This window comes from Streptomyces sp. NPDC046909 (genome assembly GCF_040644695.1).
GTDB lineage: Bacteria > Actinomycetota > Actinomycetes > Streptomycetales > Streptomycetaceae > Streptomyces.
In genome coordinates, this window is sequence record NZ_JBEYXC010000003.1 from 340,708 (window position 1) to 395,172 (window position 54,465).

General features: G+C 70.4%; 54 protein-coding genes and 4 pseudogenes (1 of these 58 only partly in view). 26 read left to right on the forward strand and 32 right to left on the reverse strand.

Annotated elements, in window-relative coordinates:
• Nucleotides 1-125: 125 nt before the first annotated feature.
• The 4 genes from ABZ928_RS10270 (at nt 126) to ABZ928_RS10285 (ending at nt 4,477) form a co-directional block, all read left to right on the forward strand.
• Entirely contained in the window at nt 126-1,625 is a 1,500-nt protein-coding gene (locus tag ABZ928_RS10270; RefSeq protein ID WP_361516695.1) for an MFS transporter, read from the forward strand.
• A gap of 149 nt (nt 1,626-1,774) precedes the next feature.
• Entirely contained in the window at nt 1,775-2,344 is a 570-nt protein-coding gene (locus ABZ928_RS10275; protein WP_361516696.1) for a TetR/AcrR family transcriptional regulator, read from the forward strand.
• A gap of 191 nt (nt 2,345-2,535) precedes the next feature.
• Nucleotides 2,536-3,684: a 4Fe-4S binding protein gene (locus ABZ928_RS10280; RefSeq protein WP_361516698.1), complete on the forward strand. Its 1,149-nt coding sequence runs from the start codon at nt 2,536-2,538 to the stop codon at nt 3,682-3,684.
• A gap of 223 nt (nt 3,685-3,907) precedes the next feature.
• Entirely contained in the window at nt 3,908-4,477 is a 570-nt protein-coding gene (locus ABZ928_RS10285) for a TetR/AcrR family transcriptional regulator (RefSeq protein WP_361516700.1), read from the forward strand.
• 25 nt (nt 4,478-4,502) lie between these two features.
• Here the strand turns inward: ABZ928_RS10285 and ABZ928_RS10290 are convergent, their stop codons facing one another.
• Nucleotides 4,503-5,027 (reverse strand): TetR/AcrR family transcriptional regulator, encoded by a 525-nt coding sequence (locus ABZ928_RS10290; protein WP_361516702.1) that lies wholly within the window; start codon nt 5,025-5,027, stop codon nt 4,503-4,505.
• 91 nt (nt 5,028-5,118) lie between these two features.
• Here ABZ928_RS10290 and ABZ928_RS10295 point away from each other — a divergent pair, with 91 nt between their 5' ends.
• On the forward strand, nt 5,119-5,934 hold the full coding sequence (locus ABZ928_RS10295) for an oxidoreductase (RefSeq protein ID WP_361517624.1): 816 nt from the start codon (nt 5,119-5,121) through the stop codon (nt 5,932-5,934).
• Nucleotides 5,935-5,996: 62 nt separating this feature from the next.
• Here ABZ928_RS10295 and ABZ928_RS10300 read toward each other — a convergent pair whose 3' ends face one another.
• The 5 genes from ABZ928_RS10300 to ABZ928_RS10320 all read right to left on the reverse strand — a co-directional run bounded on the left by ABZ928_RS10300 (nt 5,997) and on the right by ABZ928_RS10320 (nt 11,260).
• Complete coding sequence (locus ABZ928_RS10300) at nt 5,997-6,368, reverse strand: DUF1330 domain-containing protein (protein WP_361516704.1); 372 nt, start codon at nt 6,366-6,368, stop codon at nt 5,997-5,999.
• 32 nt (nt 6,369-6,400) lie between these two features.
• Entirely contained in the window at nt 6,401-7,102 is a 702-nt protein-coding gene (locus ABZ928_RS10305) for an SDR family oxidoreductase (RefSeq protein WP_361516706.1), read from the reverse strand.
• Nucleotides 7,103-7,849: 747 nt separating this feature from the next.
• Nucleotides 7,850-8,260, reverse strand: a complete 411-nt coding sequence (locus ABZ928_RS10310) for a PIN domain-containing protein (RefSeq protein ID WP_361516708.1) — start codon at nt 8,258-8,260, stop codon at nt 7,850-7,852.
• Nucleotides 8,257-8,478, reverse strand: coding sequence for a type II toxin-antitoxin system VapB family antitoxin (locus ABZ928_RS10315; protein WP_361516709.1), 222 nt, complete (start codon nt 8,476-8,478; stop codon nt 8,257-8,259). Before ABZ928_RS10315 ends, ABZ928_RS10310 begins: the two co-directional genes overlap by 4 nt.
• Nucleotides 8,479-8,740: 262 nt before the next feature.
• Nucleotides 8,741-11,260, reverse strand: coding sequence for a hypothetical protein (locus ABZ928_RS10320; RefSeq protein ID WP_361516711.1), 2,520 nt, complete (start codon nt 11,258-11,260; stop codon nt 8,741-8,743).
• Between the two features lie 181 nt (nt 11,261-11,441).
• On the opposite strand from ABZ928_RS10320, the pseudogene ABZ928_RS10325 reads away from it, so the two are divergent.
• Nucleotides 11,442-11,563 (forward strand): annotated as a pseudogene (locus ABZ928_RS10325) (type II toxin-antitoxin system VapB family antitoxin); the annotation flags it as partial.
• Nucleotides 11,560-11,964, forward strand: coding sequence for a PIN domain-containing protein (locus ABZ928_RS10330; RefSeq protein WP_361516713.1), 405 nt, complete (start codon nt 11,560-11,562; stop codon nt 11,962-11,964). The pseudogene ABZ928_RS10325 and the gene ABZ928_RS10330, both read left to right, overlap by 4 nt.
• Nucleotides 11,965-12,515: 551 nt before the next feature.
• Here ABZ928_RS10330 and ABZ928_RS10335 read toward each other — a convergent pair.
• From ABZ928_RS10335 to ABZ928_RS10345, 3 genes are read right to left on the reverse strand one after another with little or no spacing between them, the layout of a single operon-like run.
• Nucleotides 12,516-12,941 (reverse strand): arsenate reductase ArsC, encoded by a 426-nt coding sequence (locus ABZ928_RS10335; RefSeq protein WP_361516715.1) that lies wholly within the window; start codon nt 12,939-12,941, stop codon nt 12,516-12,518.
• A 26-nt stretch (nt 12,942-12,967) separates the two neighbouring features.
• On the reverse strand, nt 12,968-13,708 hold the full coding sequence (locus tag ABZ928_RS10340) for an aquaporin (RefSeq protein WP_361516717.1): 741 nt from the start codon (nt 13,706-13,708) through the stop codon (nt 12,968-12,970).
• Nucleotides 13,705-14,079, reverse strand: coding sequence for a metalloregulator ArsR/SmtB family transcription factor (locus tag ABZ928_RS10345; protein ID WP_361516719.1), 375 nt, complete (start codon nt 14,077-14,079; stop codon nt 13,705-13,707). Before ABZ928_RS10345 ends, ABZ928_RS10340 begins: the two co-directional genes overlap by 4 nt.
• Before the next feature lie 118 nt (nt 14,080-14,197).
• On the opposite strand from ABZ928_RS10345, the pseudogene arsM reads away from it, so the two are divergent.
• Nucleotides 14,198-14,944: pseudogene (gene arsM, locus ABZ928_RS10350) on the forward strand (arsenite methyltransferase); the annotation flags it as partial.
• A gap of 165 nt (nt 14,945-15,109) precedes the next feature.
• Here the strand turns inward: arsM and ABZ928_RS10355 are convergent.
• The 8 genes and pseudogenes from ABZ928_RS10355 to ABZ928_RS10390 form a co-directional block, all read right to left on the reverse strand.
• A pseudogene (locus ABZ928_RS10355) lies at nt 15,110-15,556 on the reverse strand (SDR family oxidoreductase); the annotation flags it as partial.
• 261 nt (nt 15,557-15,817) lie between these two features.
• Nucleotides 15,818-17,239: an MFS transporter gene (locus ABZ928_RS10360; protein WP_361516720.1), complete on the reverse strand. Its 1,422-nt coding sequence runs from the start codon at nt 17,237-17,239 to the stop codon at nt 15,818-15,820.
• 234 nt (nt 17,240-17,473) lie between these two features.
• Nucleotides 17,474-18,343, reverse strand: a complete 870-nt coding sequence (locus ABZ928_RS10365) for a helix-turn-helix transcriptional regulator (RefSeq protein ID WP_361516722.1) — start codon at nt 18,341-18,343, stop codon at nt 17,474-17,476.
• 93 nt (nt 18,344-18,436) lie between these two features.
• Nucleotides 18,437-18,775 carry a hypothetical protein gene (locus ABZ928_RS10370; RefSeq protein WP_361516724.1) on the reverse strand — a complete coding sequence of 113 codons (339 nt, stop codon included), beginning with the start codon at nt 18,773-18,775 and terminating at the stop codon, nt 18,437-18,439.
• Between the two features lie 59 nt (nt 18,776-18,834).
• Nucleotides 18,835-19,536 carry a type 1 glutamine amidotransferase domain-containing protein gene (locus tag ABZ928_RS10375; RefSeq protein ID WP_361516726.1) on the reverse strand — a complete coding sequence of 234 codons (702 nt, stop codon included), beginning with the start codon at nt 19,534-19,536 and terminating at the stop codon, nt 18,835-18,837.
• 29 nt (nt 19,537-19,565) lie between these two features.
• A complete protein-coding gene (locus ABZ928_RS10380) occupies nt 19,566-19,961 on the reverse strand; it encodes a nuclear transport factor 2 family protein (protein ID WP_361516727.1) in 396 nt (131 codons plus the stop codon).
• A gap of 47 nt (nt 19,962-20,008) precedes the next feature.
• A complete protein-coding gene (locus ABZ928_RS10385; protein ID WP_361516729.1) occupies nt 20,009-20,608 on the reverse strand; it encodes a flavodoxin family protein in 600 nt (199 codons plus the stop codon).
• A 123-nt stretch (nt 20,609-20,731) separates the two neighbouring features.
• Nucleotides 20,732-21,589, reverse strand: coding sequence for a helix-turn-helix transcriptional regulator (locus tag ABZ928_RS10390; RefSeq protein WP_361516730.1), 858 nt, complete (start codon nt 21,587-21,589; stop codon nt 20,732-20,734).
• A gap of 188 nt (nt 21,590-21,777) precedes the next feature.
• On the opposite strand from ABZ928_RS10390, the gene ABZ928_RS10395 reads away from it, so the two are divergent.
• Genes ABZ928_RS10395 through ABZ928_RS10410 form a run of 4 tightly spaced genes read left to right on the forward strand, consistent with a single transcriptional unit; the run spans nt 21,778 to nt 25,608 of the window.
• Entirely contained in the window at nt 21,778-22,794 is a 1,017-nt protein-coding gene (locus ABZ928_RS10395; RefSeq protein WP_361516732.1) for a zinc-dependent alcohol dehydrogenase family protein, read from the forward strand.
• 9 nt (nt 22,795-22,803) lie between these two features.
• Nucleotides 22,804-23,004, forward strand: coding sequence for a DUF2255 family protein (locus tag ABZ928_RS10400; RefSeq protein ID WP_361516733.1), 201 nt, complete (start codon nt 22,804-22,806; stop codon nt 23,002-23,004).
• Nucleotides 23,005-23,055: 51 nt separating this feature from the next.
• Nucleotides 23,056-24,642 (forward strand): Na+/H+ antiporter, encoded by a 1,587-nt coding sequence (locus tag ABZ928_RS10405; RefSeq protein WP_361516735.1) that lies wholly within the window; start codon nt 23,056-23,058, stop codon nt 24,640-24,642.
• Nucleotides 24,643-24,672: 30 nt separating this feature from the next.
• Nucleotides 24,673-25,608 (forward strand): NADP-dependent oxidoreductase, encoded by a 936-nt coding sequence (locus tag ABZ928_RS10410; protein ID WP_361516736.1) that lies wholly within the window; start codon nt 24,673-24,675, stop codon nt 25,606-25,608.
• 243 nt (nt 25,609-25,851) lie between these two features.
• Here ABZ928_RS10410 and ABZ928_RS10415 read toward each other — a convergent pair whose 3' ends face one another.
• Nucleotides 25,852-26,988: a histidine kinase gene (locus ABZ928_RS10415; protein WP_361516738.1), complete on the reverse strand. Its 1,137-nt coding sequence runs from the start codon at nt 26,986-26,988 to the stop codon at nt 25,852-25,854.
• Nucleotides 26,985-27,653 (reverse strand): response regulator transcription factor, encoded by a 669-nt coding sequence (locus ABZ928_RS10420; RefSeq protein ID WP_361517626.1) that lies wholly within the window; start codon nt 27,651-27,653, stop codon nt 26,985-26,987. The genes ABZ928_RS10415 and ABZ928_RS10420 overlap by 4 nt, the downstream gene beginning before the upstream one ends.
• A gap of 429 nt (nt 27,654-28,082) precedes the next feature.
• Between ABZ928_RS10420 and ABZ928_RS10425 the strand changes: the two genes are divergently transcribed.
• Nucleotides 28,083-29,333 carry a DUF418 domain-containing protein gene (locus tag ABZ928_RS10425; RefSeq protein WP_361516740.1) on the forward strand — a complete coding sequence of 417 codons (1,251 nt, stop codon included), beginning with the start codon at nt 28,083-28,085 and terminating at the stop codon, nt 29,331-29,333.
• 200 nt (nt 29,334-29,533) lie between these two features.
• On the opposite strand, the gene ABZ928_RS10430 is transcribed toward ABZ928_RS10425, so the two are convergent.
• The 3 genes from ABZ928_RS10430 to ABZ928_RS10440 are packed head-to-tail and all read right to left on the reverse strand — an operon-like array spanning nt 29,534 to nt 32,795.
• Nucleotides 29,534-30,904 (reverse strand): dipeptidase, encoded by a 1,371-nt coding sequence (locus ABZ928_RS10430; RefSeq protein ID WP_361516742.1) that lies wholly within the window; start codon nt 30,902-30,904, stop codon nt 29,534-29,536.
• Nucleotides 30,901-31,344, reverse strand: a complete 444-nt coding sequence (locus ABZ928_RS10435; protein ID WP_361516743.1) for a hypothetical protein — start codon at nt 31,342-31,344, stop codon at nt 30,901-30,903. The genes ABZ928_RS10430 and ABZ928_RS10435 overlap by 4 nt, the downstream gene beginning before the upstream one ends.
• Nucleotides 31,341-32,795, reverse strand: coding sequence for an APC family permease (locus ABZ928_RS10440; RefSeq protein WP_361516745.1), 1,455 nt, complete (start codon nt 32,793-32,795; stop codon nt 31,341-31,343). The genes ABZ928_RS10435 and ABZ928_RS10440 overlap by 4 nt, the downstream gene beginning before the upstream one ends.
• A 210-nt stretch (nt 32,796-33,005) precedes the next feature.
• On the opposite strand from ABZ928_RS10440, the gene ABZ928_RS10445 reads away from it, so the two are divergent.
• The 4 genes from ABZ928_RS10445 to ABZ928_RS10460 all read left to right on the forward strand — a co-directional run bounded on the left by ABZ928_RS10445 (nt 33,006) and on the right by ABZ928_RS10460 (nt 38,109).
• Entirely contained in the window at nt 33,006-34,361 is a 1,356-nt protein-coding gene (locus ABZ928_RS10445) for a threonine/serine exporter family protein (protein ID WP_361516747.1), read from the forward strand.
• Nucleotides 34,358-35,494 (forward strand): aminopeptidase P family protein, encoded by a 1,137-nt coding sequence (locus ABZ928_RS10450; RefSeq protein ID WP_361516749.1) that lies wholly within the window; start codon nt 34,358-34,360, stop codon nt 35,492-35,494. The genes ABZ928_RS10445 and ABZ928_RS10450 overlap by 4 nt, the downstream gene beginning before the upstream one ends.
• Before the next feature lie 17 nt (nt 35,495-35,511).
• The gene (locus ABZ928_RS10455) at nt 35,512-37,320 is read left to right on the forward strand and encodes an alkyl sulfatase dimerization domain-containing protein (protein WP_361516751.1); all 1,809 of its coding nucleotides are present in this window, start codon (nt 35,512-35,514) and stop codon (nt 37,318-37,320) included.
• A gap of 132 nt (nt 37,321-37,452) precedes the next feature.
• A complete protein-coding gene (locus ABZ928_RS10460) occupies nt 37,453-38,109 on the forward strand; it encodes a DUF1326 domain-containing protein (protein WP_361516753.1) in 657 nt (218 codons plus the stop codon).
• Nucleotides 38,110-38,151: 42 nt separating this feature from the next.
• Here the strand turns inward: ABZ928_RS10460 and ABZ928_RS10465 are convergent, their stop codons facing one another.
• On the reverse strand, nt 38,152-38,445 hold the full coding sequence (locus ABZ928_RS10465; RefSeq protein WP_361517628.1) for a metalloregulator ArsR/SmtB family transcription factor: 294 nt from the start codon (nt 38,443-38,445) through the stop codon (nt 38,152-38,154).
• Between ABZ928_RS10465 and ABZ928_RS10470 the strand changes: the two are divergent.
• Both ABZ928_RS10470 and ABZ928_RS10475 read left to right on the forward strand, forming a co-directional pair.
• A pseudogene (locus tag ABZ928_RS10470) lies at nt 38,383-38,649 on the forward strand (arsenite S-adenosylmethyltransferase); the annotation flags it as partial. The gene ABZ928_RS10465 and the pseudogene ABZ928_RS10470 sit on opposite strands and share 63 nt — an antisense overlap.
• A 48-nt stretch (nt 38,650-38,697) precedes the next feature.
• Nucleotides 38,698-39,180 carry a DUF5990 family protein gene (locus ABZ928_RS10475; RefSeq protein WP_361516755.1) on the forward strand — a complete coding sequence of 161 codons (483 nt, stop codon included), beginning with the start codon at nt 38,698-38,700 and terminating at the stop codon, nt 39,178-39,180.
• A gap of 38 nt (nt 39,181-39,218) precedes the next feature.
• Here ABZ928_RS10475 and ABZ928_RS10480 read toward each other — a convergent pair whose 3' ends face one another.
• From ABZ928_RS10480 to ABZ928_RS10500, 5 genes are all read right to left on the reverse strand, one after another.
• A complete protein-coding gene (locus ABZ928_RS10480) occupies nt 39,219-40,292 on the reverse strand; it encodes a 2-oxoglutarate and iron-dependent oxygenase domain-containing protein (RefSeq protein WP_361516757.1) in 1,074 nt (357 codons plus the stop codon).
• A gap of 139 nt (nt 40,293-40,431) precedes the next feature.
• A complete protein-coding gene (locus tag ABZ928_RS10485; protein ID WP_361516759.1) occupies nt 40,432-41,703 on the reverse strand; it encodes an FAD-dependent oxidoreductase in 1,272 nt (423 codons plus the stop codon).
• Nucleotides 41,700-42,494, reverse strand: a complete 795-nt coding sequence (locus ABZ928_RS10490) for an amino acid ABC transporter ATP-binding protein (RefSeq protein WP_361516761.1) — start codon at nt 42,492-42,494, stop codon at nt 41,700-41,702. The genes ABZ928_RS10485 and ABZ928_RS10490 overlap by 4 nt, the downstream gene beginning before the upstream one ends.
• Nucleotides 42,491-43,276, reverse strand: coding sequence for an amino acid ABC transporter permease (locus ABZ928_RS10495; RefSeq protein ID WP_361516763.1), 786 nt, complete (start codon nt 43,274-43,276; stop codon nt 42,491-42,493). The genes ABZ928_RS10490 and ABZ928_RS10495 overlap by 4 nt, the downstream gene beginning before the upstream one ends.
• A gap of 12 nt (nt 43,277-43,288) precedes the next feature.
• Nucleotides 43,289-44,251, reverse strand: coding sequence for a transporter substrate-binding domain-containing protein (locus ABZ928_RS10500; protein WP_361516765.1), 963 nt, complete (start codon nt 44,249-44,251; stop codon nt 43,289-43,291).
• 165 nt (nt 44,252-44,416) lie between these two features.
• On the opposite strand from ABZ928_RS10500, the gene ABZ928_RS10505 reads away from it, so the two are divergent.
• Complete coding sequence (locus tag ABZ928_RS10505) at nt 44,417-45,583, forward strand: sugar diacid recognition domain-containing protein (protein WP_361516767.1); 1,167 nt, start codon at nt 44,417-44,419, stop codon at nt 45,581-45,583.
• Between the two features lie 41 nt (nt 45,584-45,624).
• On the opposite strand, the gene ABZ928_RS10510 is transcribed toward ABZ928_RS10505, so the two are convergent.
• Entirely contained in the window at nt 45,625-46,077 is a 453-nt protein-coding gene (locus ABZ928_RS10510) for a DUF5707 domain-containing protein (protein WP_361516769.1), read from the reverse strand.
• 286 nt (nt 46,078-46,363) lie between these two features.
• Between ABZ928_RS10510 and ABZ928_RS10515 the strand changes: the two genes are divergently transcribed.
• The gene (locus tag ABZ928_RS10515; protein ID WP_361516771.1) at nt 46,364-46,960 is read left to right on the forward strand and encodes a helix-turn-helix domain-containing protein; all 597 of its coding nucleotides are present in this window, start codon (nt 46,364-46,366) and stop codon (nt 46,958-46,960) included.
• Nucleotides 46,960-47,922, forward strand: coding sequence for an NAD(P)-dependent alcohol dehydrogenase (locus tag ABZ928_RS10520; protein ID WP_361516773.1), 963 nt, complete (start codon nt 46,960-46,962; stop codon nt 47,920-47,922). The genes ABZ928_RS10515 and ABZ928_RS10520 overlap by 1 nt, the downstream gene beginning before the upstream one ends.
• Here the strand turns inward: ABZ928_RS10520 and ABZ928_RS10525 are convergent.
• From ABZ928_RS10525 to ABZ928_RS10535, 3 genes are all read right to left on the reverse strand, one after another.
• The gene (locus ABZ928_RS10525) at nt 47,919-48,818 is read right to left on the reverse strand and encodes an SGNH/GDSL hydrolase family protein (protein WP_361516775.1); all 900 of its coding nucleotides are present in this window, start codon (nt 48,816-48,818) and stop codon (nt 47,919-47,921) included. The genes ABZ928_RS10520 and ABZ928_RS10525 overlap by 4 nt on opposite strands.
• A 52-nt stretch (nt 48,819-48,870) precedes the next feature.
• Nucleotides 48,871-50,325, reverse strand: coding sequence for an FG-GAP and VCBS repeat-containing protein (locus ABZ928_RS10530; protein WP_361516776.1), 1,455 nt, complete (start codon nt 50,323-50,325; stop codon nt 48,871-48,873).
• A 134-nt stretch (nt 50,326-50,459) separates the two neighbouring features.
• Entirely contained in the window at nt 50,460-51,017 is a 558-nt protein-coding gene (locus ABZ928_RS10535) for a hypothetical protein (RefSeq protein ID WP_361516778.1), read from the reverse strand.
• Nucleotides 51,018-51,269: 252 nt separating this feature from the next.
• On the opposite strand from ABZ928_RS10535, the gene ABZ928_RS10540 reads away from it, so the two are divergent.
• From ABZ928_RS10540 to ABZ928_RS10555, 4 genes are all read left to right on the forward strand, one after another.
• Complete coding sequence (locus tag ABZ928_RS10540) at nt 51,270-52,427, forward strand: sensor histidine kinase (protein ID WP_361516780.1); 1,158 nt, start codon at nt 51,270-51,272, stop codon at nt 52,425-52,427.
• Nucleotides 52,424-53,101, forward strand: a complete 678-nt coding sequence (locus tag ABZ928_RS10545) for a response regulator transcription factor (RefSeq protein ID WP_361516782.1) — start codon at nt 52,424-52,426, stop codon at nt 53,099-53,101. The genes ABZ928_RS10540 and ABZ928_RS10545 overlap by 4 nt, the downstream gene beginning before the upstream one ends.
• 94 nt (nt 53,102-53,195) lie before the next feature.
• Nucleotides 53,196-53,987 (forward strand): DUF4239 domain-containing protein, encoded by a 792-nt coding sequence (locus ABZ928_RS10550; protein WP_361516784.1) that lies wholly within the window; start codon nt 53,196-53,198, stop codon nt 53,985-53,987.
• Nucleotides 53,988-54,145: 158 nt separating this feature from the next.
• Nucleotides 54,146-54,465, forward strand: partial view of a DEAD/DEAH box helicase gene (locus ABZ928_RS10555; protein ID WP_361516785.1) — the beginning only. It continues 1,288 nt past the right edge of the window; the window shows 320 of its 1,608 coding nt (coding positions 1-320); the start codon lies at nt 54,146-54,148; the stop codon falls past the right edge of the window.

Here is a 54,465-nt window from a genome sequence, read left to right on the forward strand (position 1 = left end):
GGGTCACCCCCGGGCCGGAAGCACCCCGTTTCAACTTGCACACAGGAAACCGATCTGTTTCCCTAGATGGAAACAGATCGGTTTCCAGCCGATGTCCTGCCCTCGACCAGCAGCAAAGGGAAGACATGTCTACGACCTTCGACCGCGGAGCACCCGCCTCCGGGAAAACAGACTCGGGCCGTCGCGGCTCGCATGCCATGCGCTGGTGGGTGCTCGTCGTGCTGGGCGTGGCGCAGCTCATGGTCACGCTCGATGCGACGGTCGTGAACATCGCGCTGCCCGAGGCGCAGCATGATCTCGGTTTCAGTGACGGCAGTCGGCAGTGGGTCATCACGGGCTACGCCCTGGCGTTCGGCAGCCTGCTGCTGCTCGGCGGCCGACTCGGGGATCTGTTCGGGCGACGTACGACATTCGTGACCGGCCTGTTCGGGTTCGCCGCCGCGTCCGTCGTCGGCGGTGCGGCCGGCAGCTTCGAGATCCTCGTCGCGGCCCGGGTCGCTCAGGGCCTGTTCGCCGCGCTGCTCGCGCCCGCGGCGCTCTCCCTGCTGAGTGTGACCTTCACCGACCCGGCCGAGAGGCCGAAGGCGTTCGGCATCTTCAGTGCGTTGTCCGGTGCGGGTGCCGCGGTCGGCCTGTTGCTCGGCGGCATGCTGACCGAGTGGGCGTCGTGGCGTTGGGTGATGTACGTGAACGTCGTCTTCGCGGGCGTCGCGCTGGTCGGTGCGCTGCTGTTGCTGGCCAAGCCCGCGCACGCCGAGCGGCCGAAGATCGACATTCCCGGCACGGTCGTCGTCAGCGCCGCGCTCTTCGGCATCGTCTACGGGTTCGCACACGTCGAATCCACCAGCTGGACCGACCCGGTCGCCCTCGGCTCCATGATCAGCGGCGTGGTGCTGCTCGCGGTGTTCGCCTGGCTGGAGCGCAGGGTCGCGCATCCGCTGCTGCCGCTGCGCGTGGTGCTGGACCGGACGCGGGGCGGTTCGTTCCTGGCCGTGTTCGTCCTCGGTATGGGGATGTTCTCGATCTTCCTGTTCCTGACCTACTACCTGGAGGCCAGCATCGGATACTCGCCGATCGAGGCCGGGCTGTCCTTCCTGCCGATGGTCGGGGGCATCGTCGCCTCGTCTACCACGGTGCCCTCGCTGCTGCTGCCCAGGGTCGGCCCGAAGGTCGTGGTGGTCGCCGGCTTCCTGGTCTCCGCGTCCGGCATGGCCCTGCTGACCCGGCTCACGCTGGACAGCGCCTACGTCGCCGACATCATGCCGGGCATGATCCTGCTGGGCCTCGGTATCGGCGCGGTGATGACCACCTCGTTCCAGGGTGCTACCTCCGGCGTCCACCACGAGGACGCGGGTGTCGCCTCGGCACTGATCAACACCAGCCAGCAGGTGGGCGGTTCGATCAGTACGGCGCTGCTGACCACCGTCGCCTCGTCGGCCGCGACCGACTACCTGTCCTCGCACAAGCCGAGCGCATTGACCATGGCCCAGGCCGGCGTCGAGAGCTACACGGCCACCCTGGCGTGGGGCGCCGGGATCTTCGTGGTCGGTGCGGTGCTGACGGCGTTCCTGATGCCGAACTCGGCTCTGGCACCGTCGGAGGGTGAGCCCGTTCTCGCCCACTGAGGCGGAGAACTGAGCGGGAGACCGCGATGGGGGTGCCGACGCTCGAACGCACCCCCATCGAGGCGCCTCCCTGCTTCTACCGCTCCCTCACGACACCCGCCGTAAACCGATCGGTTTCCGCTGGAACGGAATCGAGTTAACCTCGCCATATGACCACCGAAGCAATGCCAAGCTCCCGAGAGCGGCTGCTGGAGGCAGCGGCCACGCTCACCTACCAAGACGGCGTCCACATCGGCGTGGACGCGCTGTGCAAAGCCGCCGGGGTGTCCAAGCGCTCCATGTACAAGCTGTTCGAGAGCAAAGACGAACTCCTGGCGGCAAGTCTGGAGGAACGCGCCTCCGCCTACGTGACAGCGCTCCTTCCCACCGCAGACGACAACCGTCCACCCCGCGAACGGATCCTGCATGTCTTCGAACAGGCGGAGGCACAGGCGGGCACACCCGACTTCCAGGGCTGCCGGTACCTCGTCGCACAGATCGAGCTCAAGGACCCTAGCCACCCCGCGAGCCAGGTGGCCCGCCGGGTCAAGGAGAACCTCACCGCCTTCTTCCGGGCCGAGGCCGAACAGGGCGGGGCGAGCGACCCGGACCTGCTGGCCCGTCAGCTGATCCTGGTCTTCGACGGCGCCAGCGCCCGCGCGGGAATCAAGGCCGACACGCAAGCCGGGCTCGTCGCCCCCACGGTGACCGCCCTGCTCGATGCGGCACATATGCGCTGACGTATCGCGCCGCCCGGGTGGCTGCGGCCATTGACGCACCCGGCGCGCCCCGCCCGGCATTCGGCGCCCCGGGAAACTCCAGCAGCTCACCGCAAGGACTTGCGCGCGGAAACCGATCGGTTTACGGTGGTGAAACTGATCGGTTTCTCGCCGTGCAGGCGAGCCTCGCACCCGAATCCTCAGGAGTACGGATGACTGCCGCGCGCGACGCCGACGAGCGGACGACGGCCCCGGCCCCGACCCCGACCCCCAGGCTTCCGGCGAAGCTGGCCGCCCACCCGTCGGTCCAGGCCGTCCTCGCCCGGCGCGCGGCGGGCGACGTCGCGAACCCACCGCCCATGATCGACGCGGCCTGGCTGCGCGAGCTGTGTCTGGCCGCCGGGGCGGACGACGTCGCGGCGGTCAGCCTCGACCACCCCGACCTGGCCGGCGAGCGCGAGTACGCGCAGTCCGCGCTGCCCGGCACCCGCACCCTGATCGCGATGGCGGTCCGGATGAACCGCGACAACTGCCGCTCCCCCGCCCGCAGTGTGGCCAACCAGGAGTTCCACCAGACCGACGAACAGGCCAACCACGCCGCCCGCAGCGTCACCCAGGCACTCCAGGACGCCGGCTACCGCGCACTCAACCCGTCGGTCGGCTTCCCGCAGGAGATGGACCGCTTCCCGCGTGAGCGGATCTGGGTGGTCGCGCACAAGACGGTCGCCGTGGCCGCCGGCCTCGGCGTCATGGGCCTGCACCGCAACGTCATCCACCCGAAGTTCGGCAGCTTCATCCTGCTGGTGACCGTCCTGGTGGACGCGGAGGTGAGCGAGTACGGGCAGGCACTGGACTACAACCCCTGCATCGACTGCAAGTTGTGCGTCGCGGCCTGCCCGGTCGGCGCCATCGCCAAGGACGGCTCCTTCGACGGCCTGGCCTGCACCACCCACAACTACCGTGAGTTCATGAGCGGGTTCACCGACTGGGCGCAGACCGTGGCCGACAGCGAGGACGCCGCCGACTACCGCTCCCGGGTGAGCGATTCCGAGAGCGCCTCCATGTGGCAGAGCCTGAGCCACCCTCCCGGCTACAAGTCCGGCTACTGCCTCGCCGTCTGCCCCGCCGGCGAGGACGTCCTGGGCCCGTACCTGGACGACCGCAAGAGCTTCATGGACACGGTGCTACGACCGCTTCAGGAGAAGAAGGAGACCCTGTACGTCTTGCCGGGCTCCCACGCCCAGGAGTACGCCCAACGCCGCTTCCCCCACAAGCCGGTCAAGGAAGTCACCGGCGGCTGGCATCCTCCGGCGAAGCGCGCCGCACCCACCGGCCGAGAGACGCGTACGTCGTCGGCATGACCGCAAGTCACCCAGGACGGGCCATTACTCGGAGTGGCCCCGGTGTGCGTCGCCCTGACGGGGACGGCAGGCGCGCACACCATCACGGCTCGGCGACGGCCCATTCCCCCAGGCCGTCGCCGAGCCCCTTCCGAGGACCGTGCGAAGACCTGCCGAAGACCCCCCTCAAACCCATGGAAACCGATCGGTTTTCATTTCGTCCGGTCCGGGTTAACCTCACGGTATGACCACCGAAGTGAAACTGAGCCCCAGGGAGCGCCTGCTGGAGGCGGCGGCCACGCTCACCTACCGGGACGGCGTCAGCATCGGCGTCGAGGCGCTCTGCAAGGCGGCCGGAGTGTCGAAGCGCTCCATGTACCAGCTGTTCGAGAGCAAGGACGAGCTCCTGGCGGCAAGCCTGAAGGAGCGCGCCGCCGCCTACGCGGCGACCCTCCTGCCCGCGGCGGACGACGGCCGGCCACCCCGCGAGCGAATCCTGCACGTTTTCCATCAGGTGGAATCGCAGGCAGGGGCGCCCGATTTCCGGGGCTGTCGATATCTGGCCGTGCAGGTCGAACTCAAGGACCAGGAGCACCCCGCGAGCCGCGTGGCCCACCAGGTCAAGGCGAACCTGACGGCTTTCTTCCGCACCGAGGCCGAGCAGGGCGGGGCGGGCGATCCCGATCTGCTGGCCCGACAGCTCACCCTGGTCTTCGACGGAGCGAGCGCCCGCGCGGGGATTCAGGCCGACAACCTGACCGGGCTCGTCACACCCACGGTCACCACCCTGCTCGATGCGGCGGACGTGCGCTGACGCACCACCGCCCGAAACCCTCCACTCACCGCCCGGCAGCCGAGGGAAGCCCGATGGCCGCAAGCGTGTTGCAGAGCATGCCGCAGGCGAAGAAGCTCGCGGTCTCATCGGCGTCACCGCCGAGTGACTGGTGCACGGTCTCCCAGATCTTCATCCAGCCGGCCCGGACGACCTGACCGATCAGGTCGTCGCCGCGGGCCTCGGCGGCCGCCACGGTGGCGTATCCCTGCATCTGCATCAGGAGCGTTTCGGGGCTCGTAGAGATCAGCTGCGCATAGGCGTCCGCCATCGCCTGCCGGGCTCGCCCACCTCCCTCCACCCCGTCGGCCGCCCTCTCGAAAGCCAGGCGAGTGTCTTCCGCGCTCCGTTCGAGAGCGGCAACGAAGATCGCCTTCTTGTCCGGGAAAAGCCGGAAGAGGTACGGCTGCGTGACGCCAACGCGCTCGGCGATCGTCGCCGTGGTGGTGCCGCGGTAGCCGGCGCGTGCGAACTCGGCGATCGCCGCACGAATGACGTCCTCACGCCGCTCCTGCGCAGTGATCCCGCCCATGACCCCACCTCCTGCCCGACCTTGCACATGGAAACCGATCGGTTTACTGTAGCGGAAAACGATCGGTTTCGAGCGAGTGCGGGAGTCCATGATGACGACAGGTCGGCCGGTGGCACTCGTGACGGGCGCATCCTCCGGCATCGGGAAGGAAACCGCGCTCGCCCTCGTCGCGGCCGGATTCGACGTGGTCGGCACAAGCCGCGACACCTCACGCGTCACCCCGCTCGACGGCGTGACGTTCCTCGGCCTCGACGTCGCCAGTGACACCTCGGTCACCGCCTTGGTCCAGGAGGTGACCGAGCGGTTCGGGCGGATCGACGTCCTGGTCAACAACGCGGGCGTCGGCTCGCTGGGGGCGGCCGAGGAAACCTCCGTCGAGCAGGCTCAGTCCGTCTTCGACACGAACGTCTTCGGGGTCATGCGCATGGTGAACGAGGTTCTGCCGCACATGCGCGCTCAGCGACGCGGGCGCATCATCAACATCTCGTCCGTGCTCGGGTTCCTGCCCCAGCCCTACATGGCCGCCTACGCCGCCTCCAAGCACGCGATCGAGGGCTACACCGAGTCCCTGGACCACGAGGTCCGTGACCACGGCGTCCGGGCGCTCATCGTCGAACCCGCCTACACCAGGACCGGATTCGAGGCCAACAGCGCGAAGCCCGACACCCCCCTGCACGCGTACGCGAAGCGGCGGCAGACCGTCGACCGCTTGATGGCGGAGGCGGTCAGGAGCGGCGACGCCCCCGCCGTCGTCGCCAAGGCGATCGTGGCGGCCGCGACCGACTCGAAGCCGAGGCCGCGCTACACCGCCGGCCCCCTGGCCGGACGCGCGCGCGTACTGCGCCGCCTCGCTCCCGCCACTGTCTTCGACAAGCAGATCCGCAAGATGAACCAGCTGGCCGGCTGACGCCCTCCGGAAAGCCAAAGGGCCCACCGACGCGGCCGGTGGGCCCTCACGACAGACCTTGGCTAAGGCTTGAGCACCGCCAGGACGTCGTCGAGCGAAACGTCGGTGGGGTCGGTCATGTCTGAACCATCGAACGTCTGCCAGATGTAGGACGCCGTCCCGCTCTCCCGCAGCGGATGCAGGTCGGCCAATTCGGGATCGTCCCGGAAGCTGTTAAACGCTTCCTCGGACTCCCATTCGACGAGGAACAGAACCTGCCGCGGTGTGAGGTCACCGGCCACGTTGTCCCGGAAGCGGCCGAAGGCCACCATTCGGCCGCCATACTTTGGAGCCGCTTCGGGCAAGCGGCTGAAGTACGCCAGGTATTTCTCCAGGTCAACCACGTCGAACATGTTCAGGGCGTAGAACTTCTTCGTCTCTGAATTCGCACTCATCGCAATGCCCTTTCGGTTCTCAGAAAACTGCTCTACTTGGCGAGTTGGGGGTACAGCCCCGCCAGATCGCCGGCCAGGCCAGCCTTGACCTGCCGGGAGATGTCGTCGGCGAGCACCTCGTACGCGCCGGCTTCGACCCCGTCGAGGGCGAGTGCAGCGACGTCACGGGGGTCGGACTTGGGTGCCTCGACGCCGGCCGCGAGGTCCGTGTCGACGTAGCCGACGTGCAGTCCGGTGACGGCGATGCCGCGCGGCTGGAGTTCGAGGCGCAGGGAGTTGGTCTGCGACCACAGGGCGGCCTTGGAGGCGCTGTAGGAGCCGCCGAGCGCGATCCAGGACAGCACGGAGTGCACGTTCAGGAGGTGGCCGCCGCCGTTGCGTTCGATGACCGGCGCGAAGGCGCGGGCGACGAGGAGCGGGCCGTAGAAGTTGGTCTCGAACTCCCGGCGTATGTCGTCGACCGGGGAGTCGAGGAAGGACGCGCCGACCGAGGCACCCGCGTTGTTGATCAGCACGGTGACGTCCTGCGCCTGTGCTGCGGCGGCTGCCACGGAGGCCGGGTCGGTGACCTCCAGGGCCACGGGGACGGCGTCCGGGTGCGTCACCGTGCGCGGGTCGCGGGCCGTGGCGTACACCTTGCCGGCACCGCGCGCGTACAGCTCCTCCACCAACGCCTTGCCTATACCGCGGCTGCCGCCGGTGACGAAGACGTGCGCGCCCTTCAAAACGGTCATGACTCTCTCCCGGAGAATAAGAAACCGATCGGTTTCCAGAAGAGTAAACCGATCAGTTTCCCGACGCAAGCTCAGGCGCTGGCCACTCCCCTCCGCATCGGCAGGCGAGCTCGGGCGGAGGGTGGCCATAGAGCGCCTTGGCGTGCGACGTCCCAGAAAGAGCTAGCTATCCATGTGCACACGCAACGGCCCCGCGTAGTCGGCTCCGGCACGGACGACCCTCACGCAAAAGGTGGGCCACTTCAGTGCGGCACCCACCCGTCGCTGAGTGCCGTGCCCACAGCGTGCCCATAAGACCGGTGAAGCACGGTCAACCACGGTTCGATCGTGCACCCCCGGGCACCACGCCAGGGGTACGTATGCGCAGGTCAGATGCCCTTCCCCGCTTCAAGCGCCGTCGCTTCCCAAGCTGAGAGTGCGAGTTCGATTCTCGTCACCCGCTCTTCTTGAAGCCCCAGGTCAGCGGCCTGGGGCTTGTGCGTTGACGAGGTTTTCTCCGCAGGAACCGGCCGCTGGGCACACGGAAGATTGGGCACGCGGAGGGCACGGGTTCTCGTTTCCGCCGCGAACGGCACCTCTGGCCTGCGGCTCCGCTGCATCAACCGCATCAGTCACGCCTGTGAGCCCTCAGCCTGCCCGTCCCCCTGGAGAGGCGGATGGCGTGTATGGACGCCACAGTCCTTTCGGTTACCCAAATCCCTGCCCGATGGACAGGACTTCAACGATCCCGCCGCGGCGCGGTATCCCTCAGGCGATGTCGTGGACGTTGTGCTCGGTCAGGTCGGATGCGTGCCGGGCGATGGCGCGATAGTCGGCGTCGTCATGCAGGACAGTCAGTCCATGATGGGCTGCGGTCGCGGCGATGACGAGGTCCACAGCCGAAGCGCTGCGGTGCTCCCCTGCCTGGGCCATACGGTGTTGCACTGCGCCGATCCAGCGCCCCGCGTTCTTCGGTACAGCCGCATCGGGATACAGGTCGGTGAACATCTCCGTGATCTCGTCGTACTCGCGTCCGTTCCGAGCGCCGTGGAGGAATTCGGCGCGCTGCACGTAGCAGGACGCGATGGCCCCGGCATCGATCGCGTCGTACCAGGCCGATTGCAGTTTCGGGTCACGGAGCAGCCGGACCAGGCCGGAGGTGTCGAGCAGGTAGATCACCGACTGCCCTTCTCCGCCCGGTGCAGGCGCTCGGCGTCCTCGACGGCACCCCACTCACGCGCACGCTCGAAGTGGCGGCTGATGCGCGCGGCACGCTCCTGCTGTTCGGCGTAGAAGCGTAGAGCGAGGTTGACGGCCTCCTTCTTCGTCCTGACCTTCGACAGAGCCATCGCACGTTCCAGGGCGTCATCGTCGATGTCGATCTGGGTTACGGACATATGGTCCCTCGCAATGTTGGTGATGTACATAGAAGAATATGTCACCAACATCCGCGGGTCCAGGCGCGCATGCCGGAAGGCGATGCGGCACCTGTGCCAATAGCGCACCCGTAACACCAGAAGATCACGGTCAACAGCGGTGCAACCCGGCCGGTGGCCCGACGATTCCGCAATCGCTGTGATGGTGGCTGTCTGTGGGCGTCACGCACCTGATTGAGGGCTGTCGGCGGGTCCCGGCCCGTAGCACCGGGACCCGGCGAGGTCAGCGGACGTCGACGTAGTCGCCCGAGGCGGTGATGGGTGCAGTGGTGGACGAACCGGCGAAGGTGTAGCGCCAGTACCCGTCCACCGACGCCTTCACCGTGGTCTTCAGGCTTCCGGAGCTGTCAGTGGTGACCGTCTTCACCTTCGTGTACGTGGACGTCCCTTTCTTCCGGAACTGCAGCGTCACCTTCTGGCCGGAATAGCCGTGGTAGCCACCGAGCGTCTCCCAGTCCGCGCGGGACAACTTGCCGGTGATGGTGAGGGTCTTGCCTTTGGCCACCGGCTCGGGAGCGGCGTTGACCGTCACGGTCGCGTCGCGCACGACGGGCACCGACTTGGCGGCGTGCAGGTCGACATGGCTTGTCCCATCTGCCGACTCGGCCCAGGCGGCCAACTTCCAGGTCCCGGCCAGGGAGTTGCGCCCGAGCGCCCAGCGCGGCTGGATGTAGGCGAAGTGCGCCTCGCAGGTGGAGGTGGTCGTGCTGACCTTGGTGCAGGCCGCCGGCCAGGTGCCGTAGAGAACGGCGTCGGGGGTGCCGTACGAACCCTTGTAGAGGTACATGTCACCGCCCCAGATCCCCGCGGGGTCGGTGGCGGTGAACTTCGCCCTGAACTCCTGCAGCGGGGCGTCGGTGAGCTCGACCCGCTTGCCGCCGTTGACCACGACGTTCGAGATGCGGGTCGCGCCCGCCGTCTCGTCGCCCTGGGTCGCCGGGCCCGCGAACGCCCGCGTGATGGTGCGACGGAGGCTGCCGCCCTGGTCGTCGGCGGCGGTGACACGCAGCGAGACGAAGGAAGCGGTGGCGGGAAGGTCGAGTGTTGCCGAGCCGTCCGATGCGACGGCCAGGTCTGTCCAGGTGGCGCCGTCGTCCGTGGAGTAGGCGAGCCCGGTGATCCGGGTGTTCGCCACTGCCGCGTCGGTGGCGCGGGTGGTCGCACTCGCCTGGACCTGGACCGGACCGGCGGCCGCGCGGCCGTACCCGTCGAGGCCCGGGATGCTCAACCGGGCGTCAATCAGCGGGAGTTCCCGGCCCTCGGCGTAGGACGAGCGGAAGGTCCACTCGTTGTGGACGTCCGTGGACAGCCGGGCGTACGGGACGCGGCGGTGGACGGTCTGGTCGAGGGTGTATGTCTGCTGCAGCGACGGCAGGGCCGACGACGTCAGCGAGTGGTACGCGTCGAGGCCCGTGGCCTGTGCGTAAGTGACGCCGTCGGAGGAGGTGAGCTGGTACGAGTACGTCGCGCGGCCGTCGATCGCCGTGTGGCCGACCGCGTCGCTGAAGGCGTTGTCTTCCGACAGCACGATCTTCCCGAAGTTCCGCTGCGAGCCGCCCCACTCCCTGCGAACCGGCTGAAGCGGGGCCGCGCCCAGACTCTCGCCCACGTTGGTCCCCGCTGCCAGTGTCCGGTCCGGGAGGTTCAGGCTCAGCTCGCCGGTGCCGTACGACAGCAGCCGACTGTAGGTGACGCCTGGTGTGGCGTACTCGGTGACCGAACCGGCAACCGGCACCGCGCCGCCGATGTAGACGCCCGTCCACTCGCCGAAGGACGGGACGCTCTGCAGGAAGGCCGTCGTCCGGGTACCCGGGGCACCCACCTTCGTGACGGTCTTCGCCAGGGCCGAGGCACGAACCGTCGCGATGGGCGAGGCAGGCACGGTGGTGGTGAAGCTGTGGGTGAGGTCGTAGCGGTAAGGACTCGGCACACTCGCCGAGGCGCCCTTCTTGCCGAGCACCTCGTGCAGGCGCAGCGAGACGCCGCTCACCGAGAACGGAGTGACATACACCTTGTCGGCTCCCGATCCGGCGAAGCCCGCCAGGTCGCCGCCCGGGACGCTGATCCACACGGCGGCCGCGTCCCTGGTCGCGGTGGTGTCGTCGGTTCGGATCGCGGTCTCCTTGGCCGCGCGCTGGTCGAAGGTGACCGTCTTGGCGGCCGAACCGACCGAGAAGGTGCGAGTGAGCAGATAGCTCGGCTCCTGCCAGTCGTTGTGCAACGCGACTGAGAAATAGTCACCTGGTGGCAGCTTCACGGTCGACGAGGCGCCGGCGGTGTCGCTGTCGACGGCATAGAACGTCCAGGTCTTGCGGTCCCAGACGTAGAACAACTTGGACCGGACATCGGCGTTGGTGATGCTCAGCTTGACCGCATAGGTTGCCGCGGCGGCGTACGTCGTCGTGGGGGCGCTCTGCGCGGCCTCGGTTCGCGCGGGCGGCGTGAGCTTCGCGGTCGTGGTCGTGCGGTCGGCCACGGACTTCCCCGTCGGGCGCACGGACACCGTGCCGTCGACCGAGGCGATGGCGTAGCGCGGTGCGGGGGCGGCGCCCTCCGGATCCGCCGTCACCCGGATGTCACGCCCGTCGACGAGTTCGACGCGTCCGTCGTCTCCCAGCTCAACGCTCCGCCCGGTGCGGAGTGCCGCGTCGTCCGTCGACGACACCGTCCCTACCGTCGCCGGACCGTTGTCCGATGCCGTCGCCGCGGGCACGGGCGCCAGCAGCAGAGAGGCAGTGGACACCGCTCCGCACAGTCCCGCCGCAGCACGTCTTCGAACCCACCCGACACGAAAAACGGACATCAATGGCCCCCTGACTCTCTCCCCTGAGAATCGCCCCCGGCACATCCGCCACAGGCGGCGATGAGCTCACTCTAAGGGTCAGCTGTGACTGCGCACCCTGATTGTCATGTGCACCGAGGACGCCCTGCGTGAAGTGCTGGAGAACCGTCGGCGCGCCCTGGCACTCACCCGCCTGCGGCGTCGGCGGAAGAGGGCGCCTTCGATCTCGATCTCTTCGAGGACAAGGGGAACTACCGCTGGTGAACGCCGCGCGATACCTGATCGACACCAGTGCGCTCGCCCGACTACTGCGCGGCGACGCCGAACAATGCGGATGGGACCAGGTGGCAGCCGCCGCACTCATCGCCACCTGCCCCATCACCGAGCTGGAGTTCTTCTGCCGTGCGCGCTCCCCGGCCGACCGCGCACAAGGCATCGAAGACATGCGCCTGCTCTCCGGCCGGGTGCCGGTCGACGACCGCGCCTGGCAGGTCCAGGAGCTTCTCACGCAGCGCGGACAACATCGCAGCGCCCTCGATCTGGCGGTGGCCGCCACGGCCGAGCTGAAGGGGCTCACTCTGCTGCACCGCGACCGGGACTTCGAGTGCATCGCCGCCGTCACCGGCCAGGCGCGCCAGTGGTACGGCCCTGAAGCCGGCAAGTGAGCCAGGTGTGGGCGAGACCCTTCACCGACTGGCTCTACACTCGCGAAACGCTCCCCCGGCCGAACATACGAGCCGACCGAGTCGGACACGGAACCCGTCCACCACGGCGCTCGGCCCGCCGCGCTCCGGAACCGTGCCCATAGCGTGCCCGTAAGAGCGGACAACCACGGTCGACAGCGGTACGACCCAGCTCTCGCGAGGCGGCCACTGAGCCACATAAGGGCAGGTCAACGATCACATGACCTTCCAAGCGCCGTCGCTTCCCAAGCTGAGAGTGCGAGTTCGATTCTCGTCACCCGCTCCAATTTGAACCCCCAGGTCATTGACCCGGGGGTTGTTTGTTGTCTAGTCCAATTCGGGGGCGGCGCGCCCTCCGCATGCCCTGAGTCGAGGTCAAGTTGCCTTCCAGAGGGATCGTCGGCGCCAACCCGGATCCCCCGATCAGCCGCATCTCGAATGGCGAGACGCATTTCGCGTGACCCGCACCACAGTCCAAGCAAATGACCGTCAAGTCGCTTACGCAAAGCGGCAGTTCACGAGCCCTGATGGCGTCATGCGCGATGCTGCACACCGAGGTCGGTGAGCAGGGCGCGGACACGGTCCTCGATCTCGTCGCGGATGGGGCGTACGGCGTCGACGCCCTGCCCTACTGGGTCGTCCAGCGTCCAGTCCAGGTAGGTCTTCCCGGGGAAGACGGGGCAGGTGTCGCCGCACCCCATCGTGATCACGACGTCCGATGCCTGGACGGCTTCGGCGGTCAGGATCTTCGGGGACTCGGCGGAGATGTCGATGGCCGATTCACTCATCGCCTCGACGACGGCGGGGTTGACCGTGTCGGCCGGGGCCGAGCCGGCCGAGCGGACCTCCACCGCGTCGCCTGCGAGGTGCGTGAGGAAGGCAGCGGCCATCTGGGAGCGGCCGGCGTTGTGGACACAGACGAAGAGGACTGAAGGCTTGGGGGAGGCGGGAGCGTTCATGGGGTCGTGTCTCTCTGGGTGGCGGGTCAGGGGAGGGTGGGGGCGGTGAGTTCGGGCTCGCTCCGCGCGGCGGACACATCGGTCCGCGTGGCGGCCCGGCGGCCGAAGACCGCCGCCACGAGCGCCAGTCCGAGTACGGCCCCTGCCGCCTGCGCCGCGATGAACGGGGCGACCGAGCCGGGCGCGATACCGGCGAACGTGTCCGTGAAGGCCCGGCCGATCGTCACCGCCGGGTTCGCGAACGACGTCGAGGAGGTGAACCAGTAGGCCGCACCGATGTACGACGCCACAGCGACCGGGGCGAAGCGGTCGCGGCCGACCCGGGCCAGACCGGAGATCAGGAGGATGAGGCCGGCGGTGGCCACGGTCTCACCCAGCAGGTGTCCCGCCGAGCGGTCGTGCGTCGACCAGCGCACCAGCGGCTCGCCGAACATGGCGTCGGCCAGGACGGCGCCCGCGATCGCTCCGGCGATCTGGGCGGGGACGTACGCCGCCACGTCACGCACGGCGAGTCCGTCGGCTTCGCGGCGTCCCGAGCACCAGGCCGCGAGGGTCACGGCGGGGTTGAAGTGGGCCCCGGAGACCGGGCCGAACAAGACGATGAGCACGCCCAGGCCGAAGCCCGTGGCCAGCGAGTTGGCCAGCAGCTGCACACCCACGTCTCGCGACAGCTCAGTGGCCTGGATGCCGGAGCCGACCACGATCGCGACGAGTACCGCCGAGCCGACGGCCTCAGCCACGGCACGGCGTCCGAGCGAGGCAGTCACGCGACCGCCTCGGCCGTCGTCGGGGTCGTGAGGAAGGCAGCAAGCCGGTCAAGCGCCGACGGCAGCACCCAGTAGTAGACCCACGTGCCGCGCCGCTCGCAGTCGATGAGACCGGCCTGGCGCAGGAGCTTGAGGTGGTGGGAGATCGTCGGCTGGGAGAGATCGAAGGCGGGGGTCAGCTCACAGACGCACGTCTCGCCGCCCTCCCCGCGCGAGGCGATCATCGACAGCAGGCGCAGCCGGACCGGGTCGCCCAGGGCCTTGAAGACCTTGGCGAGCTCCGCCGCCCGCTCGTCGTCGAGGGGGGCCGCGGACACTCCGGAGCAGCAGTCGGCGTCCTGGCCGAGCACCTCAAGCTCTTGTTTCGACATGCCTCTATGTTGACGTTCTTCGATCCAAGGCGCAAGGTTGTATCAACTAACTTCAATACAGGCCGTTCGGGGCGGCGCCATACGTGCGCCACGCCTCGTCTCATCCAGGAGTGACGCCATGCGCGAGCAGTCCACCGACCTGCGCGAAACCGTCCGTCAGCGGTACGCCGCAGCGGCCGTACAGGTCACCGAGGGCGGTACCGCCTGTTGCGGGCCCGAGCCGGTCGAGGTCGACGAGAACTTCGGCTCCACCCTCTACGCCGCCGCCGAGCGTGACGCCCTGCCCGCCGAGGCCCTCGCCGCCTCCCTCGGCTGCGGCAACCCCACCGCCGTAGCCGAACTCCGGAACGGGGAGAGGGTGTTGGACCTCGGGTCCGGTGGCGGGATCGACGTACTGCTGTCCGCGCGGCGCGTCGGGCCGACCGGGAAGGCGTACGGGCTCGACATGACCGACGAGATGCTCGAACTCGCCCTGGCCAACACGCAGAAGGCGGGCGCCACCAACGTTGAATTCCTCAAGGGCACCATCGAGGCCATCCCTCTCCCCGCCTCCGCCATCGACGTCGTCATCTCCAACTGCGTGATCAACCTGTCCGTCGACAAGCCCGCCGTCTTCGCCGAGATGTTCCGCGTGCTGAAGCCCGGCGGCCGCATCGGCGTCTCCGACGTCGTCGCCGACGACACCCTCACGCCCGGGCAGCGGGCCGAGCGCGGCGACTACGTCGGCTGCATCGCGGGCGCCTTGTCCTTCGCGGAGTACCGGGAGGGGCTGGCGGCCGCCGGCTTCACGGACGTCGAGATCACCCCCACCCACCCGGTCGCCGACGGCATGCACTCCGCGATCATCCGCGCAGTCAAGCCATCCACCGCCGCCGAGCCCGGCGTCTCGGTCGCGTCGACGGACGCGTGCTGTGGCGTCACCGCCTGCTGCACCTCGGACGAGCAGGCCACCGACCCCTCCGCTACGGCGGCGGAAGCCAAGACCGCTTCAGGATGCGGCTGGGCGACGAGGCGCTGTTGGGCGCCGTCGTCATCGGGCGACGTAGCCGCCGTCGACAGGCAGGGCGACGCCGACGACGAAGCTCGCGCCGGGACGGCACAGCCAGAGGACCGCCTGGGCGATCTCCTCCGCGGTGCCGAGGCGGTTGATCGGCTGGTTGGCCTCGGCCTCGGCGCGGTCGAGTTCTCCCTTGGTGATCATGCCGCGTGGGGCGTATTCGAGGGCGGCGCTGGTGGTCAGGCCGATCACGCCGTGCTTGGAGGCGTGGTAGGAGGCCCGGCCGGGCAGGCCGACCAGGCCGCCGAGGGGGGAGCAGTTGACGATGGCGCCGCTGCCCTGGGCGCGCATGTGCCGCAGTTCGTGTTTCATACCGGCCCACACTCCGCGCAGGTTGATCGCGTTGACGCGGTCGAACCGTTCGGCGGGTTGGTCGGCGGCGTCGCTGGGCGGGATCCGGATGCTCGCGTTGTCGCCCGCGGAGGACTCTGACCGGTTTCGACGAGAACACCGACCCCGTCGGCCGCGAGTTCGGCGAGTTCTACTCCACACCGCGCGGCTACCACCCCAACACCATCACGCAGTTCACCCTGACCAGCACCATGGCGTGCATGAACTTCCCGCTGCTGACGCGCATCGGTTCGATCGCGCCGCGAGTTCTTCACCAAGCACTTGGCGTGACCGCCGTTCACGGAAACCTGACCCGGGCGGCTCCCGGGTCAGGTTTCCGGCTGTCGAGGCTCAACGGCGGCGGAGGCGCAGCACCGGAACCAGGTTCAGGAGCAGCCCGGTGACCGCGACACCGGTCACCAGGTTCAGGCCGGGGCGGTAGGCGGTGAAGTCGGCGCCGCTGTCGCCCGTTCCGGCGAGTACGGCGGTGAGGACGGCAAGGACGAGGGCGGCACCGACCTGGCCGGAGGTCTGTACCAGGCCGGAGGCGAGGCCCTGTTCGGAGTCGTCGATGCCCTCGGTGGCCTGGGACATGATCGCGCTGTACCCGAACGCGAAGCCGCCGCCGAGCAGGATCAGGGACGGGAACATCGCGAGCAGGTAGCCCGGCGAGGAGCCGGCCACGGCCAGGAACCAGACGTAGCCGAGGGTCGCCGAGGTCATCGAGGTGATGATCAGGGGTGCGGTGCCGAAGCGGTTGACGAGCCGGCCGGTGAGGGGCGAGCCGACGGCGACGATCAGGCCGACGGGCAGCAGCGCGAACGCCATCCGCAGCGGCGACCAGCCGAGGCCGTCCTGCAGATACAGCGTCATCATGAACTGGAAGCTGAGATAGGAGCCCATCAGCGCGACGATGCTGAGGTTGGCCCGGACGGTGGTGGCCTTGCGCAGGATGCCGAAGCGGACCAGCGGGTGCCGGACCCGCTGCTCGATCAGGACGAAGGCGAGCAGCAGAAGAAGAGCCACGCCGAAGGCGGCGAGCGTCGCCGCGGAGGTCCAGCCCGTCGTGGGGGCGGTGACCACGGCGTACACGGCGAGCAGCATGCCCGCGGTCAGGGTGACCGCGCCGGCCGGGTCCTGGCCGCCGGTCCCGGTGCGGCGGTCGCGCGGGATCAGGATCAGACCGACGACCAGGGCGAGCAAGGCGAGCGGTACCGGCATCAGGAAGGTCCAGCGCCAGCCGATCCCGGTGAGCAGACCACCGAGGATCAGGCCCGACGAGTAGCCCAGGGCGCCGAAGAGGCTGAAGACCGACAGGGCCCGGTTGCGCTGCGGGCCCTCCCGGAACGTCGTGGTGAGGATCGACAGACCGGCGGGCGCGGTGAACGCGGCGGCCACACCCTTCACGAAGCGGGTGGCGATCAACAGCGTGCCGTCGTCGACCAGACCGCCGAGCAGAGAGGCGACGGCGAACACGGCCAGCGCGGCGAGGAAGACCCGGCGGCGGCCGAGCAGGTCGGCGGTACGGCCGCCGAGCAGCATCAGGCCGCCGTAGCCGAGGACGTAGCCGTTGATGATCCACTGCAGCGACCCGGTGGCCATGCCGAGGTCGTGGCCGATGGAGGGCAGGGCGACGCCGACCATGGAGACGTCGAGACCGTCCAGGAACAGCACCAGGCACAGCACGGCGAGAACGGCCCAGAGGCGGGCGGTCCAGCGCGGCTCCGGGGCGGCGAGCGGCAGGGTCCCGGGGTGGGACTGGGTCAGGGACATGGGGGGTGGGTCTCTTTCCTGGCGGATGAGCAGGCAGGTCGGACGCCTCGACGCTGAGGAACCGGTGGGAAGAGGGGCGGACCGGGGGCGGGTGCGCGCGGCGCGGTCGGCCTCGTGAAGAGCGTGCCAGGAATGCCGTACACGAAGAAGGGAGAGCCTCTTCCTAGGCGCGGGGCGCGTAGGAAGAAAGGCTCCCCCTTTGAAGGGAATACTCGCAGGGACCGCCGGGGCCGGTCAGGCGGAACTGCTCCTGACCGCATGGCTCGGGTCCGCCGCCCAGGACGCCAGCAGGCGCAGGCTGTCATGGGTCGGGGTGCCCGGCTCGGCGGTCCAGACGATCATCTGGAGATCGGTGTCGGCTGCCCAGGTGACCGCGTTCCAGTCGAGGTGGAGGTCTCCGACGACCGGGTGGCGCAGGTGCTTGACCCCGGTGTCCCGGACGGCGACGTTGTGGGCACCCCACCACTGGCGGAACTGTTCGTCCCGGACCGACAACTCGCCTACCAGGGCGGCGAGTTGCGTGTCCCCGGGGTTGTTGGTGTTGTGCATCCGCAGCTGGGCGATGGCCAGCCGGGTGACGCCCTCCCAGTCCGCGTACAGCTCACGCATCGCGGGATCGGTGATGAGCAGCCTTATGTAGTAGCGCTGCTTCTCGGGGATCTGCCCGAAGTCGGTGATCAGGGCGGCGCCCATGGCGTTCCAGGCGACGATCTCGGTGCGCGGACCGATCACGAAGGCGGGCGTGTGTGCCATGTCGTCGAGCATGCGCTGCAGTTGCGGCTGCGTCCTGGGGCGCGGCTGCCGGCGGGGAGGGCGGAAGTCGTCCTTGGCCGCGAGCTCGTAGAGGTAGGCGCGCTGGTCCTCGTCCAGGTGCAGAACGCGGGCCAGGGACTCCAGTACGGACTGCGAGGGCTGAATGCGGCCCTGTTCGAGGCGGGCGTAGTAGTCGGTGCTGATGGCCGCCAGGACGGCGACCTCCTCACGGCGCAGGCCCGCGACGCGACGGGAGCCGCCGGCGGGCAGACCGACGGCGGCCGGGTCGAGCTCTGCGCGGCGTGCCTTGAGGAATTCCCCCAGATCGTGGCGGTGAGGATCGCGGTTCATGCCCTCACCCTGACATCGGAGAGCGGTGTTGTCAGGGGGAGAGTTTTGTCCCTGGAAGTCCTCACCACGAAGCTGACGCGCTGCCCCGCGGAATCAGCGGACGCGGGACCACTTGCCGTGCAGCTGCACGAACTCGCCGCCGATGACCGAGCTGGCCATGCAGGTGCCCTCGGTGTAGTCCTCGATGTGGGTGACGTGGTCACCGGCGTCGGGCTCGGTCCAGCGCACGACGAAGAGGCCGTCGCGGAGCTGGGTGGTGGTGTACTCCATCGTCTGCTTCCGGCCCTTGATGGCACCGCCGGTCACCTCGAAGCTGACCTGGGTCTGCGAGTCGAAGGTGATCTCCACCGTGAAGTGGCCGAGCGGGGTGTCCGGGCCGAGGTCCGCCAGCCAGGTCTGGCCGACACCGGGAAGGGTCGCGTTGCTGTCCATCGGTACTACCTCTTTCTGTGATGCGATGAGCGATGGTGCGGGGAGTCGGCCTGCGGGGCTCAGCCGAGAACCTTGACGACCTCGTGGGCCAGGGGAACGGCCGAGGCGGGGTTCTGGCCGGTGATGAGGGTGCGGTCCACCTCGATGTGCGGGGCGAAGTTCTCCTCGCCCTTGTGGTAGTCGGCGCCGACGTCGGCGACGAGACGGTCCTGGAGCAGCCACTTCGCCCGGTCGGCGAGGCCGTTCTGGATCTCCTCGGCGTTGGACAGGCCGGTCAGGCGGTACCCGGCGAACGGGGACTTGCCGTCCGCGTCCACGGTGGACAGCAGTGCGGCGGGGCCGTGGCAGACCAGCGTCACGAGCTTTCCGGAGGCGAGCCAGTCGCTGAGCAGCTTTCCGGCCGCGGGGTCGTCGGAGAGGTCCTCCATCGGGCCCCAGCCGCCGGGCACGAACACCACGTCGTAGTCGTCGATGTCCACGTCCTCGATACGGATCGGATCCGCCAGCTCGGTGGCCTCCTTCAGCGCGGCCCGCATCTTCTCGGCGCCCTCCTCACCGCCGTTGAAGTCCGGGGTGAGGCTGAGCGCGTCGGCGGTCGGCGCGACGCCGCCCGGGGTGGCCGCGGCGATCTCGTAGCCGGCCTCCTTGAAGACGCCGTACGGGCCGATGGCCTCCTCGGCCCAGAAGCCGGACGGCTGCTCGAACCCGTCGGCCAGGGTCCAGTGGTCGGCGGCGGTGATGAGGAAGAGGATCTTCGCCATGATGTGCTCCCTACGAGACGGTCCGGGGGTCAGTTGTCGTTCGCGGCCAGCTGCACGACGTGGCTGTCGGCGGCCTGGATCAGATGGGTGAGCTTGCCGTCGCCGACCGTCCACAGGTGGATGAAGCGGGCGTCGGACGCGGCGCCGGACTTGGCCACCGCGTGGTAGTGGCCGCGTACGAAGACGTGGTCACCGTCGGCGCCGTAGAACTCCTCGGCCACCGCGCCGAAGGACGTGAAGCGGGGGGCGAGCCGGCCGAAGAAGTCGCCTCCGGCGCCGGCCCAGGTCTTGTAGACGCCGCCGTAGGGGAAGCCGGGGGTGATGTCCCAGACGATCTCGGGGTCGATGACCTCGGCGACGACGTCCGGGGCCATGCCGGAGTCGTAGAGCCGGCGGACCAGGGCGACGTTCGGGGAATCGGACATGACAGGTGCTCCTTGTGCGGGGTGATGTGCGGGGTGATGTGCGGTGCTCAGGCGGCGAGGACGGACCGACCCGCGAGGAAGAACGCGGTCTGCTGCGCGACACGGGCGCCGAGACCCTCGGCGGTGGCGATGTCCGACTTGTGCACGGCCTCGGGGCCGGCATCGACCGGCGTCTGGGCGCCCGCACCGACGAAGTAGCCCAGACGGTTGATGTCGTCCTCGCCGCCCTCACTGGAGGCCCAGCCCGGCTGGACACCGAGGCTCACCCAGTGCATGCCGTGCTGCGCGGCCATCGTGAAGAAGTAGCCCAGGGTCGAGGACTTGTCGCCGTTCTTGGCACCGGAGTTGGTGAAGCCGGCGGCGATCTTGTCGGCCCAGGTCTGCGTGTACCAGCGCTTGCTGCTGGCCTCGGCGAAGGTGTGGAACGCGGCGGACGCGGTGCCCATGTAGGTGGGGGCACCGAAGATGATCGCGTCGGCGGCGTCCAGCTGTGCCCACTGCTCGTCGGTGATCGCGTCCACCGGTATGGAGATCACGTCGGCACCGGCTGCCGCGGCGCCGCGCGCCACGGCCTCGGCGATGACGGCGGTGTGGCCGTATCCGGAGTGGAATGCGACGGCGACCGTGGGGCGGGAAATGGAAGACATGGCGGGGTATTGCTCCTCGGAAAACTGCTGCGTGAATCCTGCTCTGGAAGCATGGCACGGAATTCAGCGAGAAAGGTAGGAAGGATTTCTCCCTGGCTTTACGCCGGGCACCACCGGCCGGTTTTACGAATTCATGGCGCAGGTCGCCGACCAGGAAGACAGGAAGCGCAATCCCTCATAGGCGGGCGAGCCGGGCTCTGCGGCCCAGACGACCAGTTGCTGGTCGCAGTCGGCCTCGCGACTGAGCGCGTCCCAGCCGAGGGTGAGCTCACCGGCGACCGGATGGCGGAACACCTTGACGCCACCGGTGCGGGGCGCCACGTCCCGCCCGCCCCACCACTGGCGGAACCGGTCGTCCCGCAGCGACAGCTCACCGACGAGGTCGGTCAGCCTCCGGTCGTCGGGACGGACCGCGGCCCAGCGCCGCAGCACGGCCATGGCGTTGCGGGCCGAACTCTCCCAGTCGGCGTACAGCGATCTCATGGCCGGGTCGGTGAAGAGCTGTCGTATGTAGTTCCGCTGCCCATCGGGGATCTGCGTGTAGTCGGTGCCGAACAGGGCGGTGGCCATCGGGTTCCACGCCAGGATGTCCAGGTAGGGGCCCAGGACCAGGCCGGGGGTCGTACTGAGCTCGTTCAGTACGGTGCGCAGCCGCGGGTGCGCCTTCTGCGGGGCCCGTCGCCGGGGCGGGCCCGTCTCCCTTCCGGCCAGGTCGAAGAGCCGGTCCCGCTGCTTGTCGCTCATGCGCAGGACCCGGGCGAGGGTGGCCAGCACGGACGCGGAGGGGGTGGCGCGGCTCTGCTCCAGTCGGGTGTAGTAGTTCGTGCTGATGCCTGCCAGCGCGGCCACCTCGTCCCGGCGCAGGCCGGTCACGCGCCGCCGTCCCTCGGCCTCGGGCAGGCCGACGGTACGGGGGCCGAGCTCGGCCCGGCGGGCCTTCAGGAATTGGCCCAGCTCCTTCAGGTGCGCGTTGCTGGTCATACTGGCCAGTCTGCGGCCGGCCGCCACTCGGCTGGGTAGGAAGGTTTTGTCCCTGGATATCTTGCATCCGGGGTGGAATTCTCCTAAGTGCGGGCCTTGCGAGCAGCGGCAGAGCCGACACAAAGGAATTCCATTTCCCCGGCAGTCCGCGCTTCCGCATTTCTCTACGACGCAGCAGGAGACACGGCATGCGCGCAACCCTGATCCACGCCCCTGGTGACATCCGGGTGGAGGACGTCCCCGAGCCCACGATCCTCAAGCCGACGGACGCGATCATCCGTACGGTCGCCACCTGTGTGTGTGGCTCGGACCTGTGGCCGTATCGCGGTATCGAGCCCGTCGGCAACCCGCATCCGATGGGGCATGAATACGTCGGTGTCGTCGAGGAGGTCGGCAGCGAGGTCGGCAACGTCAAGCCGGGGCAGTTCGTGGTCGGTTCCTTCGCCACCTCGGACAACACCTGCGCGCACTGTCAGAAGGGCTGGCAGTCCTCCTGTCTGAACCGCGAGTTCATGGGAACCTGCCAGGCCGAGTACGTGCGCATCCCCAACGCCCACGGCACCCTGGTCGCCACCGACGCGCACCCCGCCGACGACCTGGTGCCAAGCCTGCTGGCGGTGTCCGACGTGATGGGCACCGGCTGGTACGCGGCCCTCGCCGCCGAGGTGAAGCCGGGCTCCACGGCTGTCGTGGTCGGTGACGGAGCGGTCGGCCTGTGCGGTGTCATCGCCGCGAAGGAGCTCGGCGCCGAGCGGATCATCGCGATGTCCCGGCACGAGTCCCGGCAGAAGCTCGCCCTGGAGTTCGGCGCCACCGACATCGTCAGCGAGCGCGGCGAGGACGGTATCGCCCGCGTCAAGGAACTCACCGGCGGCATCGGCGCCGACTCCGTCCTGGAGTGCGTCGGCACCGCCCAGTCCATGAGCCAGGCCCTGCACTCCGCCCGCCCGGGCGGCAACGTCGGCTTCGTCGGCGTCCCCCACGAGGTGGCCGTGGACGGCCAGGAGCTGTTCTTCTCCCAGGTCGGCCTGCGCGGCGGCCCGGCGCCCGTGCGCCGCTACCTGCCCGAACTGATCGACCTGGTCCTGACCGGCCACATCGACCCGGGCAAGGTCTTCGACCTCACCCTCCCCCTGGAGGAGGTCGCCGAGGGCTACAAGGCGATGGACGAACGCCGCGCCATCAAGGCCCTCCTCACCCCCTGAGGCTCACCGATGACGACCTGGACGAGCGCCGAGCTGACCCGGATCGAGCACGCCGAGGAGCTTGGGATGTCTCCCTCGCGCGCCGACGGCACGTCCCGCGCACCGGTGCCGATCTGGGTCGTCCGTGACGGCGACGACCTCTACGTCCGCTCCTTCCGGGGCGAAGCAGTTACATCAACCCCATGGTGGCCTCGCGGGACACGACCCTGAAGCTCGTGCCGCGCTGAACCGCAGTCCTTTCACCACTGCTGGAGAACCCCCTTGCTCGGTCTCGAACTCGTCGTGGTCCTGGGCGTGGCCGTGCTGGTGGGCAACGCCCTGGGACAGCGCCTCGGCATAGCCCCGCCCATCGTCCTGCTCGTGACGGGCGTGCTGCTGGGGTTCGTCCCCGCGATCCGGGCGGCCCAACTGCCCCCGGAGGTCGTGCTGTTGCTGTTCCTCCCGGTGCTGCTGTACTGGGAGAGCCTGACCACCTCGCTGCGGGAGATCCGCGCCAATCTGCGCGGCATCGTGCAGTTGAGCACGGTCCTCGTCATCCTCACCGCCTGGGCGGTGGCCGCGGCGGGGCACGCCCTCGGGCTGCCGTGGGGACCGGCGTGGGTGCTCGGCGCCGCCATGGCTCCCACCGACGCGACCGCGGTCGGTGTCCTGGCCCGCGCCCTGCCGCGCCGCCAGGTCACCATCCTGCGCGCGGAGAGCCTGGTCAACGACGGCACAGCCCTGGTCGTCTACGGTCTCGCCGTCGGCATCACGGCCGGCGAGGAGCACCTCGGCGTCCCGCACGTCGGCGGGCTGTTCCTGCTCGCGTACGGCGGCGGCGCGGCCGTGGGTGTCGCGGTCGCGTGGGTCAACATGAACCTGCGGCGCCGCCTGACCGATCCCCTGCTGGGCAACCTGGTCATGATCCTGGCGCCCTTCACGGCCTACCTCCTCGCCGAGCTGATCGAGGCGTCCGGCGTCCTCGCCGTGGTCGTCAGCGGCCTGATCATGTCCCAGGTCGCCCCGCGCATCATCCCGGCCCACCACCGCACCCAGGCACTGGCGTTCTGGCCGCTGGCCACCTTCCTCATCAACAGCGCGCTGTTCGTCCTGGTCGGAGTGGAACTCCAGTACGCCGTCCGCGACCTGGGCAGTGCCGACCTCCGGGACGCGCTGATCGCGGTCGGTGTCATCTGCGTGGTGCTGGTCGCCGTACGCTTCGCGTTCCTGTACGCCTCCACCTACCTGATCCGCGCACTCGACCGCAGCCCCCGCCAGCGCACGCTCCGCGTCGGCCACCGCACCCGCGTGGTCAACGGGCTCGCCGGGTTCCGGGGCGCGGTCTCCCTCGCCATGGTGCTCTCGGTCCCGCAGACCCTCGACTCGGGCGAGCCCTTCCCCGACCGCAGCTTCATCGTCTTCGTCACCTCCGGCGTCATCCTCGTGACCCTGGTGGTGCAGGGACTGCTGCTGCCGGTGGCGGTGCGCTGGGCGAAGCTGCCGCCCGACACCTCCGTCGACGAGGAACTCGACCTCGCCGAGACCACCGCCATCGAGGAGGCGATCAAGGCGATGCCGCTGCTCGCCGCCGACCTGCGGACCGATCCGAAGATCGCCGAGTGGCTCCGGCAGGAGTACGAGGCCACTCTGGCGTCAGTCCGGGCCCGGAGCGCGGGCGCCCACGACGACCCCGCCGTGCTTCAGCACCAGGACTATCTCGCACTGCGGCTGGCCCTCATCGCCGGCAAACGCGCCACCGTCGTCCGGCTCCGCGACGAGCGCCGGATCGACGACACCGTACTGCGCCGTCTCCAGGCCGCCCTCGACAGCGAAGAGGTCCGCCTGTCCGGAGGAGCGCCGGTCGAATGACCCGTATCCGTCCCTGAGGAGGAGATCACCGTGAAGGCTGTAGGACTGACCGAATTCGGCGGACCCGAAGTACTGCGGGTCCTGGACCTGCCGATACCCGAGACAGGGCCGGGCGAGATACGCATACGGGCGCACGCGGCGACGGTCAACCCCGTCGACACGCTGGTACGCCGAGGCATCGCCTTCGTCTCCGACGCCGAACCGCCGTACGTTCCGGGGATGGAGGCAGCCGGCGTGATCGAGGAGATCGGCGCGGGAGTCGACACCGGTCTCGGCGTCGGCGACCGCGTCATGGCCGTCGTCGCCACCTCCGGAACGCACGGCGCGTACGCCGAGCACCTTGTCGTCCCCGCGGACTCGGTGGTCCGGGCACCGGCGGGCGCGACCGACATCGAAGCGGCCACCCTCCCGATGAACGGGCTGACGGCCCACATGGCACTGGACCTGCTGGATCTGCCCGAGGGTGCCACCGTCGCGATCACCGGAGCGGCCGGCGCGGTCGGCGGCTACGCCGTCCAGCTGGCCAAGGCGGACGGGCTGCGGGTGCTCGCCGACGCGGCGCCGAAGGACGAGCAGCTGGTGCGGGGCCTCGGCGCCGATGTCGTCCTGACGCGCGGGACCGACTTCCCCGACCTGGTGCGCAAGGAGGAGCCGGACGGCGTCGACGGGCTCCTCGACACCGCGGGCATCGTCGGCCTCGCCATCCGCGCGGTCCGGGACGGCGGCCGGGTGGCGTCGTCGGTCGGCGGCGTTCAGATGCCCAGCGAACGCGGCATCGAGACCCGGAACACCTTCGTGCCGCAGTACGCACGCGAACGCGGCAAGCTCGACCGCCTTCGGCAGCTGGCGGAGGAAGGCCGGCTCACGCCGCGGATCGCGCGAACCCTGCCGGCCGAGGAGGCCGTCGCAGCGCACCGACTGCTGGAAGCGGGGGGCCTCCGGGGACGCGTGGTGCTCACCTTCTGAGCATCGGCCCAGGCGCTTCGACAGACCACGCCCAACGCGGACTCCGTTCCCCGACGGCGGCTCCAGCCATGTCCCGTCCGGGGCCACATGTATGCGACCGCAACTCCGCTTCAACAGTCGTTCTCCCCACCAGGCGACATACGCGCGGTGGTGCTCTCACCGGCACGACTCTGTGCATACGTAAGGTTCCGTGCCCTCCGCGTGCCCGTCCAGGTGACCGGATCATCGTCGGGCGGGTTGTGTTCAGGCGGGTCGGGTGGGGGCCCGTAGTCCGATCTCGTATCCGCCCTGTGGGGTGGGTTCGGCGGTGAGGGTGCCGCCCAGCAGTTCGGCGCGTTCTCTCAGGCCGATCAGGCCGTGCCGGGCGCTGGGCAGGGCGACGGAGGGGCGGGTGGGGGCGGTGTTGGTGACGGTGACGCCGAAGTGCTGCGCGTCGTGCCACAGGCGCACCTCGGCGCGGGCGCCGGGGGCGTGCTTGCGTACGTTCGTGAGGGCTTCCTGGACCGTGCGGTAGACGGTGCGTTGGGCGGTGGTGTCGATGTGGGGCGGGAGTTCGCCGGTCAGGGTGGTCTCGATGCCGCTGTTGGCGATCAGCTGCTGGAGGTCGGCGAGCGTGGGCTGGGGGGTGAGTTCGGTTTCCTTGCCGCCTGAGGCGCGCAGCAGGGTGACCATGTGGCGGAGTTCGTCGAGGGTGTTCACGCTCAGGGTGCGGATGGTCCGGGCGGCGTCGCGGGCCGCGGGGTCCTTCGCGGCGACCTGAAGGGCTCCGGCCTGTACGGCGATGAGGCTGACCTGGTGGGAGACGACGTCGTGCATCTCGCGGGCCAGTTGGGCGCGTTCGCGGGCGAGGACGGTCTGGGCGTACAGGGCGCGTTCGTGTTCGCGGGCCACTTCCACCTCGACGAGCTGGCGGGCCACCTCGTGTCTGGCCTGCAAGAGCTGGCCGAACAGGATCGGGGCGAAGGCCGTGGCCAGCGTGTAGACGAACTGGATGAGCGTCCAGGTCCGGTCGTCGGAAAACGTGTCACCGGAAAACGTGTCGGACAGGGGCCAGGCGAGGGTGGCCGCCGCCGCGTTCAGCAGGGCGCAGCCGGCCAGCAGCGGGCGGTTGCGGGTGCGCGTGGCCAGTGTGTACAGGGCGGCGATCGGCGCGACCGCCACGTCCATGAACAGGGTCATGGGCAGCGTCAGCAGGAAGACGGCCAGGGGAAAGCGCCTGCGCGGGAACAGGGCGGCGCAGCCCAGGGCGGCGCAGGCCCATATGAACGGTGTCGCCTCGCCGTAGAGGTTGATCCAGGCGTCGAGCGCGGCGAGCACGACGAGGCCCGCGTCGACGGCCCAGGGCGGCACCCGCCGCCACCGTGCCTGACCCGTGGTCATCGCCCGTTGCTCCGTGGGGTGTCCGCGCCGTCGTCGCTGAGCAGTCCGGCGCGCTCCGCGAGGAGCGCCGCCTGGACGCGGCTGGAGACCCTCAGCTTGGTCAGGATCGAGCTGACGTGGTCCTTGACGGTGCCCGCGCTGAGATGGATGCGGGTGCCGATGTCGGCGTTGGACAGTCCTTCCGCGATCAGGACGAGGACGTCACGTTCGCGGTCGCTGAGCAGGTTCACGCGCGCCACGTCCGCGTCCTGGGGTGCCCCCGCCCCCGGATGGCCGCGCAGCAGAACCCGCGAGGCTTTCGGGGACATCACCACGCCGCCGGCGGCCAGGGTGCGTACGAGGTGGGCGAGTTGTTCGGGCTCGGTGTCCTTGAGCAGGAAGCCCGCGGCTCCCGAGCGCAGCGCGGTCAGGATGTATTCGTCGGTGTCGAAGGTGGTCAGCATGGCCACCGTCGGCGGCTCGGGCAGCGTCTGGATCTGGCTGAGGACGGTCAGGCCGTCCACGTCCGGCATGCGGATGTCGAGGAGCACGACGTCCGGGTGCTCGCGCCGGATGGTGTCAGTGGCCTGCGCTCCTGCCGCGGTCGCCACGACCTGGATGTCTTCGGAGGCGTTCAGGATCAGCTCGAACCCGGACCGCACCAGCGCCTCGTCGTCCACCACCACTACCCGGATCACCGGCGTCCCGCCTCACACTCGTCACACTGTCTGTTCTGTCCGGCTTCTCGGCGACCCATGGGCCCCTGCACCCCTGCACCCCTGCCCCCCTGCACCTCGCATCGGGGCGCCCGTTCTCGTACGGTGATCGCCTGCCGTCGACAGTACGTCCGACGCGGTGCGCGGCGGTGCGGCCGCTGTGGACACCCGCCACCCGGCAGGCCGGTTCCAGCCGTTCGGGGGGAGCGCTCCGGCCTGTCGGCGGGCGGGTGGGCGAGGCTCGGCGGATGGTGTCGGCGGTTCTCGCCCGGTGGGGTGTGTCCGTGGGGCCGCCCGCGCTGTACCGCCGGTCGGCGGGGCGGTCCCGGCCGGTCGGCGGGGGTGTCACCGAAGCCTGCCGGATGGTCCGCCCTCTGACGTCCACGCGAGATTCTCCGTATGACACAGATACAGCCGTCCAAGGAGACACCTGCTCCGCAGGAGAACCCGCCTCCACCGCCCAGGACCTCGCCCGGGTCCGCCGGGCAGACCCCCGGCGGTCCCTCGGTGGGACGCCTGGTCGGGGTGGACCTGGCCCGCGCGCTGGCGGTGTTCGGCATGTACGTCGTGCACATCGGGCCGCCGCTGTCCGCCACACACGGCGTCGGCAGCTGGGTCCGGTACATGGCCGACGGCCACTCGTCGGTCCTGTTCGCCACCCTCGCCGGGTTCTCGCTGATGCTGATCGCGGGCCGCTTCGAGCCGAAGACCGGCCTGGCGGGCCGGCAGGCGAAGGCCCGGATCGCGATCCGCGCCGTGATCCTGCTGGCGCTGGGCACCGTGATGGCGATGGAGTACGGGGGCGTGATCATCCTCGGCTTCTACGGCGTCTACTTCCTCCTCGCGCTGCCTCTGGTGCGGCTGAGCGCGGGGGCCCTCGCGATGATCGCGGCGGGGCTCGCCCTCGTCATGCCGCAGCTGGCGTTCGTCCTGACCACGGGGCTGAGCGACTCCGTCCAGCAGAGCGTCAACGCCTACGACCCGCTCCGCCACCTCAGCGAGGTGGGAGTGCTCGATCTGCTGCTCACCGGTTTCTACCCGGCGCTCACCTGGATGCCGTTCGTGATCGCCGGCATGGCGCTGGGTCGCATGGACCTGTCGGCGGCCGCCGTCCAGCGGCGCCTGGCGGTGCTCGGCGCCGGCCTCGTCGTGGGAGCTTACGGCCTGTCCCTGCTGCTGGCGGGCAAGAACGCGTTGCGGAGCATGGCGGAGGACGGCTCGTCGTCCAGCGGATCCGGGGCGGCGTCCATGGGCAGCGGGCTCATGGAGCCCCAGCGGTCGTTCTCGGAACTGTTGTCCGCCGGGCCGCACAGCGGCACCACGTTCGACATCATCGGCAGCGTCGGCGTCGCGATCCTCGTGATCGTGGGCGCGACGGTGGCGATGGACCGCCTGCCGCGGCTGCGCCGCCTGGCGAAACCGGTCATCGCCGTGGGCACCATGTCCCTGACCGCCTACGTCGGCCACTTCCTCGCGCAGTCGGTGCTGTCCACGCCCGCCGGGACGAGCACCCAGCAGTCGTGGGTGCCGCTGCTCATGTACGTCCTCGGGGCGATAGTGTTCGCCACCGTCTGGTCCCGCTTCTTCCGCCGCGGACCCCTGGAGTACCTGCTCAGCACCGCCACGAAGCCCGCCAAGTACGTCCGGTGAGGTCCGGCCGGGGTGGCTCGGCTCCTGCTCCGTCCCGGCCTGAACGGTCTGCCAGGCCCGCAAGGGGATCGCCCTTGCGGGCTTCGGCTGTGGTCCTGGCCGACTGACGTCAGTTCCGCCTGGCGCCCACCGGCCGAGAACGAGCGGCCGCACAAGCGCGACTGCTCACCACGCACCACGGCTTGTGAGCAGCGGCGTGATCACCGCGCCTCCCGTTGGCTGTGCGCCGCGCCCTTCGCGAACTCCCGCAAGAACAGGGCCTCGACGTGCGCCATGTGTGCGATCTCCGTCGGGTCGACGCTCTCGTTCGGGGCGTGGATGAGGCAGCGGGGCTCCTCGACGCCCATCAGGATGATCTCGGCACGGGGGTAGGCCGACGCGAAGACGTTGCACAGGGGGATGGAGCCGCCCTGGCCGAGGAAGGCGAGCGGTCTGCCGTAGACCTGTTCCATCGCACTGCCCAGGGCCGTGTAGGCGGGGCCGTCGGTGGCGGCGCGGAACGGGGAGCCGGTGCCCTCCGTCTCCACCGAGACCCGCGCGCCCCAAGGGGCGGCCTCCGTCAGGTGCTTGGTGAGCGCCTCACGGGCCGCGTCCGCGTCCGTGCCCGGCGGAACGCGCAGGCTGACGCGGGCGCGGGCGGTGGCCGGGACGGCGGCCGCGGAGCCGACGACCGGCGGGCAGTCGATCCCGAGGACGGTGACGGCGGGGCGGGCCCAGAGGCGGTCGGCGACCGTGCCGGTGCCGGTGAGGTGGACACCGGCCAGGACGCCGGCGTCCCGTCGGAAGGTCTCCTCGTCGTAGCCCACGCCCTCCCAAGTGCCGTCGCAGTCCAGGCCGTTGATCCGGGTGGCGCCCGTGGCCGGGTCGCGCAGGGTCGACAGCATCTGGATCAGGGCCGCGAGGGCGTCCGGTGCGGGGCCGCCGAACATGCCCGAGTGGATCTCGCCGGCCAGGGTCTCGACGGTGACGACGAGGTTGGCCAGGCCGCGCAGGGTGATCGTCGCCGTACCCGTGCCGACCTCCGCGTTGCCCGTGTCGCACACCAGCAGCGCGTCGGCGAGGAACTGCTCCTGGTGCTGGGCGACGTACGCCTCCAGACCGCCCGTGCCCTGCTCCTCCGAGCCCTCCGCGACGAACTTCAGGCCCACCGGAATGTCCTCGCCCAGTGCCCGGAGCGCGGTGAGGTGCATGACGATGTTGCCCTTGCAGTCGGCGGTGCCGCGCCCGTACCAGCGGCCGTCGCGCTCGGTCAGCGTGAACGGCGGGGTGGTCCAGGCCTTGTCGTCGAGCGGGGGCTGGACGTCGTAGTGGCAGTAGAGCAGGACGGTCGGCGCGCCGGGCGGTGGCGGGCGGTGGCCGATGACGGCGTGGCTGCCGTCCGGGGTCTCGGCGAGGTGTACGTCCCTCAGGCCCGCGGCGGAGAAGGCGTCGGCGACCCACTGGGCGGCCTTGTGGCACTCCTCGGGCGGGTACTGGCGCGGGTCGGCGACGGAGGGGATCGCGACGAGGTCGGTGAGGTCCTGCTTCGCGCGGGGCATCAACGCGGCGATCCGGTCGGCCAGTTCACTCATGCGTCTCGCCTCACCGTGTCGTCGGTCTTGAGGTCGTCGATCTTGTCCTTGAACTTGTCGAGCTTGTCCGGGCAGTAGATCTCCAGGATCTTGGCCTCCGCACGCAGCGCGCGGGCGTCCCCGATGACCGGACGCTGGCCGACGAACGCGGCCCCGTTGGAGACGTTGATCTTCCACAGGGCCGACTCCAGCGCACTGGCGGGGTCGTCGCAGACGATGCCGCCGTCGGTGCCCAGCGTCCGCTCGATCGTCCCCGTGTCCGGGCGCGGCCAGCCGGCCTGTTCGGCGGCGTCGGCGAGCTTGTTCGCCTTCTCCGCCGCTTCGTTGTCGGTCTTCACGCTCTCGTACTGGATGACTCCGATGACGGCGAGGGCGAGGAGTACGACGATGGCACCGAGGTAGATCCACTTGTGCTCGGAGGCGAACCTGGTGGGGCTCATGCGGCATCACCTTCCTGGGTACGCCAGCCCGGCTTGCGGAACTTCAGGAACGCCCACGGGATCAGCAGACCGAGGATGACCAGACCGCCGCCGATGAGAAGGACGTACGCCCAGACACTGCCGCTGCCGAACTGCGACGGCGGTACGAAACCGATGGCGAGCGCGGCGATCGAGGCGAGCAGGCCGACCGTGCACATCAGGTGCAGGGCCGGGACGCGGTAGCCGCGCGGATGGTCCGGCTGGGTCTTCCGCAGCCGCATCGCGGCGGCGAACATCAGCAGGTAGACGATCAGATAGACCTGTGTGGTGATCGTCGAGAAGATCCAGTACACGTTGGAAACGTTCGGGATCAGCGCGTACAGCAGGGCGATGACCGTGGTGACGACGCCCTGGGTGACGAGGATGTTCTGCTGGATGCCGTACTTGTTGAGCTTCTGGAGGAACGGCGGCAGATAGCCCTCGCTGCGGGAAATCTCCAGCAGGCCCTTCGACGGCCCGGCGAGCCAGGTGAGCATGCCGCCGAGGGCCGCGGAGACCAGCATCACGGCCGCGATCGGGGTCATCCAGCCGACGTGGAAGTGGGAGAAGAAGGCGTCGAACGCCTGCATCACGCCCGCGGTGAGGCTGAGCTGGTTGCCCGGCACCACCCAGCTGATCGCCAGCGCGGGCAGGATGAAGATGAGCAGGACCAGGCCCATCGCCAGGAACATCGACTTCGGGTACTCCTTCGCCGGGTCCTTCAGCGACGAGACGTGGACCGCGTTCATCTCCATGCCGGAGTAGGAGAGGAAGTTGTTGACGATCAGCACCAGGCTCGCCAGCCCCGTCCACGCCGGCAGGAGGTGTTCGGCCGTCATGGGAGCGGCGGAGGCGTTGCCCTGGCCGAGGAAGACCATGCCGAGGACCACAAGGAGGGTGCCGGGGATGAGGGTTCCGATGATCAGGCCCCAACTGGACAGTCCGGCAAGGGCTTTGGTGCCGCGCGAGGACACCCATACGCCGGTCCAGTACAGGACCATGATGACGATCGCGGTGTAGAGCCCGTTGGAGGCCAGGGACGGGTCGATGACGTACGCGATGGTGCTCGCGACGAAGGCGAGCAGGCTCGGGTAGTAGAAGATCGTCATCGCGAACTGGCACCACACGGCGAGGAATCCGAGCGGTTTGCTCAGCCCCTCGCTCACCCACCGGTACACGCCGCCCGGCCAGCCGGAGGCGAGTTCGGCCGAGACCAGCGCGGTCGGGAGCAGGAACACGATCGCCGGGACGAGGTAGAGGAAGACGCAGGCCAGGCCGTAGACGGCCATCGTGGGCGCGGCCCGCAGGCTGGCCACGGACGCGGTGGTCATCAGCGCCAGCGTCATCCAGGTCAGGGTGGGCGCGGCGGCCGTTCTCACCTCCGTCCGCACGGCTTGCTTCGGAACGTCCGCCGGAACGTCCATCGATGCCATCAGGCCCTCCCGGGTGGCGTGAGCGAGGTCGTCGCCAGCCTCTTTGCGAGCGGGTCGGGACGCAGCACGAGTGGGCCGTTCGGGTGATACGGCGGTGGCACCCGCCCAAGATGCCGACAGCTGATGCCGAGACCAGATGCCGACCGCGGATGCCGACCGCGGACCGCCCGTGCAGGCTGGAACTCCTGGCCCCGGAGCGAGGAGACGGGCGTGGAGCAGCACGAGGACGCGGTTGTCGACGACGCGGTTGTCGACGACGCGGTTCTCGACGACCTCACGGCGTTCCTGTCCCGGCTGACCGGCCTCCTGCTGCGCTCCTCCGGCGAGGGCGCGCACCTCGTCGAGCGGGCCGTGGCGGACAGCGCCCGGGCCTTCGGCGGCGGCGCGTCCCTGCTCCTGGTGCCGGAGGCGGCCACGCTGACGGTCACCGCGCCGGGCGGCCGCACCCGTACCGTCACCGTGCACGGCTTCCCTGAGGTCTTCCGCCTCGACCAGGTCGCCGCGCTCAAGCCCCTGCTCGACGAGGTCCATGCGGGCCGGATCGGCATCACCGAGGCCGACCGCCGGCTCACGGCGATCGAGACGGCCCCGGCGCCGTACCCGTGGTGGCTGAAGTTCCTCGGCATCGTGCTGTTCGCGCTGGGCTTCGCCCCGCTGATGCAGCCGACCTGGTACGAGATCGCCGCCACGGCGGTCCTGGGCACGCTGTCGGCGGCTCTCGCCGTCACGGCGGACCGGGTACCGGTGCTGGCCCGGATCCTGCCCCTGGTGGTGTCGGTCGCCGTCTCCGTCGTCACGATCGAGGTGTTCGCCGACGACCCGGCGCGCGGCGGCCCGGTCCTGCTGATGCTCCCGGCGCTGTTCTACTTCGTGCCCGGCGACTACCTGAGCGCCGCGGCCGTGGAGCTGGCGGCGGGTCTGATCACGACGGGGTCGATCCGGCTCGTCTACGCCGTCTTCCTCCTGGTCCAGCTCTATCTCGGCGTCCTGCTCGGCGTCCTGGTCACCGGCACCTCCACCCACGCCCTGTTCGACATCGCCGCCGACGCGGACCTCCCCCGCTGGGCGCTGTTCCTGGCGTGGGTCGTGTTCACGGCGGGCACGCTCTTCGCCTTCGCGATCCCCGTGCGCTTCTTCTGGCCCCTGCTCCTGCTCGTCTACGTCACCGTCGGCGTGCAGTCGGCGTTCACGAAGCTCGTCGGGGAGACGGGCGGCACGTTCGTCGCCGCCGTCGTCCTGTCCGCCGCGGCCACGCTGATCGCACGCCCTCCGGATCGCCCGCCCCGGCTGATCCTGATCCTGCCGGGCTTCTTCACCCTGACCGTCGGCTCGCTCGGCATGCGCGGCCTGACCACCCTGGCCGGCGGCTACGTCATCGAAGGCTTCCAGGACCTGCTGAAGCTGGTCACGATCGTCACCGCCCTCGCCGTCGGCCTGATGGTCGGCGGGGCGCTCGCACAGGGCGACACGGTCACCCGTACGGCCGTACATCCGCGGGCGCCCCGCACCCCCTCCGCATCCAATGAGCAGGGCGGCACCCGACACGCAGACGAGGCGGCACCATGAGCGACATACCCGCGGCCACACCCCCGGCGTTCACCGCGCAGGACTACGCGGCCCGGATGAGCCGGGCCGCGCGCGACGCGGCCGGGGCCGGGCTCGCCGGGCTCCTGGTCACCCCCGGCCCCGACCTGGTGTGGCTCACCGGCTACCGGCCCACCGCGATCACCGAGCGCCTCACGCTCCTCGTCCTCACCCCGGACAGCGAACCGCACCTGCTGGTACCGGCCCTGGAACGCCCCGACGCGGAAGCCGCTCCCGGAGCGGGCGCTGTACGGATGACCGACTGGCGCGACGGCCAGGACCCGTACGCGGCAGCGGCCGGCCTGCTGCGCCCGAGCGGCCGCTACGGCGTCTCCGACTCCGCCTGGGCCCTGCATCTGCTGGGCCTGCTGGAAGCCCTGCCCCGCACCGCCTACCAGGCCCTGACCACCGCACTACCCATGCTGCGCGCGGTGAAGGACGAGCACGAGGTGGCCCGGCTCGCGGCGGCGGGCGCGGCGGCCGACGCGGCGTACGGCGAGATCCTGCGGGTGCGCTTCGCCGGGCGCCGGGAGACGGACGTGGCCGCCGACCTCGCCCGCCTGCTGCGTGAACACGGCCACAGCCAGGTCGACTTCACGGTCGTCGGCTCCGGCCCGAACGGCGCGAACCCCCACCACGAGGCGGGCGAGAGGGTCATCGAGGACGGCGACACGGTCGTGCTCGACTTCGGCGGCCTCAAGGACGGTTACGGCTCCGACACCACCCGTACCGTGCACGTGGGCGAGCCCACCGCCGAGGAACTCAAGGTCCACGACATCGTGCGCGAGGCGCAGCAGGCCGCCTTCGAGGCCGTACGCCCCGGAGTGGCCTGCCAGGACATCGACCGCGTCGCCCGCGAGGTGATCACCGACGCCGGGTACGGCGAGCACTTCATCCACCGCACCGGCCACGGCATCGGCGTCACCACGCACGAACCGCCGTACATGGTCGAGGGCGAACTGCAGCAGCTCGTACCCGGCATGTGCTTCTCCATCGAGCCCGGCATCTACCTGCCCGGCCGTTTCGGCGTCCGCATCGAGGACATCGTCACCTGCGCCGAGAGCGCGGGACGCCGCCTGAACAACACCCCCCACGAGATGGCCGTCGTCGCCTAGGCCCAAGGAGCCCGCTCATGACCGCCGCCCTGCCCGACTTCGCCGACCGCACCGACTTCGAGGACGCCGACCGCGGCCTGGTCGCCCCGCCGGCGGACCGCACGATCACCACGGATGACGGCCGGGTCGTATGGGACTTCGACGACACCGCGTTCCTGGACGGCGACTGTCCCGACTCCGTCAACCCCAGCCTGTGGCGTCAGTCCCAGCTCTGCGCCCGCGCCGGCCTGTACGAGGTCGCGGACGGCGTCCACCAGATCCGCGGCTACGACCTGTCCAACATGTCCCTCATCGAGGGCGAGCGCGGAGTCGTGGTCGTCGACCCGCTGGTGTCGGCGGAGTGCGCAAAGGCGGGCCTGGACCTGTACCGCGCGCACCGCGGCGAACGCCCGGTCACCGCCGTCCTGTTCACGCACTCGCACATCGACCACTTCGGCGGCGTCGAGGGCGTCGTCGCCCCTGGGACCGAGGTCCCGATCGTCGCGCCGGAGGGCTTCATGCGGCACTCCGTCGCCGAGAACGTCTACGCCGGTACGGCGATGCTGCGGCGCGGCATGTACCACACCGGTGCCGAACTCGACCGGGGCCCCGGCGGCCTGGTCGGCACCGGGCTCGGCTTCACCGCCTCCACCGGCACCGTGGGCCTGGTCCCCGAGACCCTCACCATCCGGCACACCGGCCAGGAGGAGCGGCTCGACGGCGTCCTGTTCCGCTTCCAGATGACGCCGGACACGGAAGCCCCCTCGGAGATGAACTTCCTGCTCCCCGAGCGCCGGGCCCTGTGCATGGCGGAGAACGCCACCCACAACCTGCACAACATCCTGACCCTGCGCGGCGCCGTCGTCCGCGACGCCCGCATCTGGTCGCGCTACCTCAACGAGGCCCTCGACCTGTTCGCCCACGACGCCGACGTCCTCTTCGCCTCCCACCACTGGCCCACCTGGGGCCAGGACCGCATCCGCACCTTCCTCTCCGAACAGCGCGACCTCTACGGCTACCTCCACGACCAGACCCTGCGCCTGACCAACCAGGGCCACACCGGCATCGAGATCGCCGAGATGCTCGAACTCCCGCCCGCCCTCGACCGCGCCTGGCACGCCCGCGGCTACTACGGCTCCGTCAGCCACAACGTGAAGGCCGTCTACCAGCGCTACATGGGCTGGTACGACGGCAATCCGGCGTCCCTGTGGGAACACCCGCCGGTCGAGACCGCCCAGCGGTACGTCGACTGCATCGGCGGCATCGACGCCGTACTGGACAAGGGCCGCGGCTACCTTGACTCGGGCGACCCGCGCTTCGCCGCGCAGCTGCTGAAGCACGCCGTCTTCGCCGCGCCGGAGCGCACCGACGCGAAGGAGCTGCTGGCCCGGACCTTCGACCGGCTCGCCCAGGGCGCCGAGTGCGCCACCTGGCGCAACAACTACCTCATGGGCGCCGCGGAACTCCGCCACGGCGTCAAGAAGACACGCCTCGCAGCCGGCAGCATGGCGGGCGCCCTCAGCGTCGAGCAGGTCTTCGACTCGCTCGCGATCCGCGTCAACGGCCCCGAGGCGTGGGACACCGACGTCACCGTCCACTGGCACTTCACCGACCTGGACGAGATGTACCGCATGACCCTCCACAACGGCGTCCTCATCCACGCCCGCACCACCCAGCCCGCCGACGGCACGGACCTGGGGCTGGCCCTCACCAAACCGCAGCTGATGGGCATGCTCGCCGGCAAGGGCCTGGACGGCGTCCGGCACACCGGCGACCCGACGGCCCTGAAGACCCTGCTGTCCGTCCTGGACGACCCCGACCCCGACTTCGCGATCGTCACCCCCTGAACCGGGTTCCGCGCAGGGGGCGGGAGGTGCAAGCTGGAAGGGAGACCGTGTCCCGTTCCCGGGACCGGGCTCGGCGCACGCGGTCTCGTCACTCCGAGTGAGCTCCCTGGAGCTCGGCAGGAGGGAAGCGAGATGACGGAACAGGCCACCACCCCGACGCGCTGGCATCTGACCGGCGACTGGTTCGATGTGTGCAAGTGCGCCATCCCCTGCCCGTGCACCTTCGCCCAGCCCCCGACCTACGGCGACTGCGAAGGCGTCCTGGTCTGGCACATCCGGGAGGGCAGCTACGGCGACGTCCGGCTCGACGGCCTCAACGTCCTGATGCTCGGCTCCTTCACGGGCAACGTCTGGGCCGGCGAGCACAGCGACCCGTACGCCGCGGTGTTCCTCGACGAACGCGCCGACGAACAGCAGCGCGGTGCTCTCGGGGCCGTCTTCGGCGGTGAGGCGGGCGGCTGGCCGGCGCGGTTCGGGGAGATGTTCCACCCCGAGATGCGCGGGATGGACGTCGCACCCATCCACGTGGAGATAGCCGATGACCTCGCCACCTGGCGGGCCGAGGTCCCCGGCCGGGTCACGGCGGCCGCCGAGGCGCTCACCGGCCCGACCACCACCGACGGCGGGCGCGTCCAGGTCCACAACGCCCCGGGCGCCGAGGTCGGGCCGGGCCAGGTCGCCACCTGGGGCCGGGCCACCGTCGACCAGGCGAACGCGTTCGGCTTCTCCTGGGACCGCTCCGGCAAGTCGAGCAAGCACTTCCCCTTCGACTGGAGCGGCCCCGACTGACGCGGGCCCGCGTCGCAGGGCCGGCCGTCCACCGGGAGGCGCTCACGCGAGTGCCTCGGCCGCGGTCGGCGTTCTGAGGAACGCGGCGAGCCGGTCGAGAGCCGTCGGCAGCGCCCAGTAGTACACCCACGTGCCACGGCGCTCGCAGTCGATGAGACCGGCCTGACGCAGCGGCTTGAGGTGGTGGGAGATCGTCGGCTGGGACAGGTCGAAGGCCGGGGTCAGCTCACAGACGCACGTCTCGCCGCCCTCCCCGCGCGAGGCGATCATCGACAGCCCGGCGGCCGTATCGGCGTCACCGACGTCGTCGCCGACGACGCCCTCACGCCCGGGCAGCGAGGCGAGCGCGGGGACTACGTCGGCTGCATCGCGGGCGCGCTGTCGTTCGCCGAGTACCGGGAGGGACTGGAGGCCGCCGGCTTCACGGACGTCGAGATCACCCCGACCCACCCGGTCGCCGACGGCATGCACTCAGCCGTCGTTCGCGCGGTCAGGCCCTCCACCGGTGAGCCGGGCCCCTCGGCCGGCCGCCAGGGCTGACCGACCCTGTCGGCCTGGACGACAGAGCGGAGCGGGATGATGGCCGGCATGCGTATCCGCATCGACGCGGTCGACCTGCCCGGTCTCAGCCGCCCCGCCTCCGCCGACGGCAGAACCCCTGCGTACGGCAACATTCACGTCGCCGTGCAACGCCGCGACCGTCCGGCCGAGCTCCTCGCGCCACAGCCCGGGGACGCGGCGTCCGCGACCTGGACGCTGGAGTGCACCGCGCGGGTCTCGCCGGCCGGGGTCGAGGTCACGGGTCCCTGGGTGCAGCATCGGCTGGGGCGGCGGTTCATCTATCTGTCGTGGGGCACGGTCGACGCGTCGGGCGTCTTCACGATGTTCCGCCGCGCGAAGCTGATGCTCGACGTCCTCCCCGCCGACGTGCTCGCCGCCGCCGCACGCGGCGGGCTGCTGGTCGGACGCCTGGGGCTGACCGATGAACAGGGCGGGCCCCGCTGCGCACGGGTCGAGCCCCCGCACATCACCTGGACCGCCGAAGCCGCCGAAGCCGCGGAACCCGGCTGAGGCCACGGGCCGGTTCGCCCGGCGTCATGCGCGCGTGATCACTGCTGCGGACCGTCCTCCGCCGCCGCCAGCACCCGGGCCGCTTCGCGCACGGCGGCGGTGTTCGCCTTGCCCTGGCGGGAGCCGGCGAGCTTGGCCTTGATGTGGTCGCGGATGAGGATGGGCTCGTAGGCGAGGCCGTCGGCGGCGTCCAGGTGGCTGGGGAGTGTGGAGATGACGGCGTCGATGTTGCCGTCGTGGAAGTACGCGACCGAGCGGCGGCGCTCGATGGTGCCGTTGATGACGGGCGGCTTGACGCGGTGCAAGGTCGACATCCAGCGGTCGTTGGTCAGGCGGGCGGTCAGGTCGCCGAGATTGACCAGCAGGGCGCCGTCCGTGGGAGAGACGTCGTGCCAGACGCCGTCGGCGCCCAGGACCTGGAGACCGGCCACCTGGTCGGCCCAGAGGACGGTGACGAGGCCGAAGTCGGTGTGCTCGCCCATGCCCGTCAGATCGCCGTCCAGGGTGACCGTGCCATGCGGCAGGGCGTAGTTGTTCATCCGGAGCACGTCGACCGAGTGGTCGGTGAGCGCGGCGAAGAAGTCGTGCGGCAGGCGGAGGGCGTCGGCGAAGACCGTGGTGAGGGTGCGGGCGACCCGGCCCGCCTCCGCGAAGTACGCCTCCGCCTTCGCACGGAAGCCGTCGATGTCGGGCCAGACGTTGATGCCGTAGTCGTCCTCGGACAGGTCCAGACGGGTGAACGAGCGGGCCTCGGTGCCGATGTTGAACGCCTCGAAGAAGTCGTTCATACGGCTGGCCGACTCGACGCCCAGACTCAGGCTCAGCGACTCGCTCCTGGGCGGGCTGTAGCCGCGGTTCGCGCCCTCGACGCGGTACGACTTCTTGGCCTCGGGCGGGAGGGAGAAGAAGGCGTCCACGGCCTCCTCCAGGCCGCCGATGATGTCGTACGGGATTCCGTGGCCGAGGACCTGGACGAAGCCCACCGTCGAGCAGGCGGCGTCCATCTGCTCGCTGACCAGGGCTTTGGCTGCCGGGGTGCCGCCTTGGGTGTAGGCGCTGATGTCGACGACCGGGACCGCGAAGCCGTCGGGGGAGGGCGTGGGGTGCGGCATGGTGTCTCCTGGGGAGGACGTGCGGGGGCCGTGGGGAGGCCGGGGGCCTACGGTTCTGTCTTACGCGACTATGGCGGCCCGGGCACGCTGCGTGCCGGCTGACCGCTCTATCCGCCTATCCGCCTATCCGCCTGTCCACCTATCCACGCAATCGGTCGAACCGGAACGCCCGCAGCGCCCGCGGCCGCTCGCCGGTGCGGATGTACCCGGCGAGTTGGTGGCCGGTGGCCGGGCCGAGGGTGATGCCGAGCATGCCGTGGCCGGTCGCGGCGTAGGCGTTGTCGTGGCCGGGGACGCGGTCGATGACGGGGAGGCCGTCGGGGAGGAAGGGGCGGCCGCCCACCCAGGGGTCGCGGATCAGGGCGACCAGGTCGTCGGGGTCGTCGAACCAGTCGCCGAGGTAGTGGCGGCTGGCGAGGGCGACCGCGACGATGCGGCGCCAGTCGAGGCGGTTGTTGTTGCCGCTGAGTTCCATCGTGCCGCCGATGCGGGTCGTCGCACCGATGGGTGAGGCGACGGCCCGGCGCTCGCCGAAGTAGAGGGTGTGGCGGGGTGCCGGGTCGAGGTCGACGGAGAAGCTGTAGCCCTTGCCCGCCTGGAGCGGCAGCGGGCGGCCGAGGTGGTGGAGGAGGGCCGGGGAGCGGGTGCCGGCCGCGATGACGACGGCCTGGCAGGGGATGTCGTCGCCGTGGCCGGTGGTCAGTGCCGTCACCCGTCCCGCGACGGTCGTGCGGAATCCGGTGACCTGCGTGTGCTCATGGATCTTCACTCCGGAGGCCGACAGGGCCTTGCCCAGCCCGCGGGCGAAGGCCTCCGGGTCGACCACTCCCTCCCCCTCGACGAGATACGCGGCCCGCACCCCCGGCGCGAGGGCGGGGTCCAGCAGGCGTGCTTCGTCGCCGGTGGTCACGTCGTCGGGCAGCCGGTAGCGGCCGTCGGCCATCTCCCGCTGGACGGCGAGGTGATGGCGGGCCTCCGCCGCCGACAGGAAGGCGTGCACCATGCCGGGGCGGGTCAGGGTCGTCTCCACGCCCGCCTCGCGCATTCCGTCGAACAGGTCGAAGGTGTCCCGGTTCAGCTCGGCGATCGCCGTGTACCCGCGCCGGAAGGCGGCGGGTGTGCTGCTGCGCCAGAAGCGCCACAGCCACCGGACGAACGCCGGGTCCGGCAGCGGCCGCAGGTACAGCGGGGAGTCCGGGCGGCCCAGTGAGCGCAGCGCGTAGCGCAGCACGCCCGGTGCCGGGACGGGGGTGGAGTGGCTGAGGCAGACCCAGCCCGCGTTGCCGCGTGACGCGCCCGAGCCCAGCTCCCCGCGTTCCACCACCTCGACCGGCAGCCCGGCCTCCGCCAGGTAGTACGCCGTGCACAGCCCGACGACACCTCCGCCGATCACCACCACGGGCCCGTTCATGCCCCGCTCCCGTAGGCGGCGAGGAAGGCGCGGGTGCGGGCGTGGGCGGGGTGGTCGAGGACGTCGGCCGCGGGGCCCTCCTCCACGATCCGGCCGCCGTCGACGAAGACGACCTGGTCGGACACCTCGCGGGCGAACGGCAGTTCATGGGTGACCAGCAGCATCGTCATGCCCTCGGCCGCCAGCTCCCGCATCACGCTGAGCACTTCGCGGGTGGCCTCCGGGTCCAGGGAGGAGGTCGGTTCGTCGAACAGCAGGACCTCCGGCTTCAGTGCCAGCGCGCGGGCGATGGCGACCCGCTGCTGCTCACCGCCGGACAGCTGCTCGGGCCGGGCCAGCGCCCGGTGGGCCACACCGACCCGGCGCAGCAGCGCCACCGCCCGCTCCAGCGCCTCCTGCTCCGGGACGCCCGCCTTGCGCTGGGCGAGGACGACGTTCTCCACGGCCGTCAGATGCGGGAAGAGATGGAACCTCTGGAAGACCATGCCGACCGTGCGCCGCAGCCGCGGCAGATCCCGGCAGACGGTCCGGCCCTCGCGGTGGACCACCTCACCGGCCACCTCGACCGTGCCGCCGTCGGGCTTCTCCAGCAGGTTGACGCAGCGCATCAGCGTCGTCTTGCCGCCGCCGCTCTGCCCGATGACGCTGACGATCCGCCCCCGGCCGACCTCCAGATCCACGTCATCCAGGACGAGCCTGCCGTCGAAGGACTTGCGCAGCCCTTCGATCCGCACGACCGCCTCGGCGGCGGTCCGCGCAACAGTGTTGTGGGTGGTGACGGGCTCGGTCATCCGGCCACCTCCTTCCGTACGTTGATGGCGTCCAGGTCGGTCGCGAGCAGCACGCGTGCCGCCCGCACCCGGCGCCGCCGCCCCGGGGACAGCGGTACGCCGGCCCGTACCCCGCGCTCCAGCAGGAGCAGGAGTTGGGAGAGCGGGTAGCACAGGGCGAAGTAGAGAGCGGAGATGACCAGATACACCTCCAGCGCCCGGAACGTCGCCGAGGTGATCAGCCGCCCCTCCGACATCAGCTCCGCGGCCGACACGGTCACCAGCAGGGACGTCGACTTCAGCAGGTCGACCAGCATGGTGCTGGTGCCGGGCAGGGCCAGGCGGACGGCCTGCGGCAGGACGACATGGAGGAAGATGCCCGCCCTGCCGATGCCGAGCGCCTCACCGGCCTCCGTCTGCCCGCCGTGCACCCCGCTGATCGCGGCGCGGAAGATCTCGGAGAGGTAGGCGGCGTAGAACACGATCAGTGACAGGCATCCCGCGCTGAACACGTCGAGCCGGATGCCCGCGGAGGCGAGTCCGAAGTAGGTCAGGAAGATGATGGCCAGCAGCGGGACGTTCTTGAACACCTCGGTGTAGACCGCGGCCACGGCCCGCAGCGGCCAGGCCCCGCTCAGCCGCGACAGCGCGACGGCCAGGCCGAGGAGGACCGCGCCGCAGAAACTGACGACGGTGTACGAGACCGTACGGCCGAGGGCGTCGACGAGGTCGCCGCGGTAGTCGGACCAGGGGACCTGGAAGAGACCGGACGCGTACAGGTGCGTGTGAGGAAGACCGGACATGTCAGCAGCCCCTCACTGTCCGAGGGCGGGCGGGTTCCAGTCGGCCGGCCGGTCCACCCCGCGTCGGGCGGTGGCGACGTCCGCGGCCGGCTTCAGGAACTGTTCGGGGTCGCCGCCGTACTTCTTCACGAGCTTGGTCATCTCGCCGTTGGTGTACATGGCGTCGATCTCCTGAGAGATCGCCCGCTCCAGCTCGGTGGCCTTCTTCGGCAGGTAGAAGCCGGTCTGGTACGGCTGGAAGTAGGCGTAGGCGGGCTGCTTCTTCACCTCGGCGGCGGTCGGCGGGGTCAGGTACTCGGTGGTGATCTTCAGGTCGGGGCGCTGTTTCTGGGCCGCGATGATGATCAGCGGGTCGAGGAAGCCGACGTCGATACGGCCCGCGCCGAGGTCGTCGAAGACTCCGTTGGCGTCCGGGTAGGCGTGCAGCTCCGCCTTCGGCACCGCCTGGATCGACTTGACCCACACATAGCCCTCGACCGTGCCCAGGTTCAGGCCCTTCAGGTCGGCGACCGTCCTGTACGTCTTCCCGTCGCGGACGGCCATCGCGGGCGGCGAGTAGTACGGCGGGTCGGTGAACAGGCCCTGCTTCTGCCGGTCGGCGGACCAGGCGACCCCGCCGACGGTGATGTCGACGCGGCGCGACTGCACGCCGGCGAGCATGCCGGCGAAGTCGGTGACCTGGGGCCGTATCTCCAGGCCCAGCTTCTTGGCGACGTAGGCGAGGATGTCGCCGTCCAGGCCGACGATCTTGTCACCCTGGACCGAGGTGTAGGGCGCGTACGGCTGGACGGCCACCTTGAGGACGCCGGGCGTGAGCGTACCCAGCGCGGCGGTCTTCGCCGACACGTTCGTGGGGGCGTCGTCGCCGCCGGAACCACAGGCGGCGGTCAGGGACATCAGGACCGTCGCAGCGAGCGCGAAGGCGAGCGGGCGGACGCGGAGGGGGCGGACGACGAGGGGGCGGACACGGAACATGGGCTGAGCCCTTCCGTCGCGGGGCGGGGTGGGATTGGGCCCATACGCTAGGGATCACCCCCGCACGGCGTCACTGTTCACTCCGTACGAATGTCTGGCCGGAATCGTGCGCCGCCCTGTACGGTCCGTCCATCCCAGTCACGCCCCGCGGCGGGAGGACCGACCGTGCTGAGCCCCTCGCTCGCCCAGGAGATCGCCGGGGACACCTCCGCGGTCATCGGCTACAACGTGCTCATCACCGACGCCGACGGTGTGGTCATCGGCAGCGGCGACCGCAGCCGCGTCGGTTCGTTCCACGAGGCGTCCGTCGAGGTCATGCGCACCAAAGAGGCCGCCACGCACAACGCCTCGCAGGCCCAGGCGCTGCGCGGAGTGCGGCCCGGCGTCACCCTGCCGCTGGTCACGGGCGGACAGGCGGTCGGAACCGTCGGCATCACCGGCACCCCCGCGCAGGTGCGGCGCTTCGGACTGCTCGTCAAACGCCAGACCGAGATCCTCCTGAGGGAATCGGTCATGCTCCGCTCCCGGCTGCTCGCCGAGCGCGCCGCCGAGAAGCTCCTGACCGACCTCGCCGCCTACGACCCCCAGGTCATCGAGGCCGACAGTCTCGTCTTCCGGGCCGCCGATCTCGGCTTCGACCTGCGCCTGCGCCGGATCGCCGTGGCCTTCGAGGTGACCGCGCAGCCGCGGGCCCCGCACCGGGACCTCGGGCTGGTCCGCTCCGAGATCCTGCGCACGGTCCGCGAGGTCTTCGCCGACCCGCAGGACATCGTCGCCGCCACCGCGCCCGGCCGGGTCGGCGTCCTGCACCGGCTCACCGCCCGCCGGCCGGTGGACTCCGTCGTCCTCGACTGCCGCCGGGTCATCGACGCCATCGCCGCCCAGGACGGTCTCGCCGCCCGCGCGGGCATCGGCGAGCCCGCCGCCACCGTCGACGCCCTGCACGACTCCTACCAGGACGCCGGCGAGGCGCTCCGCCTCGGAGCGCGCCGCCCCGACGGCGGACCCGTCCACCCCATCGGCGACCTACGGGTCCACCAACTCCTCACCGCGCTCGGCCAGCCCGCCCGCACCCGCCTCCTCGACTCCACCACCGCCCGGCTGCGCACCCAGCCGGACTGGCCCACCCTGCGGGACACGATCACCGCGTGGTGCGAGAGCGGCTACAACCTCGTCCGCACCGCGGCCGCCCTGCACATCCACCGCAACACGGTCGTCTACCGCATGAACAAGATCGAGCAACTCACCGGCCGCCCCCTGCGCGACCACCACACCACCCTCGCGCTCTACCTCGCCTGCCTCACCGACCACTTGACGCCTCCGACGGACTGACGACCGCCCGCCGCCGACGTCATCACCCAGGTCAGGTCAGGTCAGCCGACGGTGAAGTCGACGGCCTCGGTGTCCAGCGTGGTGGTGCCGTCCTCGGCGGTGGCGAGCACGGCGACATGCCAGGTACCGCGCGGCGAGGAAGCGGCATCGCCGACGGTCACGGCAGCCGTGTACGCGCAGCGCACGGTGCCCGAACCGGCAGCCTCGCAACGGGCCGACTCCGCCTCGTTCATCTCCTCGGCGGTCAGCTGCTTCGCGGCGAGCCCGGACTTCTCCGGCCAGGCCAGCACCTTGACGCTCTTGACGCCCGAGGACGCCGTGACCTCGGTGGAGAAACTGAACGAGCCGTCCCGGGCGCCCTCCGGGGCGGTGTAGCGCGCGGTGCTGTCCGCGAGCGCGGGCGCCTGGTCCCCGGCATAGGCGAGAGCGAAGGCTCCGGCTCCTGCGAGGACGACGGCACCGGCGACGACGGACAGGGCGATACGACGGGACATGTCGAGTACTCCGTAACTGGCTCGAACGATCTCGGCTGAAGACACCCGACGCCCTCGTTCGCGCCGGTGCACCGATGCTCGCAACGCACGGGCACCCCGGACCTGAGTACGGACACTCAACTCGTCCTGGGCGATAGGCCCGGGCCACCCGCCGGATCACCCAGAGGCCAGTGGCCGCCTCGGCCCTCGTCTCCTTGCCCGCCACAAGCTACTACTGGTAAGTTACGGTTGGTAGGTAAGCTCGGACGGATCGGTGAGGTACATGGGCGAGAGCGCCGGAGCCGGGGTGGTGAAGCGACGTCGGGTTTCGGCGGCGGAGCGGAAGGAGCTGCTGCTGGAGACGGGCCTGCGCCTGGCGCGTGAGGGCGGGGCCGGGGCGCTGACGCTCGCAAGGCTCGCCGACGCGTGCGGGGTCAGCAAGCCGATCGCGTACCAGCACTTCGCGTCCCTCACCGGGCTGCTGCACGCGATGCTCCGGCGCGTGGGGGCCGAGTACGAGGAGGCAGTCATGGAGGTGATGGCCGCGCACCGACGGACGGCCACCACTACCGCCCCGACTGCTGCGACCACGGACGCACTGCGCGCCCTCTGCGACGCCTACATCGCCTGCACCCTGGAGAACGGCGCCCTGCACGCCGACATCGCCGCCGCCCTGATCGCCGCCGGCGAACCCGCGGCCGCCGTCCACGTCGATGACGCGGAGCGTTACGCGGGGCTCGTGATCGAGTTGCTCGGCCTCGACCAGCGGAGCGCGTACGCGGTGACCGCCGCGTTCCTGGGCGCCGCGGACCGTCTGTGCGAGGCGGTGGCCGCCGGGCGCCTCACCGCCGGTGAGGCGACGGACGTACTGCTGCGGCTCTTTCCCACGTCGGGACTGGCGTGATGGAAGCGGTACTGATCGACCCGGCCGGGAAGGGTGCCGAGAAGTTCCACCTGGGTACGGTGCCCACCCCGCGCCCCGCCGAGGGCGAGATCCTCGTCGAGGTGAAGGCCGTCGCGCTGAGCGCGTGGGAGAAGGGGTTCGTCCTGGACGACGACCCGCGTTCGCTGGCCCGCAGGACCCGGAAGCGGGGAGTCGTTCTCGGGCTGGAGTTCGCCGGGGTCGTCCGCTCGGACGGGCGGGGCTTCAGGGCGGGGCAGCGGGTCATGGGCGGGCCGCATCTGACCAGGGGCGAGAAGGCGCTCGCCGAGTACGTCAGCGTCCGCGCGGAGTATCTGGCCGAGTTGCCCGACGCCCTCGGCTTTCCCGACGCGGCCGCCCTCCCCATCGGCGCCGAGACCGCCCTCACCAGCCTCGACAAGGCCGCCGTACGCGACGGGGACCGGGTCCTGATCGTCGGTGCGAGCGGCGGGGTCGGGGTGTACGCCGTGCAGATCGCCGCGTCCCTCGGCGCCGATGTCACCGCGATCGGCGGCCCGGACTCCCTGCCCCGCCTGAAGGAACTCGGCGCGACGACCGCCCACTCCTACCGCGACACGTCCTTCGACGACCTGACCGGCGCGTACGACACGGTCCTCGACCTCTCCGGAACCCTCCGCTTCGGCCAGGTCCGGCGGAAGCTGTCCCCGCGCGGCGCGTTCGTCAACGCCAACCCGCAGAAGGACCTCCCGGGCCTGCTCACCTCCCGCTTCAGCCGCCGCAGGACGCCTTTCGTCTACGTCGCCCACTCCTCGGCGGCCCAGCAGACCCGCGTCCTCGACCTGGTCGCCCGGGGCGAGGTCCGGCCCGTCGTCGAAGAGACCTACGACATCGGCCGGTTGAGCAGGGCGTTCAACGACCTTGCGGGGAAAGGCCGTTGGGGGAAGATCGTCGTAACCCTCCAGTCGCCCTCACCCCAGGGCTAGTCGCCCTCACCCAGGGCGGACTTCACCAGGGCCGCCGCAGCCTTCATCCCGGCCTCGTTCGCGTGGTAAGTGGCCCGGCCCGAGGCCGGCTTGTACTTCTCCAGCCACGGGTCGGCCGCGCACATGTCGTGACCGTGGCTGGCGGTCGCGAGGCGGACCAGGGTCGCGCCGGTGTGGTTCGCCGCGTCGATGTAGGCCTGTCCCAGGCGGGCGGCGACGCCCCGCTCGAACGTCCGCTGGTCGGCGGTGAGCGGTACGCCGGTGCAGCCACCGGTGTCGGGCAGGAGGGTGAAGTAGCTGACCAGGAGGACGCGCGCCTGCGGGGCCCTGGCGTGCACGGCGTTCACGACGTTCTCGATCTTCTGCCCCACCCCGCCGAGCGCGGTGCTCATCGCGGCCCGGTCCACGCTGCCGCAGTTCGTGCCGCCGCTGTTCTGGCAGGAGTAAGTGACCGCGCTGCCTATGTAGTTGGCGTCATTGCCGCCGATGGTGACGGTCACCAGGTCGGTCCCGCTGTTCACCGCGTTGATCTGCGGCGGCTGCGAACCCTGCTCGGTGGTGAGGATGTTCGCCGTCGTGGCACCACTGCACGTGACGTCCGTCAGCCTCGCCCCGATGTCCCGGGCCACGATGCTCGCGTAGTTGTTCCCCGACCGACTGCACGCCGCCGCCCCACTGCTGGACTGCACCGGCGGGATGCTCGGCCCCGCGGCGAACGAGCTGCCCATCGCGACATAGTCCAGCCCGGCAGCGACGGTCGAGGCCGATGAGGTCTTCGACTGCCCACCGGAGCCGTCCGCCGTCGCACCGCCCCCACAAGCCGTGAGCGTGAGGGCGCCGACGGCCAGGGCCGCACAGGCCATCAGGGCGTTCCGTCGGGGGCGGTCCGTCGCCACGGGCTTCTCCTGTCGTCCTGGTTCATGGGGTGCGGTCCGCCGCAGTGAGGGTTCAGGACCCCGACATGACGTCCCCGAACACAGGGTCCTGCCCCGCCTTCCCGATGCCCACCGACGCGGCGCCGAAGTTCACCGCGCCGGTGGTGGTGATGCCGGAGGTGGAGCCGCGCAGGATCCAGACGGCGCCGTCGTCGCTGTTCTCGCCGGCCGCGCCGATGGAGAGGTCGGCGCGGCCGTCCTTGTTGTGGTCGGCGAGGTGGACGGCGTCGCCGAAGAGGTCGGAGGACTCGTTGGCGCCGGGGACGCCCGCGGTGTCCTGGCTGAAGAACTGGGCGCCGGTCCCGGTGAGGCCGGAGGCGCCGCCCCGCAGTACCCAGACCGCACCCGTCTGGTCCGCGGCGCCGATGGACTCGAAGTTCGCGGCGACGGCGAGGTCCGGGTAGCCGTCGCCGTTGACGTCGCCCGCGGCGAGGGCGCTGCCGAAGGAGTCCCAGTACTCGTCCGCTCCCGGCACGCCCGCGGTGTCCTGGGTGAAGACGGCGCTGCGCGTGGTGTCGACGCCGGCCGTGCCGCCGTAGAACACCGTGGCGTAGCCGCCCTTCGCCGTCTGGTCCGTGACCGACGGGTAGTCGGTGCCGACGGCCAGGTCGTCGTGGCCGTCGCGGTCGAAGTCGGCCACGGTGAGGGTGCTCGACCCCTCGCCCGCCTCGGTCTGGAGGGTGGGCCCGGTCGAGGCGCCCCGGTAGACGAAGTTGCCCTTGAAGGAGCCGACCACCACGTCGTCCGTGCCGTCGGCGTCGAAGTCGCCCGCGGCCAGCTGGACGACCCCGTCGGGGTAGTCGCCGGTGTTGATCCGCGTCGCGTCGAAGCGCAGCTTCCCTGCCGCGCCGCCGGACTTGGTGAAGCCGCCCTTGAAGATCCACACGTCCTTGCCGGTGGAGCCGACCGCCAGATCGGCCTTGCCGTCACCGGTGAAGTCGCCGACCGCGAGGGACTGGCCGAACCGGTCGTGGCCCGACGCGTTCGGGTCGCTGATCGCCGTACCGCCCGTCAGGCCGGACGAACTGCCCCACAGGATGGTCACGGAACCGCCGTCGGCATCGCTGCCCACGTCCTCCAGCGGGGTGCCCACGACGAGGTCGCCGTAGCCGTCCCGATTGAGGTCGCCGTGCGCGAGTTCGGTGCCGAAGCGGTCGGAGGTCTCCGAGCCGCCCGGTACGCCGGTGGAGTCCTGCGACGTCGTCTTGTGACGCGCGGCGCTGATACCGCTCGACGACCCGTAGTTGACGACGATCGCGCCCGCCTTCGCCTTCCCGCCCGCTACCGCGCCCGGCGCGCCCGTCGCCAGATCGCGGTAGCCGTCACCGTTGAAGTCGTCGGCCAGCCCCGACGCGGCGGCACTCGCGCCACCGGGCAGCGAGACGACCAGACCACCGGCCAGGGCGGCCGCGACAGCGGCTCCCAGGACGACGGGACGCCGGGAACGTGTGTGATGAGGCCGGGGCATGGGTTCCTCTCCAGGGCACGGACGGGGACGGGTGCTGACTCTGGGAAGACCTCTGGTGGGCCTGAAGGGTTGTAGGTGCAAACAGTTGTGGTTGTGAAGAGTTGTGGTTCTGAAGAGCTGCGGTGGCGCACGCCTCAGGTACGGCCCCACAGCGCGACCGCCAGCCGGATCAGGATGGCGCCGACCACGACGTGGAGCGCGCTGGTGAGGACGGAGTCGGGCAGGGCGGTCAGGAAGGCGAACAGCGGCAGGACGACGGCGTACCCCCACGACGGGACCCTCGGGAGGACCCGGGCGCGGATCATGGCCGCCCCGAACAGGGCGCAGCCCACGGCGAATACGACGGCGGAGGCCAGGAACACGGGGACGGTGGGGCCGGTGAGGGTCTCGTCGACGACGTCCTCGTCGAAGTAGAACAGCACCAGGTTCGACGCGAACGCGGCCCCGCCGAACAGGCCCAGGCCGACGAGGTTCACCGTGACCCCGGTCCTTCCCAGCCGCCCGGCGGCCGCGGCCTGCCGCTGGTGCAGTGCGGGGAGCAGCGGCAGGGCGAACGCGGGGGCGAGGGCCAGCGGTACGCCGGTCGCCGAGGTCTCCCCGGTGAACGCCTCCACCAGACCGGGCACGGCGATCAGGAGACCGGACAGCACGCCGAACAGGGCGCCGGCGCGGGATGCCGATGAGTTCGGCAAGGTCGATGAGGTCGATGAGTTCGGTGACTTCGGCGAATTCGATGAGGTCGATGACGTGGCTGACGACGACATGAGGCTGCTCCCGTTGTTCGGACCGTGAGTGCGGGTCGCCAACGTAGGAGGCGGCGGGCCGGACTCGGGAGGTGAAGGACGTCATGCGTCGAGGGCCGGAAGTCACCTTCCTACAGGCGTTGTTGAGCTGTTCGGCACCTGTCCCGCTTAACCTGACCGGACCGGCTGAGGGGGTGCGCGATGGGGGCGTATGTGCCCGTGCGGTGGGTGGCGCCGCTGCTGTACGGCGTCGTACTGGCGGGTGGTCTGTACTCCGCCGCGGTCGGTCCTGAGGACGGGCGGCCGGGGGCGGCGGGGTGGCGGACGGCCGGATTCGCCGTCGCGATCGGGGCGTTGTTCGTCCTGGAGGCGGCCGGGCGCCGTCGGGCCGCCGCGCGGGTGCCGCTGTTCGTGGGCCGGTGTGTCCTCGTCGGGGCGGTGGTGCTGCTGGACGCCTCCGGGCTGTCCCAAGTGCTGTTCGTGCTGGTGCCGTTCACCGCGTACTTCGCCTTCGGCCGCACCGCCGCGCTCGCGCTCGCCGCGCTGTTTCCCGCCGGGCTGCTCACCGCGTACGTGCTGACCGCACCCGGCTGGTACCGCCGACAGGAGCGGGTGGCCGACCTGTTGATGCTCAGCGTCGGGCTGGTGCTGGCCGTCTCGATGGCGGCGGTGGCCGTCGGTGAGCAGCGGGCGCGGCGCGAGGTGGAGGCGTATGCCGCGCGGGTCGCCGAACTGTCCGCCGCCACCGAGCGCAACCGGCTCGCGCGGGACATCCACGACAGCCTCGGCCACCATCTGACCGCGATGTCCGTGCAGTTGGAGATGGCCGCGGACTTCCAGGACCTGGACCCCGACGCGGCCCGGCGGGCCCTGGAGGAGGCACGGCGCTCGGTGCGGCTCGCGCTGGGCGACGTACGGCAGTCCGTGCGGGCCCTGCGGGACGGGGCGGCGCGTCCCACGCTGGCGGTGGCGCTCGCCGCGCTGGCGCGGGACGGGGCGGCGCGGCCGCGGGTCACGGTCGAGGTGAGCGGTGACGAACAGGGTTACGGCGAGGCCGAGTTGACCGCGCTGTACCGGGCGGCGCAGGAGGCCGTGACCAACGCGCGCCGGCATGCGGGGGCTTCGCGGGTGACGGTGGTGGTCCGGTTGGCCGAGGGTGCCGCCCGGCTGGAGGTCACGGACGACGGCTGCGGCTTCCCGTCACAGGACGACTCCGCGGGGTTCGGGCTGCTCGGGATGCGGGAGCGGGTACACCTCGTGGCGGGGAGCGTCGATGTCGACAGCGGCCCGGGCGGCGCCGGCACCCGGGTGACGGTCACCGTCCCGCGCGGGGCGGCGAAGGGGGCGGCCAGGACATGAGCGACGAGGAGCCCGAACAGGCGGCGCCCGTACGGGTGTTGGTGGTGGACGACCAGCGGCTCATCCGGGACGGCATCGCCTCCCTGCTGTCCGTCCGGCCCGGCATCGAGGTGGTCGGCACCGCCGTGGACGGCCGGGATGCTGTGGCGAAGACGTTGGAGGCGGGGCCGGACGTCGTGCTCATGGACGTCCGGATGCCGGGGATGGACGGCGTGGAGGCCGTCGCCGTGCTGCGCGAACGGGCGCCCCGGTGCCGGGTGGTGATGCTGACGACGTTCGACGACGAGGAGTACGTCGTCCAGGCGCTGCGCGCCGGTGCGCACGGCTACCTCCTCAAGGATCTGCCGGCCGACGAACTCGCCCACGCGGTCCGCCTGGCACACGCGGGCGTCACCCAGCTCGACTCGTCCGTCGCCCACCGCCTGACCACCTTCCTGCCACGGCCCGACACCGCCCCCGAAACCGCTCCCGAAACCCCCGCCGTCTCCCTCAGCCCCCGCGAGACCGACATCCTCCGCCTCCTCGCCCACGGCCACACCAACCGGGAGATCGCCGCCCGCCTCTATCTCAGCGAGGGCACGGTCAAGAACCACGTCTCCCGCATCCTCCGCCGCCTCGCCCTGCGCGACCGCACCCAGGCGGCACTCCGCGCCCGGGACCTCGGCCTGCTGTGAACTCACCCGGTGGCGTGAACTTCTCCCCGTATGCCCCAAGTGACAAAGAGAACTGGCGTTTTGGGGTGTTGTATCCGGCCTAGACTCCGCCCTCATGTCGCTCTGGCTGCTCAACCACTTCAGCACCTTCACACTGGCCGTCGTCACCGTCGGCGGAACCGTTCTTCTGGCCGTCGGCGGCAGTGTGCTGCTGCGGCGGAGATACCCGTCGCTGGCCAGGGGGGAGCACAACGACATGGTCGGTGTGACGCTCGGGATGTTCGGCGCGATCTACGGGATCATCCTCGCGTTCGTGATCGTCACCCTGTGGACGCAGGTCGAGGACACCCAGACCATCGTCGCCACCGAGGCCACCGACGCGGCGCTCATCGCCCGCGACGCCGCCGCGTTCCCGTCCCCGGTGCACGCCCGGCTCGACTCCGCGCTGAGCGGCTATGTCCACGCGGTCGTCGAGGACCAGTGGCCCCGGATGCGCGAGGGCCGCCCCAGTTACGGCGCCACGGAGACGCATCTGCGGGCCGCCTACCAGGTGCTCCAGACGTACGACCCGAAGGACGACCGGGAGCAGATCTTCTACGAGCAGGCCGTCGGCCATCTCGACGACGTCGCCACGCAGCGGCGCGCCCGCATCACCATGGCCCGCCAGGAACTCCCCGTCCTGCTCCAGACGTTGGCCTTCGGCGGCGCGCTCGTCCTGGTCGCGCTGACCTTCCTCTACGGCCTGCGCAAACTGCGGGTCCAGATCCTGTTCGTCGCCTCGGTCGCCGGGCTCGTCGGGTTCAGCCTGCTCCTGGTCGTCGTCCTGGACCGCCCCTTCGCCGGGGACCTGAGCGTCAGCCCCGATCCGTACCGGGAAGGGGCGCTCTCCCAGTACTGGGGCCGGTGACCGGGCGACCACCGGCCTCCCGTTGACCTGTGCTACCTTGGTGTACAGTGGCAACTTTGGTTACCAGAGGCAGCCAGAGACTTCGAGTGCTCTTCGACATTCGTCGACGAGCACTCTTTTTGTTTCCGGGGCTTTCCCCGTATCGAGGAAGGTCCCCCATGAACCGCCCAGCCCGCAGCACGAACAGCAGTTCCTCCCGCACCCGTACGGCCCGGAACGGTGCGCCCAAGAACGGTTCCGCCAGGAACGGCACGGCCAAGAACGGTGCGGCGAGGAACGGCACGTCCAAGGCCGGGCGCGGTGGACGGGGCGGGCGTACGGCCGCCGGTGCCACGGAGTTCGCGCTGCCGGTCACCGTCACCCCGGCGCTGCCGGCGGTCGAGGCGTTCACCGAGCTCGATCTTCCGCAGCGGATGCTGACCACCCTCGCCGCCGAGGGCGTCACCACCCCGTTCCCCATCCAGGCCGCGACCCTGCC

What these genes read in the sequence shown, in the direction of transcription:
- ABZ928_RS10270 (WP_361516695.1), top strand. Translation starts at nt 126, where the DNA reads ATGTCTACGACCTTCGACCGCGGAGCACCCGCCTCCGGGAAAACAGAC.
- ABZ928_RS10275 (WP_361516696.1), top strand. Translation starts at nt 1,775, where the DNA reads ATGACCACCGAAGCAATGCCAAGCTCCCGAGAGCGGCTGCTGGAGGCA.
- ABZ928_RS10280 (WP_361516698.1), top strand. Translation starts at nt 2,536, where the DNA reads ATGACTGCCGCGCGCGACGCCGACGAGCGGACGACGGCCCCGGCCCCG.
- ABZ928_RS10285 (WP_361516700.1), top strand. Translation starts at nt 3,908, where the DNA reads ATGACCACCGAAGTGAAACTGAGCCCCAGGGAGCGCCTGCTGGAGGCG.
- ABZ928_RS10290 (WP_361516702.1), bottom strand. Translation starts at nt 5,027, where the DNA reads ATGGGCGGGATCACTGCGCAGGAGCGGCGTGAGGACGTCATTCGTGCG.
- ABZ928_RS10295 (WP_361517624.1), top strand. Translation starts at nt 5,119, where the DNA reads ATGACGACAGGTCGGCCGGTGGCACTCGTGACGGGCGCATCCTCCGGC.
- ABZ928_RS10300 (WP_361516704.1), bottom strand. Translation starts at nt 6,368, where the DNA reads ATGAGTGCGAATTCAGAGACGAAGAAGTTCTACGCCCTGAACATGTTC.
- ABZ928_RS10305 (WP_361516706.1), bottom strand. Translation starts at nt 7,102, where the DNA reads ATGACCGTTTTGAAGGGCGCGCACGTCTTCGTCACCGGCGGCAGCCGC.
- ABZ928_RS10315 (WP_361516709.1), bottom strand. Translation starts at nt 8,478, where the DNA reads ATGTCCGTAACCCAGATCGACATCGACGATGACGCCCTGGAACGTGCG.
- ABZ928_RS10335 (WP_361516715.1), bottom strand. Translation starts at nt 12,941, where the DNA reads ATGAACGCTCCCGCCTCCCCCAAGCCTTCAGTCCTCTTCGTCTGTGTC.
- ABZ928_RS10345 (WP_361516719.1), bottom strand. Translation starts at nt 14,079, where the DNA reads ATGTCGAAACAAGAGCTTGAGGTGCTCGGCCAGGACGCCGACTGCTGC.
- ABZ928_RS10360 (WP_361516720.1), bottom strand. Translation starts at nt 17,239, where the DNA reads ATGTCCCTGACCCAGTCCCACCCCGGGACCCTGCCGCTCGCCGCCCCG.
- ABZ928_RS10365 (WP_361516722.1), bottom strand. Translation starts at nt 18,343, where the DNA reads ATGAACCGCGATCCTCACCGCCACGATCTGGGGGAATTCCTCAAGGCA.
- ABZ928_RS10370 (WP_361516724.1), bottom strand. Translation starts at nt 18,775, where the DNA reads ATGGACAGCAACGCGACCCTTCCCGGTGTCGGCCAGACCTGGCTGGCG.
- ABZ928_RS10375 (WP_361516726.1), bottom strand. Translation starts at nt 19,536, where the DNA reads ATGGCGAAGATCCTCTTCCTCATCACCGCCGCCGACCACTGGACCCTG.
- ABZ928_RS10380 (WP_361516727.1), bottom strand. Translation starts at nt 19,961, where the DNA reads ATGTCCGATTCCCCGAACGTCGCCCTGGTCCGCCGGCTCTACGACTCC.
- ABZ928_RS10385 (WP_361516729.1), bottom strand. Translation starts at nt 20,608, where the DNA reads ATGTCTTCCATTTCCCGCCCCACGGTCGCCGTCGCATTCCACTCCGGA.
- ABZ928_RS10390 (WP_361516730.1), bottom strand. Translation starts at nt 21,589, where the DNA reads ATGACCAGCAACGCGCACCTGAAGGAGCTGGGCCAATTCCTGAAGGCC.
- ABZ928_RS10395 (WP_361516732.1), top strand. Translation starts at nt 21,778, where the DNA reads ATGCGCGCAACCCTGATCCACGCCCCTGGTGACATCCGGGTGGAGGAC.
- ABZ928_RS10400 (WP_361516733.1), top strand. Translation starts at nt 22,804, where the DNA reads ATGACGACCTGGACGAGCGCCGAGCTGACCCGGATCGAGCACGCCGAG.
- ABZ928_RS10415 (WP_361516738.1), bottom strand. Translation starts at nt 26,988, where the DNA reads ATGACCACGGGTCAGGCACGGTGGCGGCGGGTGCCGCCCTGGGCCGTC.
- ABZ928_RS10425 (WP_361516740.1), top strand. Translation starts at nt 28,083, where the DNA reads ATGACACAGATACAGCCGTCCAAGGAGACACCTGCTCCGCAGGAGAAC.
- ABZ928_RS10430 (WP_361516742.1), bottom strand. Translation starts at nt 30,904, where the DNA reads ATGAGTGAACTGGCCGACCGGATCGCCGCGTTGATGCCCCGCGCGAAG.
- ABZ928_RS10435 (WP_361516743.1), bottom strand. Translation starts at nt 31,344, where the DNA reads ATGAGCCCCACCAGGTTCGCCTCCGAGCACAAGTGGATCTACCTCGGT.
- ABZ928_RS10440 (WP_361516745.1), bottom strand. Translation starts at nt 32,795, where the DNA reads ATGGCATCGATGGACGTTCCGGCGGACGTTCCGAAGCAAGCCGTGCGG.
- ABZ928_RS10450 (WP_361516749.1), top strand. Translation starts at nt 34,358, where the DNA reads ATGAGCGACATACCCGCGGCCACACCCCCGGCGTTCACCGCGCAGGAC.
- ABZ928_RS10455 (WP_361516751.1), top strand. Translation starts at nt 35,512, where the DNA reads ATGACCGCCGCCCTGCCCGACTTCGCCGACCGCACCGACTTCGAGGAC.
- ABZ928_RS10460 (WP_361516753.1), top strand. Translation starts at nt 37,453, where the DNA reads ATGACGGAACAGGCCACCACCCCGACGCGCTGGCATCTGACCGGCGAC.
- ABZ928_RS10475 (WP_361516755.1), top strand. Translation starts at nt 38,698, where the DNA reads ATGCGTATCCGCATCGACGCGGTCGACCTGCCCGGTCTCAGCCGCCCC.
- ABZ928_RS10480 (WP_361516757.1), bottom strand. Translation starts at nt 40,292, where the DNA reads ATGCCGCACCCCACGCCCTCCCCCGACGGCTTCGCGGTCCCGGTCGTC.
- ABZ928_RS10485 (WP_361516759.1), bottom strand. Translation starts at nt 41,703, where the DNA reads ATGAACGGGCCCGTGGTGGTGATCGGCGGAGGTGTCGTCGGGCTGTGC.
- ABZ928_RS10490 (WP_361516761.1), bottom strand. Translation starts at nt 42,494, where the DNA reads ATGACCGAGCCCGTCACCACCCACAACACTGTTGCGCGGACCGCCGCC.
- ABZ928_RS10495 (WP_361516763.1), bottom strand. Translation starts at nt 43,276, where the DNA reads ATGTCCGGTCTTCCTCACACGCACCTGTACGCGTCCGGTCTCTTCCAG.
- ABZ928_RS10500 (WP_361516765.1), bottom strand. Translation starts at nt 44,251, where the DNA reads ATGTTCCGTGTCCGCCCCCTCGTCGTCCGCCCCCTCCGCGTCCGCCCG.
- ABZ928_RS10510 (WP_361516769.1), bottom strand. Translation starts at nt 46,077, where the DNA reads ATGTCCCGTCGTATCGCCCTGTCCGTCGTCGCCGGTGCCGTCGTCCTC.
- ABZ928_RS10520 (WP_361516773.1), top strand. Translation starts at nt 46,960, where the DNA reads ATGGAAGCGGTACTGATCGACCCGGCCGGGAAGGGTGCCGAGAAGTTC.
- ABZ928_RS10530 (WP_361516776.1), bottom strand. Translation starts at nt 50,325, where the DNA reads ATGCCCCGGCCTCATCACACACGTTCCCGGCGTCCCGTCGTCCTGGGA.
- ABZ928_RS10540 (WP_361516780.1), top strand. Translation starts at nt 51,270, where the DNA reads ATGGGGGCGTATGTGCCCGTGCGGTGGGTGGCGCCGCTGCTGTACGGC.
- ABZ928_RS10545 (WP_361516782.1), top strand. Translation starts at nt 52,424, where the DNA reads ATGAGCGACGAGGAGCCCGAACAGGCGGCGCCCGTACGGGTGTTGGTG.
- ABZ928_RS10550 (WP_361516784.1), top strand. Translation starts at nt 53,196, where the DNA reads ATGTCGCTCTGGCTGCTCAACCACTTCAGCACCTTCACACTGGCCGTC.